Genomic DNA, 41,461 nt, shown 5'->3' on the forward strand with positions numbered 1-41,461 from the left:
GCTGGCGGCATCGGCTCGCTCTCATCGAGGCGGCGGATCTTAGCTGGTTCGCAGGAGATCGGGTGAGTTCTGATCGGCTGGCGCTCTGGGTGTCGATGCGGCTCTCGGGCGCACAGGATGACACAAATGCCCTAGCAAGAGTTGGATGGGCCGCTCGGCGCCTGACTGGCGGTCCCGGACCAAAAGGTGACTTGGCAGCCTTCCTAGATCGCCGCGATCCCGAAAACATTGAAGACAGCACTGAGCGTTTCGAAGATCGCGCGGGCGGATGGCTGGACGTAATAGCAGCCGCAGCCGATCTCCACCCAATCACGCGGGCTTGCATGGGCTTTCATCTCTGGAGCCTGGCGGGCCTCGGACAGCACGGCGACCAGATGGAAGCCGCCGTCACCGCGTCCAGGATCGCGGCCAGTGACGGAAGCGGCGCCATTTTCGCACCGCTCGCTATGGGCGGGGCAGGGGGGCTGCGTGCTTCGGGCTTGCCACCCGAACGCTTGGCCCGCTGGTTGGATGGGATGAACAGCGCAATTCTAACGGCGATGCGTCATCTAGATGATACCCAGACATGGAGTGCTCGGGCGGAAGGAGCCATGTCTCAGCTTTCGGGGCGAACTCCGGCCGCTCTTCGTTCGGCGTTGACAGAGTGGCCTTTGGTGTCGGCCCCGATGGCGGAAGTCTTAACAGGCGCAAGTCGCGCGGCTGTTCAAAGGAACCTCGCTTGGATGGAAGAGAGAGGCCTGATCCGAGAAGTGACGCAACAAGGACGCTTCAGGATGTGGCGGATCAAGGACTAGACCGTTGTGAGTAGATCCAGCGGTAAGGGCCTTCTCAGTTCATTGAGGGTGGGGCGCGTGGCGCCGATGCCTACGTTCATCAGATTCGCCAAAGAATCCTGGGTTGGATATCGAACAAAATTTTCTCTCAGAATTGCTTTGTGTAATCCGGCAACGAGCTATCGCAGCATTTCGAAAAGATCCGGTGTGTCCTCGTCGCGCCGCCTGCTCAGACCTTCGCCAAGATGTAGGCAATGGTGTTTAATTCGTGTCAGGCCTTTGCCGCCCTCGAAATGGACCCAGCCCCCTCTGGGCATGCCCACACTTACGATCAGCGCCCCGCATATTGGACAAGTCCGCCTGAACGGTGCGCCCTTCTTGCTTTCACGGTCGCCCCGAACTGCCCAACCGCCGCGGACGGATACCGTGCGCCCCGTCGACAGGCGGCGGGTGTGCGCCTTACGGAAATACCAACGGTCCGTCATCCCAGCCCCCTCCTTTCCTCGACCCGGCTGCCGCTTGGGGTCGAACGCACATAGAAGCCTTGTGGAATAGCCTCCTGCACCAGCCCGACATGCGAGATCAGTCCCACAGCCCGGCTGCCCTCTGTCAGCGCAGCAAGAACCTGGATCACTTGGTCCAGCGTGCCCGCCCCATTCTCGGTGTCGAGGCTGCCGAAGCCTTCATCGATGAAGATCGTGTCCATTCGGATCTTGCCCGAAAGGCTCTCGACCACATCAGCTAGCCCAAGCGCGAGGGCTAGTGCCGCGATAAAGGTCTCGCCACCGGATAGCGTTGCTGTCGGACGCGCCTTGCCGGTGTTGATGTCGAAGACCTCGATTTCGAGCCCACGCTTGCCGCGGCCGCCAGATGCCTCAAGCCCGCGCGTCAGCCGGTAGCGACCACGTGTCATAGGGTCGAGCCTCATATTCGCCGCATCGAGAACCTGGTCGAACATTGCACCGATCGCGAAGGTCTCGAGTGTCATCTTGAAATCGTTCTTGCCGTTAGCCAGATCGGCCAGCCCCCGGAGCGGACCGGTCTCGGTTTCAAGCCGCTCGGTTTCGGCCAGCGCCGCCGCAAGCGATTCCTTGAATTTGGTCAGTGACGATACATCTGTCCTCGCTGTGGCGAGTGCAGCGTTGGCCGCGTTCAAGGTCTGGGTGGCGTCTGCCAACGCCAGCTGAAGCGGGGCAAGATCCGGGCGTTCACGATCTGCGCAAGCGGCTATGGCGTTCTGCAATGTCGTGTGAGCCGCGATCAGGCCCTCACGATGATCGGATACCGTCTTCTGGTCGGCATCGAGGGTCGGGAAATGCGCCTTGCAAGCATCATATCCCGCTTTGTCCAGCCCGACCTCGGCAAGCCGAGCACCAAAATCATCTTGCGCCTTTTTCACGCGCTGTTGCTGCGCGTCGCGCGCCCGCTTTGCTGCTTCCAGCTGCTCTTGCGCACGGGTGAGCATTTCACCGGCGGCTCGGTCCTGTTGCGTCGCCACTTCCAGCGCCTCGGACAGTTGCCTTTGCTCTCTCTGTAAAGCCTCCCGTCGAGCGACAACCGCCTCGGGCGTGCGCAGACCTTCCGGCAGGGCCTCGATCACTGTGTCCAGCTTGGCGCGCGCGCCGGCAAGATCGGTCTCGGCCTTTCCCGCAGCGGTGCGCGCCGTAGCCTCGGCAGCTTCAGCCTCAGTCAGTTTCAGCTTGAGTTGGGCCAACTGCTCCGCCATCGCGTCTAAATCGACCGCTTCTCCAAGCGCGGCGACGTCGCCTTCAAGCCGTGCGATTTCAACTTCGAGTTCCGCTAACGTGCGCTCAGGACTTTCCTGTTCCTCGAGCGCCCGCTTCTTTTCGTCGAGCCGCATTCGAAAATTGCCGAGTTCGCTTTCGGCCCGAACTCTGGCTTCGGAGGCAGTTCTCGCCTGAACCTGCGCACTCCGAAACGCTTCGGTCAAACCAGATTGTTCGGGCATACCATGGGCAGGCGCAGGATGATCATGGGAGCCACAGACAGGGCAGGGCGCTCCTTCGGTCAACTTTTCGGCCAGAATGATCGCTTGCGTGCGCGAAAGCCGTGCCTCGGCATCTACCAATGCCGCATCAGCGGCTTGCGCCGCGTCGGTTCTTGTCGCCAGTTCGTTCGATGCCGCTTCTACATTTCGTTGAGCATCCGCGACAGCCTCTTGCGCCTTAACATGCGCCGCTGCCTTGACTCTTTCTCGGTTGACCTCGGCCAACTCACCGGTCAGCTGGCCTCGCACCGTTTCGGTCTTTCGCGCTTGATCAAGTGCCAGATCGGTCGCATCGCGCTGAGACTTGAGCTTCTCTCGGGCATCTATGGCCTCGGTCAGAGCCTTCTTCGCCGAACCTTCGTCCTTCGCAGCGTCGTCAAACGCGCTTCTAAGAGCCGCTGCTTGACCGACCTGGTTCTCGATCGCCTCCAACCTTGTCAGGTCAGCCTGAACTTGCTGCCGCCGGTCCTCGCCCGACTGTGCCTCAACAAGTTTTTTTCCCGCCACCTCCTTCGCGCCAGTGGCGATATCTAGTGCCGCCTCGACCTTTGTGACAGCCTCCACCGCATTCCGGCTTTCCTGCTCCGCATCGCGCAAAGCCGTCTCAAGATCACGGGCCTGAATGGCATTCCGGACAGCCTCAATGCGCTTGGCCAGTTCTTCGACCTCGCCCGTTTTCTTTTCTAGATTATCGAATGCCTGCTGTGCCGTGTCGACAGCAGAAAATGCTTTCTCGATTTGCTCGCCTTCGGTCAGAGCTTTACGCGCGGCTTCGGTAGCCATCGCCGCGCCGTTCTGAACTCCCTGCTTTTCTTCGACTTTTGTTTCGGCTGCGGCAATCCCGAGTTCTAGCGCCTCCGCGCTCTCAAAACCACGTTCCTCGAGTCGAGCCACGTAGAGAGCGCGCTGGTCGCGCAACGCTCGTTCTGCCTCTGAGGCTTCTTCTTTCAGCCGTGCGGCGAGATCTCGATAGATCTTCACGTCGAAGAGATCCCGCAATATCTCGACCCGCGCATCCGTTTTTGCGGCCAAGAACGTCTCGAACTTGCCTTGCGGTAAGAGCACGATCTGTCGAAACTGATCTGCCCCGTAGCCAAGCAGCGCCTCGACTTGCTGCCCAACTAGCGAGACTTTCTTTTCCGCAATGACACGGCCAGACTGACTCGGACCAAGAATGTCCACCGGAATCCCGGTGACGTCGAATAACGAGGCTTCCGACGCGTCCTCAGTGGTCCCTTCACCGCGTGCCTTCGGACGTTCCTGCGCCGGACGACGACGGATCAGGTAGGTCTTGGCGCCCAGCTCAAAGACAAATTCAACTTCGGTAGGTAGATCCGACGCGGCGTGATCCGAGCGTAGTGAACGTGGTTCTTGATCAGTCTTGGTCGGCGCCCCGAATAGCGCGAAGGACATCGCCGAAAACAGCGTCGACTTTCCCGCGCCGGTCTGACCATAAATCCCGAACAGACCCGTCTCCAGCGCGGACCGGAAATCGACTACCTCGGTTGTCGCAAATGGCCCGAAGGCTTGAAGCGATAGGCGAATGGGTCTCATGTCTGCTCCTCCCCGGAGGTTACCGCGTGGAGCTTTTCCGCGATGATCGCGACTTCGGTGGCGTTTGGTTCCCGGCCGCGCACAACCTTCACGAAGTCGACAATCATCTCGATTGGCGTGACCGCGGTCCGTCCGCTGCCGAGCGCCTTGGTCTCCGCAGCGCGCTCCTGCCGGGCATAGGTCAGATGGCAAGCATTGGGATAGGTCGCGCGTAACCGTTTCATCGGATCGATCAGAGGGTTTTCATCCGTCAGGATAGCCTGGATGAAATCGTCAGACGGCGTTCCTTCCAGAAGATCCGAGAATGCCCCAGTAAGCGAGCGAACCTGCCGGATCGGTCGGAACGGTACGATGCGGATCTCGACCCCTTCAGCTTTAAGATCGACGACTGTCATGGATTTTTCATTTCCCGCCTCGTCGAAACCGAAAGCAAGCGGTGCGCCGGAGTACCGAATATGGCTCGCGCCCACTTCCTGCGGCTTGTGCAAATGCCCCAGTGCAACATAGTCCGCCCCATCGAAGACATCGGAGGGAACAGTTTCTATGCCTCCGACTCGCGTCAGGGCGCGCTCGGTCTCGCCGACCGCACCACCCGCGACGAAAGCATGGGCCACGACGACCCAACGCGCTCCATCAGGCACCTGCCTCCTTGCCGCAGCGATCTGGGCGGCAACTACCTCCGCCGGCGCATTAATGCTTTCATCCCTGAACACCTCGCGTGCGGCGTATTCATAGGAAAAGGGCAGTGCGGAAAAGGCGACCTCGCCCTGCGCGTCACGCAGCACCAGCGGCGCTTCCACCGCATCGGCAATCCCCCGCACCAGCACACGAGACGCGGTGGAAAAGACAGACATAGCCTCGATCCTGTCGCCAGAATCGTGGTTTCCAGAGATCATCACCACAGCGGCTTCGGTCTCCTCTGCTACACGCTTGAGGAAGCGATTGAACTGCCGGACCGATGAATTGGGCGGAGAGGCACGGTCAAAAACGTCCCCCGCGATGACAAGAACATCAGCTCGTTCGACCACAAGCGCTTCAAGGATCTGACCCAGGATAACCTCATGATCCTCCTCGAGGCTCAACCCCATGAACTGCCGCCCCAGGTGCAGATCTGCCGTATGAAGTAGTCTCATCAGATCAATCCATTTTCTATACGTATAGTAAATGTATGGACTATGCGAGCGGAGTCAAGTATTACTCGGCGTATGAGCCTGAAAGCCCTCAAGCACGCGCAACGTGAGCGAATTTTGTTCCTCGACCAATGTCTGACCTGGAGAGGTCAGGCGAACCGCCGCGACTTGATCGAACGCTTCAATATCTCGATGGCACAGGCTGCCGTTGACTTTCGAACCTATCTTTCTCTGACGAATACGCCGCCAGTCTACGATGCCGCAGAGAAGGCCTATTTCTCGACCGGCGACCACTGCGCATTGACTGAGGCTGGCCCGGAACAAGTTTTCGAATTACTTGATGGCAAGGCGACATCGCTTGGCGCGAGCATCCCGCTGCCCACTCGCGTGATGGATTCCACCGTTGTCGCACAGCTGTACCGCGCCAAGATGGGCGAACGCGACATCCAGATTACCTACACCTCGATGACAAGCGGCCTATCCGACCCGCAGTGGATCAGTCCAGTTCAGTTCCATTTTGACGGAGAGGCAATTTATCTCCGCGCATGGAGCTATAATCACGAGGCGTACCGCGATTATCTCCCAATACGAATAACGAAACAAATCGACATGAAAACGCGGGAGAGACCTGCTCCCCTGCCTTTTGACACGGACTGGAACAGCTTAGTGCGCTTGTGGATACGTCCGCGTTCAGATCTATCTGATGCACAAGCGCGAGCCGTCCAGCTGGAGTACGGATTTGACGACAAGACGCATTTACTGATCGAAACTCGCAAGGCGCTCGTGTTTTATGTCGTTAGAAGATGGCGACTGAACCAGGAGACTGCGCGGCTCGAGTTGGAAATGACGGAACAGTTGGATACCTGAACCAGCTTTTCAGAACCAACTCAGAAACCGCCCGCAAGCTGTTCACGCAGTCCCTACCACATCTCTAGGCCCGACCCCCGAATTTAGCCATCCAGGGGTCCCTCAAGCGCAGGGAGCGCTCATTGATCCAATCGCGCACTGCCGCCAGCGGATCATCTGGATATTTCCCCTGCCAACACCGCTCTTCCGTGCACGGCCAAAGTTGCTGAAAACCTCTGACACCCAAACTTGTGGATCACATCGAGTACACGCGCTTCGTAGGCAGCATGTCCGATCAAGCGACACAAGTCGGACGCGTGGAACTGGCGGTTCGCAGTTGGTGCGGCTTGCATCTGTCTCAGCAATTCGCGCTCTTTGGGGTCCGTTATTGGTCTCGCGGGCGGCTTGACCGCGGGACGAGTTGGAGTTCCCGACGAATTTCGCCATCGGCGCATAAAGCCAAGCAGGAAGCCGGCCGGCACCCTGCCGTGGGAGTGGGCAAAACTTGGTGGTTAAGCGGCCCGCTTTGAGACGCCTAGCCTTCTGTCAAGGACAGCGGCCCGAGTGACGGCAACCCGTTGCGCGCCCCGCGGTGACCATCTCATGCGCCGCCGCTTGCCCATGCGGGTGTTGCCGATGTCATCAACACAGCCTTCTGCCCGGGACGACGAAACTGCGAGGCCATTCCGGTGTCGATGGCCGTAGTCTACGAGCGCGTCGAAGTTGTTCGCAAGGTAGGAATAGAGGTCCTGGCACCGGGCTTTGACCCGCTTGGCCGCTTCTCGTAATTCTCGGGTTTCGGCGTGCAGACGATCGCAATCGATCTGAAGAACCTTGAGGATTGTCGCGGCGGTCATCACTTTGCCGTGCCAAAGGTGCCAACGCAGTGTATCAGCAGGTCGCTCGAAGAGTAGCGGCAACCCTGAAAAGCCCTTCGATTGCAGAAGTCCCCGCACCGCATTTTCAATGTGCTTGACCCGCATCGAGATATGCCACCAGTCCAGTATGTGGGTGACGGGACCTCGAACGGCACGCCTCACCAAATTCGGCAGTGCAGGTTCGCCGTCTGAAATCACGGTCACTTTGCTCTGACCGTCCCAGCCCTGCGCGATCAGGTCATGTCGGAGCTGCTTTGCTGGAGAACCGGCGGCTTGCTGCACGAGACCAAACCGCCGGCTCATATTGGGGCTTTCAACCTTGCCGACTACAACATCGAGGTGCCGTTTCTGGTATTCAGGTCGACATCGTATGTGCGCACCATCCAGGAAAACGGTCAGTGGTGATGGCGGAGCGATTGTATCCGCGTCTCCTTGGCTTACGTTTTCGCGGCCTAGCTCGTCGGCGATGCGACCCAAACGATTTCGAACGGTCGTGTTCAATTGAGCCGAACAGGGCATGAACATTTCGATTAATCGAGCGGCTTCCCGAAACGAGTGCCTGGCCCCCAATTCAGCCTGCAGGCGCCGAAGTTCGGCAGTCGCACGGTCAGAGAATAACCCGGCAAGTGGTGATTGTGGCCCAGATTTCGCGACCCCAGCCGGTTGGCACAAGCAGCGTCGAAGCCTTGGCCACTTCACCCGAATTCGCCCGAAAAGAGTGTCGAGAATACGGCCTCGATCATCATGGATCGCGCGTTGTTTGCCACAGCCATCGCATTTCCGGCGAGCCTCCATTGCTTCACCGACCTGATCTTGCACAATCGTCTCCTGCAAACGCCTCAGTAAGGTCTTTGCGTCATTGAGGAGAAGGCCCAAACTCTCGGAACCAAACTCGTCCGGCGCACGGCGAAGTCGACCGATATTGCGCTTCTTGGTTTCTCCATCGTCAAACGTCGTCTCGACAAAAATGTTTACTTCCATGGTGGGTCCCGCCTTGTTCCGATACCTTACCCTACCACGTCGACCACCAGGTTTTGCCCACTCCCGTCGTGTCTCAGATTTAAGGGCAACGCGACACAAGGAGACCAGATCGAAGCCGCCGTCACGGCGGCCAGGATTGCGAGCAGCAACGGAAACGGTGCTATATTTGCGCCGCTCGCCATGGGTGGAGCAGGGGGGCTGCGTGCATCTGGTTCTCCGGACGAACGATTGGCCCGTTGGTTGGCGGGGATGGAGAGCGCTGTTCTAACGGCGATGCGGCATCTGGATCAGACTGAGGCTTGGACGGTTCAGGCAGAGGCTGAAATGGCGCCACTATCCGGCAAAACCCCTCCCGCCTTACGAGCTCTCTTTGCAGAATGGCCCCTTGTGTCTGCTCCAATGGCTGAGTCCCAGATTGGTTCCAGCCGCGCAGCCGTGCAGCGAAACCTTGCCTTGATGGAGGAAAAGGACTTGGTTCGTGAGGTGACAGGGCTGGGGCGGTTTCGAATGTGGCGGATTGCAACTTAGTATTTGCCTGGAATGTGGGCAGAAACACGCATAAGCGCGCTTATGGCAAATAATGCGCAGGGACCCGCTGTATGTTGTAAAAGCGAATTTTACGTCCCAGCACTTTGTCGATTGTGTTTTAGAGCTAGCTCCATCCATTCGCTTCCAAATTATGGGTGTTTGCATCAACCAGCCATCTATTTGGTCGGTGCGTTGGGTTTCGGGATCACTTTTTGAAATTCAATTCATTGGCGAGCTTTGAGGTTTCTCGTAATTCTGCCAGAGCTTCCTCTCTTTCTTTTATCTCGGCGCGAAGCTTATTTTCGAGGATTTTTGATATCCTTGCCCATTCGCGAAGCTGCGCTCTTGAGCCCCTGTTTTTATATATTTCTAACCAAACTCTTATATCTTCAAGCTTCATTCCGAACCGACGACCTCGCAAGATCAGCTTGAACCGCGCGATCTGTTTGCGATCATAACTTCGTTCACGCCCTTGTAGCGTGGGTTTGAGAAGTTCGAGATATTCGTAATACCGCAGGGTTCGGGGGGTGACGTCGAATTTCCCGACCATCTCTTTGAAGGTGAGCGTTTCGTCATCGGACTTGTTCATGGCGTCACTCCGTTCTGATATATGGTCGTGTTAGCGTCTCGTCGTCTAATCCTAACGTGAACTGGCGAATAACCCTTTGCTGGTTTTTCGATATGCGGACGGCGAATCCCCTGAAACCCGCCGGAAAAATCGCGACAGGCTGGCAGTTTCCGAAAAACCGAGGCGATCTGCAACTTCAGCCAGCGGTAAGTCGGATGTATCAAGAAGCTCCCGTGCGCGGCGCAAGCGCACGCTATCGATAATCTGGCGATAGCTCATCGACTGACTGGCAAGTTTTCGATGTAAAGAGCGTTCTGACAAATGAAGCGTTTCGGCCACTTCCGGCGCATTGGGAAAAACGCCGCGCACCTGCATCAACACCTGATAAACCGAATTTGCTGTTCCGGTATGCTTGGGGCCGGTTTCAAGCATATTCTCGCACAAAACACGATAGTTTACCGCAAGAAGGGCATTCGCCAGCGGCAGTTTCAGCGCGCCTGTTCCAGGATGAAAGTGAATGCAACTGCGCGGTGCGCGATACACGATTTCGGTTTGCCAGCGCGCTTCTAGGTTCATCCAGCCTTTCGGGCGGTCCAACGGGCATTCGATCAGACGGATGGGCAGGTTTTCTTGACGCAGGTCCCGGAAGAAGGTCGGGCCGGACCCAAGCAGCCGTTCATGAACAAAATCCAGAAGATCGGGCGGTACATACTGGTCGTCGGCAACAAACCCTGTTGCAAAACCTTCATCGTCCTCTGTGATGTCATATGCCAGCAGTGCGTATCCCAGCCCCTGCATTTGCGTGAAAACCCTCAGCCCCGCTGTCACATTCTCTGAAACTAGCGTGGCAAGCCCGATAGGGCCATACGAGATCAGGCTGTAACGCAGACCGGTGACAAAAGCGACACCTTCAATATGCGCTGTACTCCGGCAAAAGGCACGCAGGAATGTGAGTTCCTGAATACCGTCCAGCGTGCCCCATGGATCCGAGAGAAGGCTGAGCTGCAAACCTGCTTCTTTGAGCAATGGGTCAGGATCAATGCCGTGTTCGATCAGCACGTCACACATGAACTGGATGCTATGTTTGGGAAGACGCAGGTTTTGGAGCAAGCCCACCTTCATGACGATGACCTCAAAATTCTACTGATGGGTAAATAATATCGATTTGGCAGAAAATGTCAAATTTGTGGCGTTTTCGGACATTCCCTGCCAGTCCTAACCCTGCGATGCTTGATGCAAGAGATGGGGGAGGGTTAGGGACACGGTCGCGATCAGATGCACTTTTGCGCCATTTGCAAATCCATGATTTGTTACCGCCCGATTGCTGATCCGACGTATGATAAAACCCGCCAAACTTGCTGATAGTATTCTGCTTTTCCGGGAACGATTTATCCCGGGCAGCGCATCATTCGCCTTGCAGGAGAAACTTCTTGGGGCGTGAAACCGGGAGGAAAACTATGAAACGTCGGAATTTTCTACGCAGCGCCGGGGCGCTAACTTTGGCCAGTACCTTGCCTGCGCCAATGGTTCTGCGGGCCGCAACGCCCGAAGATTATCACATTGCGGGCATTCTGTCTTTCTCGGGCGCATACGGCTTGATCGGCAATGACATGCGCAAAGGCGCGGAACTTGCCGTGGCCATGCGGGGTGGCGAATTGTTGGGCAAAAAAGTCCGCTTCAGCTGGGAAGACGATGAAACCAAACCCCAGCCCGCCGTACAAAAAGCAAGCCGGCTGTTGGCGGAAGGCACGCAATTGATGTTTGGCGCGGTCAGCTCAGCGTCGACTCTGGCACTGCAAAGCCTGTCCACACAGCGCAAGGTGCCGCATCTGGTCACGATTTCCGCAGACGACAGCATTACCAAGATGGACGGTGCGCGTTACTCATTCCGTACGTCCAACACGTTGGCCATGGAAATGAACATGTGTGTTGAATTCGTAAAGAAACGCGGGATCAAGAGAGTATACGCGGTCACGGCTGATTATCAGGCCACGCGCAGCGCCTTTGACGACTTTGCCGCAAAAGCAAAAGCCGCCGGTGTCGAGATCGTCGGGAATGACTTTGCCCCGCTTGGCAACCGCGACTTTTCGGTCATCATCGACAAGATGGCGCGTTCGGACGCCGATGGTATTCTGGTTGTGGCAACGGGCAATGACGGCGTCACCTTCTGCAAGCAGGCAGGTCAGGTTGGGATGGGTCAGAACAAAGTGCTGTTCGGCCCCGTGCTTCAGGATGAAATCTTTGCAGCCGCGACAGGCGAGGCCGCATTGGGCGTGAACTCCGGCGTGCGTTATCACTTCTCGCTCGACAATCCGGCAAACGCCGAATTCGTGACGGCCTACCGTGACGCAAACGGTGACTACCCTTCGGCCTTCGCGGGCGAGGCATTTGACGGTCTTCGCTGGTGGATGGATGTCATCGAAGCGACTGACAGCTGGGATGTGGAAACCTGGGTCGATGCATTTGAAACATCGGTCTATGAAAATTCGGTCGAAGGGCGCAAGGAAATGCGCGCTTGTGACCATCAGGCCAAACAGGTCGGTCTTTGGGGTGAAGTTGTGAAGGGCGAGGCACCATTGCCGGACCTCACCATGAAAATCACCGAAGAGTTTTCGGCAAATAGCCTGTTTAGCGACTGTTAATCGATCCTCCCTGAACTGGGCGGCGCTGTTCCCTCGCGACATGCGTCGCCCGCTTTTTTGGGGTGAAACTGAGGAACCCTGAATATGTCCATTATCGTGATCGGGCTGAGTCTCAGCTTTCTGCTGTTTCTGCTGGCAGCGGGCTTGACCCTTATTTTTGGCATGTTGGGGGTGATCAACTTTGCCCATGGCGCGCTTTATATGCTTGGCGCGTTTGTCGGGTATCAAATTGTTCATATGACCGGATCGTTCTGGTTGGGACTGCTGTTTGCGCCGCTGATCGTCGCCTGTGTTGGTGCGCTGATCGAAATTTTGGCGCTGAAACAGGTCTATGACCGCGACCACATTTTTCAGCTTTTACTCACTTTCGGATTCATTCTGGTCATCGACGACGCGACAAAGATGATCTGGGGATTTGACTATAAGCAAGTGCCGACACCAGAAATCTTCATGGCACCGATTTCCATGTTTGGCAGTCAAATACCGTCATACCGGCTTTTTGTAATCGGTTTTGGTGCAGCGGTTTCTCTGGCACTGTTCTTGCTGCTGGACCGTAGCAAATGGGGCATGATTATTCGCGCCGCCAGTTCCGATCCGGAAATGGCTCAGACACTCGGTGTAAATGTAAACCGGGTTCGCACCGGCGTCTTTGCGCTTGGTGCGTATCTTGCGGCTCTTGGTGGCGTGGTTAGCGCACCGTTGGTGCCGATCGAACTGGGCATGGGATTCAGCGTTATCATCGACTGTTTTGTCGTGGTGATTATCGGCGGGCTTGGGAACATTCGCGGCGCAATCCTTGCGTCGTTGCTGTTGGGCATGACGCGGGCGGCCGGATATACCTACGCAACTGAATGGGTCGAACTACTTACCTTTGCCCTGTTGATCGGAACGCTGATGTTCCGGCCTGCGGGCTTGTTTAGCACAAAGGGGCGTTCGGCATGACACGCAGGATTATCGGTCAGGCCCTGATGGGCATTATTATCGCAGTTATGATTATCGTTCCGTTTTTTGTGCAGGATGAGCAATGGGTGAACCTTGTCAGCCTGATCCTGATCTGGGCCTTGTTCGCAATCGGCTTTGATCTGGTCTTCGGGGTGACAGGTATGCTGTCATTCGGCCATGCGGCGTTGTTCGGGGCAGGGGGTTATGCGCTCACAATCCTCACCCTCAGCTATGGCGTCGGTTTTATACCGGGCCTTTTTGCAGCGGCGATTGTCGGAGCGGTGCTGGCTTACCTGATGGGGCTTTTTGCGCTTCGGGTTTCGGGGCTTTTTTTTGCACTGCTGACACTGGCCCTGGCGCAGATGATGTACATCCTTGCGTCCAACAAGCTGCGCGCAATCACCGGCGGATTGGACGGTATTCCAGGCGTGCCGCGGCCTGACTTGTTCGGGATCAATTTCTACGACAACCACAACTATTATGGGTTTATCGTGGCGGTTTTCCTGATCGGACTGGCGCTGATGGCATTGCTGCGTGGGTCGCCATTCGGGCGGGCATTGCGCGCGGTACAGGCGAACGACGTGCGCGCCGCGCAACTCGGATACAACGTCCATAGCTTGCGCCAATCGGCGTTTATCGTTTCGGGTGCGTATGCAGGTGTTGCAGGAGCCCTGCTGGCATCGTTGATCTTCTACATCTCTCCGCAAATGCTGCATTGGTCCACATCGGGCGACGTTTTGATCATGACCGTGCTGGGCGGCAAAGGCACATTGCTAGGTCCGATTCTTGGCGTGGCCTTGTTTGAATTACTGAAAGAAGAACTGAGCCAAATCACCCAATATTGGTACGGCATCCTTGGTCTGGTGTTCATTTTTGCCACCATCTTCCTACGCAACGGTATTGCCGGAATGTTCCAAGGTGATCAGGACGAAGGAGACATGCAATGACTGCCGGATCATTGAGTTGCAACGATATTCAGGTCTCCTTCAGCGGGTTGAAAGCTGTCAACGGTGTGACGTTCGACTTCCAGCCGGGTCAGCTTTACGGGATTATCGGACCTAACGGTGCGGGCAAGACCACGTTGATGAATGCGCTTTCGGGTCATGCCAAGCTAAGCGGTGGTCAAGTGATGCTGGACGGGCGCGATGTAACGGGCCTGTCGGTGCATAAACGGACCCGCATCGGTCTGGGCCGCAGTTTCCAGATCACCAAGATCTTCGCCGGCATGTCGGTGCTTGAGAACCTTCAACTTGCTGCTTTTGCGCATCTGTACAGGTTGCAGCCCTTCTGGCTTCCGGCGGGCCGCTTTCCTGCAGTCAGGGAACGGGCCGAAAGCGTTCTCGAAGAGATCGGCCTGACGGTGATGGCGCACCGCCCCGCCGAAACCTTGTCTCACGGCGATCAACGCGCATTGGAAGTCGGGCTGGCATTGCTGAGCAACCCATCGGTCCTGTTGCTCGATGAACCATTGGCCGGTGTTGGACATGACCAGATCGGGCCTGCGATGGAGCTGATAAAACGGATCGTCAAGGGCCGCACCGTGCTGCTGATCGAACACAACATGGACGTTGTAATGCGGGTCTCCAGTGCTTTGGTCGTGATGGTTCAAGGGCAAATTCTGGCGTCTGGCAGCCCTGAAGAAATCCGCGCAAACGCCGAGGTGCGAGCGGCTTATCTGGGAGAAGAGGAATGAAGCTGCTTGCGTTGGAAAGCTGCAATGTCACTTATGGCAAGGCGCAGGCGTTGCATAGCGTGTCGATCGAAGTCGCACAGGGCGAAGTTGTTTCGCTGATCGGGCGCAATGGCGCAGGCAAAAGCACCATTCTCAAGACGATCATCGGTTTAAAGCAACCGGTTTCAGGGCGCAGAGTCTGGAAAGGGGACGACGTTACCGCGCGACTCCCGAACCAACTGGGCCGTCTGGGCATTGGGTATGTCCCCGAAGACAGGCGCATTTTTGACAATCTGACAGTGCATGAAAACCTGCGCATCGCAACCGTCATGGGACGCACTGGCGCATGGACCGAAACCCGGATTTTTGAAATGTTTCCGGTGCTGCTTGATCGCGCGTCACAGGCGGGAAACACGCTTTCGGGCGGCGAACAGCAAATGCTGGCGATTTCGCGCGCGCTTTTGACTAATCCGGAACTGTTGCTGCTGGACGAACCGACTGAAGGCCTTGCCCCGCTGATCGTTGATGAATTGGTCGATTCGATGCGGCGGATCAACGAAGAAGGTATGACGCTTTTGCTGGTTGAACAGAACCTGCGCGTGCCGATGAAATTGGCCCATCGACAGTACGTTGTCGACAACGGGACCGTCCAGTGGAGCGGCACGACAGCAGATTTGCTGGCCAACCGCGAAGAGATCGAAAAGCTCATCAGTGTATGAGTTCAGACTGGCAAGGCGGGAAAATCCCGGAAACCAAGATAGGAAACCGTTATGCGTGTGATCGATTTCTTCGACAGGGGTGTCGCAATCAACCCTAACGTGATCGCTTTGGAAGATGCTAAAATCGGCCGGAGTTACGGCGAAGTTCAGGAACGCACATATCGTTTCGCCAATGCCATCACTGCCGAAGGGTACGGACGCGACAAGATGGCCGGCGTTTACAGCCCCAACTGCGTGAGCGGCCTTGAAGTTATGCTGGGCTTGTTTCGTGCCGGCACGATCTGGGTTCCCGTCAATGCCAAGAACGGCGTAGAAGAAAACGCGTATATCCTGGATCATAATGATGTGGAGATTCTGTTTTATCACAGCGATCTTGCACCGGCGCTGGAACAATTGCGTGAACTTTGCCCAAAGATACAAAAATTCATCTGTCTGGATAAACAAGACGGCGCGGCACCATGGCTGGAAGACTGGATGGCCGCGGCCCCTTCAACCGATCCCGATGTGCCGCTTGGCCCTGATGATCTTGTCGGAATTTTATCCTCTGGTGGGACAACGGGGCGGCCCAAGGGGATCATGCTGACGCAGTTGAACTGGACCACGCTAATCGCGAACTATTATGCCAGTTTTGATGCCGGACCTGACCCTGTGCATTTGCTGATCACGCCTATGACCCACGCGTCAGGGGTGCTTGCCATTGCGTTGATGGCCGCTGGTGCGCGCAGCGTCATCCTGCCGGGATTTGATGCCGCCAACGTTCTAGACACAATTGAAAGCGAGGGAGTGACCCATCTGTTCCTGCCGCCGACCGCCGTTTACATGCTGTTGTCGCAACCGGAAGTTGCGCAACGTAGCTTTCCGTCATTGCGGTTCTTTCTTTATGCCGCCGCACCTATGGCCATTGACAAGCTGCGCCAATGCCTGAAGATTTTTGGGCCGGTCATGGCGCAGTGTTTCGGACAAGCAGAATCGCCGATGTTCTGCGCGCTGCTGACGGCAGAGGATCACAATGTTATCGGAGATCCGGCCCGCGAACACCGGCTTGCAAGTTGCGGCAGGCCCGCACTTTTGACACCGATGGCGATCATGGATGATGACGGTAACATTATGCCGCGTGGTGAGCATGGTGAAATTGTTGTGCGCGGAAATCTGGTGATGAAGGGGTATTACAAAAACCCCGAAGCAACCGCAGAGGTTTCCCAGTTCGGTTGGCACCATACCGGCGACATCGGGTATCTGGATGACGAGGGTTACCTTTATATCGTGGACCGCAAGAAAGACATGATCATTTCGGGCGGCTTCAACGTTTATCCCTCGGAAGTCGAGCAGGTGATCTGGTCGCATCCTGCCGTGCAGGATTGCGCGGTGATCGGTGTGCCTGACGAAAAATGGGGTGAAGCGATCAAGGCGGTGATCGAACTCAAACCCGATGCAACGGTGGAACCCGAAGCAATCATTGCATTGTGCAAGGAAAACCTTGGCAGCGTAAAGGCCCCCAAAACGGTTGACTTCTGGGATGAACTGCCGCGCAGCCCCGTTGGGAAAGTGCGCAAAAAGGACATCAGGGATACGTTCTGGCAGGGGCAAGCGCGCAGAATTTAGGGAGCAGAATTATGAACATCGCGTACATTTTGACACAGTCCGCGCGCGCCTATTGCGATCGACCTGCCGTCTGCTTGGGGTTGTCGACGTTCAGCACCTACACCCAATTACAGGACCGCAGCGCGGCCTTGGCCGCTGCGCTGAAACAGCGCAATCTGGTAAAAGGTGACCGTGTTCTGATCTTCATGGGCAACCGGCCCGAATATATCGAGATCCTGTTTGCCATCTGGACTGCCGGATGTGTTGCCGTTCCGTTGAATGCCAAACTGCACCCTAACGAAGTGACCTATATCCATGCTAACTGTGATGCCGCACTTGCCTTTACCGACCGGCCGGAAGACGTCGAAGGGTTTTCAGCAGTCATTGCGGTCGGTGGACCGGAATATAATGCGGCGTTACAAGCGTCAGCGGATTTGCAGCCTGCACACGCTGCGCAAACCGATCCGGCATGGATTTTTTATACCAGCGGCACGACGGGCCGCCCGAAAGGGGCGATACTGACCCACCGCAACCTCTGGACCATGACCACGAGTTTTCTGGCCGATATGTGTCCGGTTACGGAAATGTCGGCGGCGCTGCATCCGGCACCGCTGTCTCATGCGGCAGGGCTGTTTATGCTACCGTTTGCGCAGCGGGGCGCGGCGAATGTTGTGCCGCAAAGCGGTGGATTCGATCCGCATGAAATCGTGACGTTGCTGCATGAATATCCCCATTCATCTTTTTTTGTCGCACCCACGATGCTGACGCGTCTGACGGCCTGTCCTGCGCTTGACACGGCGGCCATCGAAAACCTTGATCTGTTGTTCTGCGGCGGTGCGCCGATTTATGTCGCAGACCTGCGCCGGGCGATGGCGCTGTTGGGCAACCGCATCTGGATCGGATACGGACAAGGCGAGGCACCATGTACGATCACTTATCTACCACCGCATATATTGAGCTGGGAAATTCCGGATAGTTGGCTGGGATCCGTCGGCATTCCACGCACCGGCGTCACGGTCTGTGTGGTGGATGAAACAGGCACACAATGCCCCCCAGATGTCGCGGGCGAAGTGATCGTCAGTGGCGATGTGGTGATGGCGGGATACTGGGGCAATGAAACGGCAACGGCGTCAGCCTTGCGGGACGGCTGGCTCCATACCGGCGACATTGGCAGCGTGGACGCCCACGGTTTCCTGACGCTCAAGGACCGGTCCAAGGACGTGATCATTTCTGGCGGGTCAAATATTTATCCGCGCGAGGTCGAAGAGGTGCTGCTGCGTCATTCCGGCGTGGTCGAAACTAATGTTGTTGGCCGCGAGGAGGCCGAATGGGGCGAGGAAGTCATCGCGTTTGTCGTGGCAGAGCCGGGCGTGACCGCACAGGCGCTGGACCGTTTTTGTCTGGATAACATAGCGCGGTTCAAGCGACCCAAGGCCTATTGCTTTGTTCTCGAACTGCCCAAAAGCAGCTACGGCAAAATACTTAAGACAGAGTTGCGCCAGATGCTGACCGACCCCGATACACAATTCGAAAAACCATAAAAAAGGAGACCCAAAATGACTGCCATTATTGCCGGTGTCGGCATGATCCCTTTTGCAAAACCGGGCGCATCGGCACCTTACGACGAGATGGGCGAGGTGGCGATCCGTCTTGCACTGGATGACGCCGGTATCGCGTTCGAAGACGTGCAACAGGCCTATGCCAGCTATGTTTACGGCGACAGCACAAGCGGGCAGCGTGTGATTTACCGCGTGGGCATGACGGGCATCCCGATTATCAACGTGAACAACAATTGTTCGAGCGGTTCAACAGCGCTTTTCCTCGCACGGCAGGCTGTCGAAAGCGGTGTGGCAGAATGTGTGCTGGCGGTGGGTTTTGAACAGATGGCCCCCGGTGCGTTGGGTGTTGTCTTTCCCGATCGCCCGTCACCGCTGGCGGAATTTGATGCCGCCACGGACCGGCTGATAGGGGACGTCGATCTGCCGATGACGCTTCGGTATTTCGGCGGTGCGGGCAAGGCGCATATGGAACGATTTGGTACGAAGATGGAGACATTCGCCAAAATTCGGGCCAAGGCTAGCCGCCATGCCGCGAACAACCCACTCTCGGTTTTCCGCAAGGAGATGACCACGCAGGATGTAATGGGTGCGCAGGTGATCTGGCCCGGTGTAATGACACGGCCAATGGCTTGTCCGCCCACCTGCGGCGCTGCGGCGGCGCTTGTGGTGTCCAAAGGGTTCGCTGAAAAAATGGGCCTTGATACAACTGTACAAATCCGCGCGCAGGCAATGACAACGGATAAACTGCTGGACCCTGAAACCGGCGACATGATCGAAGTGGTTGGCGCCAGGCTGAGCCGTGATGCCGCGCGCATGGTCTATGAAAAGGCGGGCGTGGGTCCTGACGATATCGACGTGATCGAATTGCATGACTGTTTCGCGCAGAACGAATTGATTTCCTACGAGGCCCTGGGGCTATGTGCCGAAGGTGATGGCGAAAAGTTGGTCGATGATGGCGACAACACCTTTGGCGGGAAATACGTCACGAACCCGTCTGGTGGTCTGCTGTCAAAGGGGCATCCACTGGGTGCTACGGGGCTGGCACAGTGTTTTGAGTTGACCAACCAACTGCGTGGAAAGGCAGAGAACCGGCAGGTCGATAATGCGCGGCTTGCCCTCCAGCATAACGTTGGGCTGGGCGGTGCGGCGGTTGTTACACTTTATGAAAGGATTACAGCATGACAAAACCACCAATGAGAGATCGTGACGATTTCGGCGTGGCACTTGTCACCGGTGCAGGTTCTGGCATCGGACAGGGGATTGCTTTGCGGCTGGCGGAGTTGGGCGCGAGGGTTGTTGTCACTGATATTGCCGAAACAGGCATAGCCGATACGGTCAAGCAGATCGAAGCGGCAGGTGGTACAGCGCTTGGGCAAAAGCTTGATGTGTCGGATCCGGCATCGGTGAATGCGGCATTTGACGAGACGGAACGCTGGGACAAATGCGTGGATGTGCTGGTGAACAATGCGGGTATCGTCGGGATTAATCCGTTCCTCGATTTTCCTTTGGAAGACTGGAACCGCGTTATGGCTATCAACCTGACAGGCAGCATGTTGTGCGCGCAACTTGCTGCGCGTGAAATGGTTCGTCAGCGATATGGCAGGATCATCAATATCACGTCGGTCAGCGGCATCCGCGCAGGGGTCGGGCGCACGGCTTACGGCACGTCCAAGGCGGCCTTGGTGGGGCTGACACGCCAGATTGCGCTTGAAGTTGCGGCGCATGGCGTCACGGCAAACGCGATTGCACCGGGCGCCATTACAACTCCGCTCACCGAAAGCACCTATACCGAAGAAACGGTTGCGCGCCTGTTGCCGATGATTCCGGCGGGTTACATGGCCGACCCTGCGGATATCGCGGCGGCAGTTGCCTATCTGGGCTCGCCTGATGCGCGATATGTGAACGGTGAAACACTGGTCGTTGATGGTGGATATGTCTGTGGCGGCATGATGCAGACTGGCTCGCTGGATCTGGGCACAAAAAGTTCGTCCTGAACACAAGGTGTCGCGCGGCGAGGCATTTTTTCATGTCGCGCGCATCATCGGGGAACGCACTATCTTGATGTCGCCGGATTGCTGATTCTCCGATCAAATCGGACGGGAGAAACCGACAACCTACAAGCCTATGTAACCTAACGTAAATTAGTTCTTGATTTGATTATATATTTTTGATTACTTACTGGTAAGTAAATAGAAAGACGCACGCATGACTCAAGCGAATGTACTGGTCGAATACCGTGGTCCGGTTGCGTGGCTGACGTTGAACAGGGCCAACAGTCTTAATGCACTTTCTGTCGACCTCATTGGGGAACTGCGCGCCGCGATAAGAGAGATCGCTGTGGCAAAACAGGTGCGCGCAATTGTGCTGACGGCTGCGGGGCGTGCGTTTTGCGCCGGTGCCAATCTGAAGGAAGTCCTCGCTGGTCTGGATGATGCCGATACGCAAAAGGGTGATTTTCTTGACGCTATCGGCGCGACGTTTCAAGCGCTGCGTGATTTGCCGAAACCGGTGATCGGCGGGCTGAATGGCATTACCGTTGCGGGCGGGCTGGAACTCGCGATGTGTTGCGATGTGCTGATTGCGGGCGAGAGCGCCAGAATTGGCGATGCTCATTCGAATTTTGGTGTGTTCCCTGGCGCAGGCGGCGCTGCTGTCTTGCCGTGCCGGATCGGACTCGCAAACGCGAAATACCTCTTGTTTTCGGGCCAAAGTCTACCAGCGCGCGAATTGATGCGCATGGGGCTGGTGCAGGAAGTGGTTGGTGATGACGCGCTTGAAGCGCGGCTGCACGAGTTCAGCCAGTTGCTGGCGACCAAAAGCCCGCTGGTCCTGTCGCAGATGAAGCGGGTAGCCAATGCATCCATCGAAATGACGCAGGTGGAGGCGCTGAAACAGGAACTTGCCGTGCTGCGCGAACATCTGAAATCCAACGATGCGGCCGAAGGACTTGCCGCATTCGGTGAAAAACGAAAGCCGGTTTTCACCGGCACATGAGCGGAGATTGAAATGACAAAAATTTACATTGCCGGGGTCGCGATGACCAAAATGGGACGCCTCGACGGGGCAACGGTAAAGTCGCTGACCTGCGAGGCTGTCGATGGCGCGATGGCGGACGCCGGCATTGGCAAGGATGACATTCAGGCTGCCTACTACGCGAACACAACACAGCGACATCTTGAGGCGCAGTTGATGATCCCGGGCCAGATCACCCTGCGCGAGATGGGATTTGAGGGCATCCCGATGGTAAACGTCGAAAATGCATGTGCCAGCGGGTCAACCGCGTTGAACCTTGCGGCTCAATTTCTCAAAGCAGGCGAGGGTGACGTGGCTTTGGCCGTTGGGGCCGAAAAAATGTGGACAGGTGACAAAGCTAAGATGTTCAGCTTTTTCGATGGCGCGTGGGATGTGTCCACCGTTGAGGAAAATACCGAAAAACTGATGGCGCTGGGCAAAGGCATCGACGTGCCGAATGACACCACTTCGGACAAGCCGTTTTCAGTCTTTATGGCGATTTACGGAGCGTTCGGGCTGGCGCATATGCGCACGTTCGGCACGACCCAAAAACAGATTGCTGCGATTGCAGCAAAGAACCACATGCATTCGGTTGAAAATGAAAAGGCGCAATTCCGCGCGCCTTATACCGTTGACGAAATATTAAGCGCACCACCGATCACTTATCCTTTGACCCTGCCAATGTGCGCCCCGATGAGCGATGGCGGTGCCGCTGCGGTTCTGATGACCGAGGCCGGATTGAAAAAGTTCGGGATCAGCCGGGATCGTGCCATCGAAGTGCGCGCCAGCGTGATCCAGACCGGATCAAACCGCGCGCCGGAGGATTATGAGAACCACCTGACCGCGATTGCGGCACGGCGGGCATATGAAATCGCCGGTATCGGTCCCCAAGACGTATCAGTTGCCGAAGTGCATGACGCAACAGCGGTGGGTGAGTTGATCCAGATCGAAAACCTTGGGCTGTTCCCATTTGGCGAAGGGGGTGCTGCATCCGAGCGCGGTGACACCTCCATCGGCGGGCGGGTGCCGGTGAACCCGTCGGGCGGGCTGGAATGCAAAGGCCACCCGATTGGCGCGACTGGGTTGGGCCAGGTTTACGAACTGGTATCGCAACTGCGCGGTGAATGTGGACCTAGACAGGTCGAAGGTGCGCGGATCGCCATCGCGGAAAATGGCGGCGGTTTGATCGGTATCGAAGAGGCCGTGGCCTCCATCCTTATTCTCGGGCGCTAGGAGCGAAAGATGTTCAAAACCGAAGAGCAGATAATGGCTTGCGATTCCTTGCGCCGGTTTCTGGATGACCAGATCGAACCGGAATACCTGAAGGTTAAGGATGCGCCGTTCGAAAAAGAAGTCATTCAGGGTTTCATGACGCGACTTGCCGAGTTCGGTCTGACATCGGCCCCGCATCCCGAAGAAGCGGGCGGTATGGGGCTGGATTGGACCACCCACCTGATGCTGTTCGAAGAGGTTGGTGTTACGGCAATAGATATCGCGCTGCCCATTCTGATCAACGTGGTGGCAGGTGAGATTCTGCTGAAGCTCGGGTCTGATGAGATTCGCAAAAAATATATCGGTCCGTTGCTTGCCGGTGAAATTACCGCGTCGATGGGCATATCGGAACCAAATGTCGGGTCCGATGTGGCCGCTGTCAAAACCCGAGCGCGGCGGGACGGCGATGACTGGGTGATCAATGGCGAAAAGACCTGGATCACCAATGGTCGCTTTTCGGATTTCCTGATATGCACCTGCGCCACCGATGAGGGCCTGACCCATATTCTAGTGGATCGCAAAGAGCATGGCTATGAAACCCGCGACATCAAAAAAATGGGTCTGAACGCACAATCCACGGCACAGATCTTTCTTGATGACGTGCGTGTGCCGATTGCAAACACGATAGGCGAGGTCGGCCGCGGCTTGCAGCAAACGCTTGTGGTGTTTGAACGGGCGCGCGTTCACATGGCCATGTGGGGAATCTCCCTGGCACGGCGCGCGTTGGAAGAGTCGATCAGATATGCGCAGGAACGCAACCAGCACGGCAAGCAGATAGCGGGTCACCAGCTCATCGCAGACAAGATCGCCGTAATGGCCACAGAGATTGATGCTGCGCGGCTTTTGACCCTCCGTGCCGCTGGCATGATCGACCGCGGCGAACGCTGCGACAAGGAATGTGCCATGGCCAAATGGTACGGCACGGAAATCGCAGTGAACGCAACGCGCCAAGCAGTGCAGATCCACGGTGGCAATGGTGTCACCACCGATTTTATCGTCGAACGGCTGGCGCGCGAGGCCATTATCGGGCCGATCCCGGACGGGACTACAGAAATACAAAAATTGCTGATCGCACGGACGCTTACCGGCGTGCAGGCATTCAAATAGGAGCGGTCATGGAAATCGAAGGCAAGACAATCATCGTCACCGGCGGGGCATCGGGTCTTGGCGCGGCGACGGCGAAATATCTGCGAGCACGCGGTGCCAAGATTGGTATTTTCGATATGTCGCAGGGCGCTGGCGATGCGCTGGTCAAGGAACTGGGTGCTTCAAACGCAATGTTCTGCAACGTCGATGTGACCGACGATGAAGGCGTGGACGCGGCAGTTGACGCCGTGGTTTCAAAATTCGGTGCGCTGCATGGGTGCATCAACTGCGCCGGGGTCGTCAGCCCGATGAAAGTGATCGACCGTGACGGCAAGGCCGCGTCGCTCGACACATTCCGCCGCACGGTTGATATCAATCTTGTCGGCACATTCAACGTAATGAGCAAAGCTGTTCAGCGGATGTTGTTGAATGAACCCGAAAACGGCGAAGAGCGCGGTGTTGTTGTCAACGTCTCCTCTGGTGCTGCGATGGAAGGGCAAATCGGCCAGCCGGCTTATTCGTCGTCAAAGGCGGGGGTGATGGGCCTTAACCTGCCTGCCGCGCGCGAACTGGGTGCCAAGGGCATTCGCGTCAACGCGATTGCACCCGGCCTGTTCGGCACGCCGATGGTCATGTCGCTGCCCGACAACGTGATCGCAAACCTCGAAGCCTCTGTCGAAGCGCCCAAGCGTGTCGGCCGGATGGAAGAATTCGCTCATTGCTGCGCCTTTCTGATCGAGAATTCATATATGAACGGCGAAACCGTGCGGCTTGATGCTGCCACGCGCCTGCAGGCGAGATAGGGCGATGCTGCAACGCTCAGGTCCCCTCAAAGGTGTACGCATTGTTGAAATGGCAGGTCTTGGCCCTGCGCCGTTTGCTGCGATGCATCTGGCTGATCTGGGCGCTGAAGTGGTGCGCATCGCGCGGCCCGGTCAGAAATTTCCGTTGCCGATTGATGCGAAATACAATCTGTTCAACCGCTCGCGCCGCAGCCTGACACTTGACCTGACAAAGGCCAGAGATGTCGACCGGCTCTGGCAGTTGATCGAACGTGCCGAGGTGCTGATCGAAGGGTTCAGGCCGGGCAAAATGGAAAAGCTGGGATTTGGTCCGGAACAGGTGCAGGCGCGCAATCCGGCCTTGGTCTATGGCCGATTGACCGGATGGGGACAGGAAGGGCCGCTGGCACATGCAGCGGGCCACGACATGAATTATGCCGCCATAACCGGTGCGGTTTGGGGTTTGGGCGATGCGGACCGCCCGCCACCTGCACCGATGAACCTGATCGCGGATCAGGGCGGCGGCGCGATGATGCTGAACGTTGGTATCCTTGCAGCCCTGACTCATGCGCGCGCCACGGGGCAGGGGCAGGTGGTCGATACGGCCATGACGGACGGGGTTAACCTGCTGATGACCATGCAGCACGGGTTGGTCGCATGTGGCGCTTGGTCTGATAAACGGTCTGGCGATTTTATCAACGGCGGCGTTGCGTGGTATCGTTGTTACGAAACGGGCGATGGCAAATATGTGTCCGTTGGATGTCTCGAACCGCAATTTTTTGCCGAACTTCTGGCACTTCTGGGCCTCACAGACGATCCGCGCTTTGCCGATCAATACGCACCCACCGCGCAGGCCAGTATGATGGACGCGCTTACGGAGATTTTCCTGACTGCGACCCAACAGGAATGGTGCGATATTCTGGAAGGCAGCGACGCGTGTTTCGCACCTGTGGTTTCTCTGGCTGACGCATCGGATCATGCGCATAATCGCGCCCGGGGCAGCTTTGTCACAGTAGGTGGCATCGAGATGCCGACGCCCGCACCGCGATTCTCGCGAACACAACCCGACACACCGACGACCGGAGATGCGGGAGAAATCAGCCTTGATGAAATCCTTGAACACTGGGGGAACAACGCATGACTGCCTTGTCTTTTGCCGATGCGATGCAGCTTTTTGTGGTCGGCCTGTCACAAGGGTGCCTTTATAGCCTGATCGCGATTGGTCTGGTGCTTGTGTATAAGGCGACTGAGCAGGTGAATTTTGCCCAAGGCGAATTCATGATGCTGGGGGCATTTGTCGGGTATCAGTTCATCGTGCTGATGGGGATGCCCTACTGGCTGGGTGCGATGTTGACATTGGTCTTCATGGGCGCATTCGGCTACGGCGTCGAAGCGCTTGTGGTGCGGCGCCTGACGGGCCAGCCGGTGTTCACTGTCTTTATCCTGACGCTGGCATTGGGTATCGCGCTCAGGGCGGTTGCAGGGATAATTTGGGGGTTTGGCAACTATTCGTTGCCTGCTCCGGTTGATGGCAATCTTACACTGGGCCCAGTGATCATTTCTTGGGCCAGCGTGTTGTCGATTGTTGTCACCGCGGTTGTCGCCAGCGCGCTGTACCTGTTTTTCCGTTACGCTCGGCAGGGTGTCGCCATGCAGGCGTTGTCCCTGAACCAGTTAGCAGCGTTCTACATGGGTATTCCTGTGAAACGGCTGACATCCTCGATCTGGGCAATGTCCGCGATCTTTGGCGGGATTGCCGGACTGCTCCTGGGGCCAATGACGTTGGTTTCGACGCAGATGGGTTTTATCGGGTTCAAGGCATTTGCAGGGGCAATTGTCGGTGGTTTCGGCTCCATCCCCGGTGCGGTGATCGGTTGCTTGCTGATCGGTGTGACGGAACCGTTTTTCGATATCATGTTCCCGACCCTCAAAGGAATTGGTGCCTACTTGATCATGTTCCTTGTGCTGTTGATCCGTCCGCAAGGCCTGCTGGCCCAAATTTATGCAAAGAAGGTCTAAGCCATGCGCGTAATTTTTCGCAAATCCTATGTTCAGGACATCCAGCTTTTCCGCGACCGTGGACAGGCATTCTGGTATCTGCTGTTTGCCGCGATCGCACTGGCCGCGCCGCTGTTTCTGGACGGCTATTTTCTGGATGAACTCTCATTCGTATTCATCTATGCTATCGCGGGTCTCGGGCTAATGGTGCTGACCGGATTTTCCGGGCAGGTGAGTTTCGGACAGGCGGCGTTTGTCGCAATCGGTGCCTACACTCACACGATCCTGCTGACCCGTTACAGCGTGCCGTGGCTTTTGTCGCTGCCGATAGCGGCGTTGGTGGCTGGGCTGGTCGGGTTGGCCGTCGGACGGATCTGCGGAAAGATGCACGGGCTGTATCTGGCGATTGCCACGCTTTCGATTGCGATTGTGACCGAACGGCTCATCGGTGGTGCGGGCGATTTCACAGGCGGTCATCGTGGCCTTTCGGTGCCGGAAATCAATATTCTCGGGCTGGCCATCGACGAAAGCTGGAAAGTTTATCTGCTGAATTTTGTCATCTTCGTGGGTTGTATCCTGATCGTTCGCAACCTGACACGCACAAGGTCGGGTCGCGCCATGATTGCGATCCGCGACTCCGAAGTGTCGGCGCGGGCGTTGGGAACCAATGTGGCCTTCTTCAAGGCATATGCGTTCTTCATCTCGGCAGTTTTTGCGGGCCTCGCGGGCGGGCTGCTGGCGCACGCCTTCTTCTACATCACGCCGGAAACCTTCGGAATGGGGGAATCCATCCGTCTGCTGTTGATGATCGTCGTCGGCGGGATCGGAACCATCCACGGCGCGGTTTTTGGGGCGTTCTTTATCGTGCTGCTGCCAACCGTGTTGAGCTGGGTCAAGATCGTGCTGCCCAGTGCAGTCGCCACGTCCGGCGGTTTCGATAGTCTTGCATTCGGTCTGATCCTGCTGGGGTTCATCCTGTTCGAACCTGACGGACTTTATGGACGCTGGACCAAGATCCATCACTATTTCAACGTGTTCCCGATGTACAAGAAGCGCAGTTTCCAGCGTCAGAAGACATTCCTCAAAACGGAGCGTTTAAGATGAACGGGTTGGAGATAGATAACGTATCGCTTTCCTTTGGTGGTTTGAAAGCGGTGGATGGCTTGAGCTTTTCAGTTGAACCGGGGTCGGTGTTCACCATCATTGGCCCCAATGGCGCGGGCAAAAGCACGGTGTTCAACCTCATCTGCCGGATTTACGATCCGTCGCAAGGCGACATCCGGTTCAACGGCAAAAGCCTGCGAAAAGCGAAATCCCATGAGGTAATCAACCACGGCATTGCGCGGACGTTCCAGAATATCGAACTGTTCGAACATGCGTCATTGCTTGATAACTTGCTGATCGGGCGCATCCGTCACGGCAAATTCGGGCCTCTGAGTGAGCTGTTTTTTACCCGTTCGCAGATGCGTCAGGAACTGGCCCACCGCCGCAAAGCCGAAGAAATAATCGAGTTTCTTGATCTCGAAGGCTACCGTCATGCACGGGTTGCGGATTTGCCGTATGGCGTGCGCAAAAAGACCGAAATGGCCCGCGCGTTGGTGTCGGAGCCAAAGATCCTGTTGCTGGACGAACCGTCAAGCGGACTGACCAGCGAGGAAACCGACGATACTGCTTTTGTGATTGAAGATATCCGCGAGGTCCTGGGTGTCACCGTTGTTATGATCGAACACGACATGAAACTGGTGAACAAAGTTTCGGACATGGTGCTGGCCATCAACGAAGGCCGGTTTCTTGCAAGCGGCAGCGCATCCGAAGTTCAAAGCGATCCCGATGTTCAGGCGGCATATCTGGGAGGGCAGGCAGCATGACCGAGGTACTGCGCGCCAGCAACGTCGAAACGATGTATGGCAGGGTGATGGCCATTCGCGGCATCAGCCTGACGGTCAAGGAAGGGTCGGTCGTTACGGTCATGGGCTCCAATGGGGCGGGCAAAACGACGATTTTGAAAACCATCTCCGGCGCGCTTGATCCGTTCAAGGGGCAGGTGGAATTTGAAGGGCGCGATATCACCGCGCTTGACCCAGATGTCATCGCGCGCGTCGGCATCGCCCATTCACCCGAAGGGCGCGAAGTGTTTTCCCTCTTGTCGGTCAAGGACAACCTGATGATGGGTGCCTATTGCCGCAAGGATCGCGATGAAGTGGCGCGTGACTTGGAAAAGGTGCTGGGCTGGTTTCCCGTGCTGCGCACCTTTCTGGAAAAGCAGGCGATCTATCTATCTGGCGGGCAACAACAGATGTTGGCTTTGGGTCGCGCGTTTATGCAGCGTCCGCGCGTGATGTTGCTGGACGAGCCGTCGCTGGGCCTGTCACCGCTCCTGATTTCCGAGATTTTCCAGATCATCAAACGGATCAACGTCGAAGAAGGCGTGACCATGTTGCTGGTTGAACAGAACGCCAGTGTTGCGCTGCCGGCCGCCGATTTCGGGTACGTCCTTGAAACCGGCCGGATCGTTATGGAAGGTGAACGCGACGTTCTCATGAAAAGTGCTGACATTCGCGAATTCTACCTTGGCATCAAAGCAGAAAGTGCGCGCGGCGACCGCCGCTGGAAAGCAAGAAAGACGTGGCGATGAACACAATGCAAGACCAATCCACCGCAGGATGGACGCCGCCGCCGGTCCAGATTGACGGCTGTGACACGTTCTCCAAACTGTTCCGGCAGAACTGCAAGAAGTTCGGCAACAAAATCGCAATCCGCGAAAAGGATTTCGGCATCTGGAAAGAATTCAGCTGGCTGGACTATTACGCATCCGCGCGCAGGGTCGGGTGTTCACTTATGGCGTTGGGCTACCGTGAAGGTGACGTGGCCGCGATCATTAGTGAAGACAACAAGGAGTGGGTGTTTGCCGACCTTGGCATCCAGTGCATCGGGGCCACGACTCACGGGCTATATCCTACTTTGCAGGAAAAGCAAGTTGCCTATCAGTTGAACGATAGCGGAGCGAAGGTGCTATTCGTTGAGGATGAAGAGCAGCTAGATAAGTATCTGGGTGTGGAGGACCAGCTTGATCATCTCGAAAAAGTTATCGTATTTGATATGGAAGGGTTGCGCAGTTTCCAGCATGACAAAGTCATAGGCTGGGAAGAATTTCTCGCACTGTCGGACGCTAAAATCGAAGAACTGAGCGTTGAATTTGAGCGCCGCGTTGATGCGGGCGATCCCGAAGATATCGCAACGCTGATCTATACGTCCGGCACAACCGGTGCTCCCAAAGGTGCCGCGATGTCGCACCGCTTCTTTCTAGCGCAATCGGATAATTACCCCGAATTGCCGCTCGGACCGGGCGATGAAGTTTTGACGTTCCTGCCGCTGTGTCACGCGGCCGAACGGATCCTGTCTGTCTGCGTGCCGATCCGTCACGGCATAACCATCAACATCGCGGAAAGCGGCGATACATTTGCCGCTGACATTCAGGAAGTCGCGCCAACATTCATCTTTGCGGTGCCGCGCGTGTGGGAAAAATTCTATTCCCGTATCAATTTTGTGATGAATGATGCCACCGCATTTGGCCGGTTTGCCTATGACCAAGCCCTGAAAACGGCTGGACGCAGGGAGGCATTGATTGCTGCGGGAAAATCTGTGCCGACGATGCTTAGGCTTAGGCATAAGGTGCTGGACTTTCTGGTGCTTCGAAATATCAGGGTCGAACTGGGACTGGCGCGCGCGCATACGATCGTATCGGGTGCGGCACCGATTTCAGCCCGACTGCTCAGCTGGTTCAATGCCCTTGGGGTGACAGTACAAGAGGCATATGGCCAGACCGAAACCGGCATTGTGACTGCAACCATACCGGGCAGATCACCGATCGGTTCCATCGGCCGGGCAATGCGCAATGTCGAAGCGAAACTGGCCGATGACGGTGAAATCCTCATTCGCTCATCCAGCAATTTTTCGGGTTATCTGAACCAGCCTGAAAAGACGGCGGAAACCGTGGTCGATGGCTGGGTCTATACGGGTGATGTTGGGACGATGGATGCCAATGGTGACCTAACTATTCTGGACCGCAAGAAGGACATCATCATCACCGCAGGCGGCAAGAACATTACGCCTTCGCAGTTGGAAAACGAGCTCAAATTCTCGCCCTATATTTCTGATGCGGTGATCATCGGGGACAAGCGCAAATACCTGAGCGTGCTGATCATGATCGACCACGAAAACGTTGAAAAATACGCGCAGGAAAAGCGTATCCCGTTTTCCAACTACAAATCCCTGTGCGCAAACACCCAAATCCAGGACTTGATCGAAGGCGAGGTGGAACAGGCGAACAGCGGTTTCGCGCCGGTCGAGCAGGTAAAGAAATTCCGGCTGATCGACGTACTTTTGACAGCCGAAGACGACGAGCTGACTCCGACGATGAAGCTTAAGCGCAACGAGATCGAGCGCAAATACAAAGACCTGATCGAAACGATGTATTGAAACACCAAAGGGAGAGACCAATGAAGAAACTAGCAACAGCACTTGCGTTTACCGCAATGACAGCCACCGGCGCGATGGCCGAGGGGCTGCAGGGCGTGACCGACGACATGATCACGCTTGGCACCTATACGGACCTAAGCGGGCCGTTGGCAGTCTGGGGTGTGCCCGAGGCGAATGGCCTGCGCATGCGCGTGGACGAGATCAATGCGGCGGGCGGCATTCACGGTCGCCAGCTTGAGATTATAATCGAGGACACGCAATATCAGGTGCCCCGCGCGATTCAGGTTGCAAACAAACTGATGCGCCGCGACCAGATTTTTGCGATGGTTGGCGCGCTTGGCACACCGATGAACCTAGCGATCATGCCGCAACAAATTGAAGCGGGAATTCCCAACATGTTCCCGATGTCGGCCGAGGTCGAGATGTATGAACCATTGGATCCGATGAAATACGCATTTTTTCGCAGCTATACAGACCAGTTTCGCGCGGGCGTTGCATACTTCAAGGAAAATGGTGATTTCTCAACACCCTGCATTGCGCAACTCGCAAATGAAGCTGGTGAATCAATGGCGCTTGGCGTCACGCAGCAATTGGCAGAGTATGACATGAAAGTCGCGGCCAAAACGGAGCATTCGGCAACCGAATCCGATATGCTCTCGTCTGTAACCACATTGAAAAACGCCGGTTGCGATATCGTGTTTCTGGCGGGTGGGGTGCGCGATACAATTCTAGTTGTTGCAACATCTAAAAAGCTTGGTTTTGAACCGACTTTCGTGACTGGAATGGTGTCCTATATGGATGCAGTTGCGACTGCCGCTGATGGCGCGATGGATGGTCTATATCTGGTATCGCCTTTTGTTTTTGCGAACGCAGGAGACTCCGAAGGGGAAGCAAAACGTATCCTGGAGAGTTACAGCGAAATTTACGGTGAAAAGATGGCCCCACAAGCGCAGCTTGGTTACGTTTTCATCGACCTGATTGCCGTGGCGCTCGAAGCTGCTGGTCGCGATCTGACGACCGAAGGATTTCTGGCCGCAACCGAAGCGATCACTAGCTATGTTGATCCGATCGGCGGCCAGTCGGTCAGCTTTGGCCCGGAAGACCATCAGGGCATCGAAAGTCTGATTATGGCAAAAGTCGAAGACGGTAAATGGACTATTGCGGCCCGCGGGCTCGACTACTAATCTGTCAGTGATAAATGCGGGCGGTGCTTCGGTTCCGCCCGTTGGTTTTGAAAGAGTAGCTTTGACTAGAATCCATTGGCACAAAAAAACCAAAGATGCCAAAGGCCAGCAAAAGCTGAAACGGCGGGCCATGCTCAATCTGGCCGCGCATTCGTTTTCAACAGTCGGATACAAACAGACATCGATGGATGACATCGCAGCGGCACTCGCAGTCACCAAGCCCGCGCTTTATTATTACGCCAAAAACAAAGAAGATATCCTGATGCAATGCGCCCGCATCTCGCTGGAGCGGGTCGAGCTATGCTTCACATCGGCAAAGGAAGTTCAGGGTAACGGGCTTGATCGTATCCGCGTATTCTTTAGAGTCTATGCGAACATGGTTGTGAGCGAATTCGGCTCTGCCTTGATGCGCGAAGCGCGGCGCAATCTGACCGGAGAAAATCAGAAGAATTTGCGTCAGACAATGATAGACGGTCAGAATTTTCTTGAAAGTATTATCGCAGAAGGGATCAAAGACGGTTCTATCCGCGATTGCGACTCAAAGCGCCTCGCACATGTGCTTTTTTCGGCCTTCAACCAGATGCCGATCTGGTATAATCCGAAAGGGCCGCTTAACCCAGAGAGTATTGCAGATGAAATGCTGGAACTAATCATCCATGGCGTGGGTGCGAAGAATACTTGATTCTAAATTTGTTGCCTATTCAAACAGCGCCGATTTTATTAAAGATTTAACATAAGATGGACTCTCGGATTTTTGAAGGAGCACTTTCATAATTAACATAAACTTCATTATGCGTTTTATATTTTGCGTTGCGATAGTATATTATCGTATGTATGCTGAACTCCTCTCACGGAGGTCCCCCAGTATGCGCCATTTACTCAAGAAGCTCCTCCCCTCGGTCGCAGTCGCTTTGGCCGTGACAAGCTTTTCGCTGCCGGCACCCGCCCGCGCGCAGACCTACCCGATCGATTGCGCGATCCTCTTGTGTCTGTCTGGCGGCTGGCCCGCTTCCGTCCCTTGCGCCCGAGCCCGCGCCGAGTTCATCCGGCGGATTACGCCTTGGCCAGTGGAACCGCCGCTGCAAATCTGGCGCTGTCCCATGGGCGCGTCCTATGAGAGCGATCGGCAATCAAACAACGCTGACCGCATAATTGAAGCCTTGTACCGGACCGACAGCCGTCGACCGCTCCAATCCTTGCCAGTAGATAATCTCGTTCCCACAGACTTCACCCTGCGGCTTGTTCAGGACCGCGCGGACATCGATATCAGCGGGCCAGAGTTCAATTTCGTGCGGTCCATCCGCGTCTTCGATGTACGGTATGCACGACAGCACGAGTCCGGGCGCGATGGGGATTGTAACCGAAGCGCGACCGTGGTCCTCGGCACCTACGGGACCCAAGGCGATTTCTCATGGCAGCGATCTTCCATAACTGCCCTGCCCGAGGCCCATGTGGGACTTGAACGTTGGGGCCAGAATTGCCCGGGTATCTATCACCGATCTGTCTTCGTCGATTGGCGTGACTATGAGGGCAACTATGGCTTCGAACAGGTGAACTACTAGCGCTGACAAAGACAGCTTTGCCATCATGCTGCGAGAAATTGAGCGCGCTGAGTTGCTCAAGCACCGGCCCTTCGCTGCTTTCGGTGCGTATGTCCGGAGAGCGGGACAAAGGGTGCATTCGCTGCGGATGCGCAGATGGCTGCTTCAGGTTTGGCGCACCGATAGGACATTGCAGCAGGTCGCGCCGGTTAGTCCGTATAGCTTTGGCAGGCATCAACTCCGTTGGCTGTCGAGGCAAGTAGCTGATCTGCATCACGGATGAGATCGGCGACCCGCCTGTCCGCCAGACGATACCGAACGAAGCGGCCTTTGCTGCGGCGACTGACCAGCCCGCATTCCAGCAGACAGCGCAGATGGTTCGAGACGTTGGGCTGACCCAAACCCGTATGCCCGACGATTTCCTGCACGTTGCGTTCGTCCGACACCAGCGCATCGAGGATCGTCAGACGGCTGGGATCGCTTAGGCCCCGGAAGAGCTTTGCCCGCAGTTCCAGTGTATCGGGTGCCGAAAGATCGTCTTGAATGTTTTGCGCTGTCATATCATTATCCACTGATACGTTAGCAGCGTACCTTTTCGCCCGCCACCACAAAAAGGATCGCACATGAGCCAGCCCGATAACAGCAAGTTGGCGACAGCCTCCTCCCCGATCCGAATGCGGGTGCAAGGCATGGACTGCGCGAAAGATGCCGCCGAGATCGAGCGCGCGGCCCGGTCTGCGGGCGTGGCCGAAGGCGACGTGAAAGTGTCCGCCGCCACCCACATCATGACATTGCGGATCGCGGACGGCGATCTGCCGAAAGTGCGGCCCGCGCTCGACGCGACCGGCTACGGTTTCGAGAAGATCGAGGACGGCGATACATCGTCCGATCCGGCCTACAAGGACCCGAGCTATCGCCGCGCGCTCTGGATCGTGGTCGCGCTCAATCTCGGATACGGCGTGGTCGAAATGTTCGGCGGGTTCTTGTCCGGTTCGCAGGCGCTGAAGGCAGACGCGCTCGATTTTCTGGGCGATGGTGCGATCACGTTTCTGGGCCTGCTCGCCATCGGCTGGAGCCTGACATGGCGGGCGCGGTCGGCGATGATCCAAGGCGTGTTTCTGGGCCTTCTGGGCCTTGGCGTTGTCGGCAGCACGCTCTGGCGTGTCCTCAACCAGACCACGCCAGAAGCCGGGTTGATGGGAGCCTTCGCGGTAGGTGCGCTGATCGTAAACATCCTCGCGGTGCTGCCGCTGCTAAAGCACCGCAAGGGTGATGCCAATATGCGAGCCGTCTGGCTGTTCTCTCGCAACGACGCCATCGGCAACCTCGCCGTGGTCATCGCCGCCGGGCTGGTCGCGTGGCTTGGCAGTGCATGGCCCGACCTGATCGTCGCGTTCGCGATCGCGGGGCTTTTCCTGCATTCGTCGTGGATGATCATCCGCGATGCCCGGAGTGACTTGGTGGAAGCTGACTAACTCCATCATGGTGCGACGCGCCGAACGAAAGCCGACATTCGCGCGCCCCGCAGCATCGGTGAGTCTGGGCTCCTTCGAGACCTTCGCCGCCATCTACTCCAATGGCCGGTACGCTCGCAGACCCTTTCCATCAATATGAACTGACGGCTGCCTAAGAAGCTTATCCACTATCACTTTTTCCGATCCGCATGAGTGCGTCTAAGTCGATTTCCTGCTTCTGTTCGTCATTTATATCCGGCCGGGTTTCCGATACCGGCTGGGGCCCTTGGACGTCCCACATCACCGCCAACGCGCCCGTATTCCAGCGATACACCCAACCGACAACACTACGCTCGTCCGTCCCGATCAGATTCGCAATCGCGACGCCTTCGACCTCATCTTCGTTCACTGTTTACTGACTTCCTGCACTGTGGCGCTGCGAATTGCGGCGTGGGGTTGCAGAGCGTTCGCTACGACCGCGCGCCGGACTTCGTTGATTTTGGCTACCTGGTCCTCGATGAGGGAATATTCATCAGACCGGGAAAATGGGTTCCCGCGTTCTCAACAATTCATTTGGTTCAAATCCTGTGGTCGGGCTCCGTGGCGGCTTCGACAATCGACAGAACCTCGAACGGGTCAAAGCCGATGGCGCGCGCCAAGACGACCAGCTCGACAACGTCGACCCGGCGCTGGCCGCTCTCAAGGCGGGCAATAAGGGACTGGTGGCATCTGAGCCTGTCTGCCAGGTCTTTCTGACCAAGGCCCGCTTTGACACGGGCGTCGACCAACGCCTGACAGAGTGCCACTTGTCCCTTGCTTCTGATTGTCTTTGCCACGCGTCACATACCTTTTGTGACGTCGCTAGCGGATGAAATCTGTTATCTAAAAAGTAGATATATGAGGGTGTTATCGGCGTCTGGTTTCCATGGGCTGCAAGTCTGATGCTCCCGAGGTTGCCCATCAATCCCCTACCAATTGCAGGAACCGGCCATATTCCTCGCTGACTTCGCGCGCTTCCTCGAAGGCGCGGGCCCGTTCACCGTCGAGGCAACGGAAGTAGCTCTGGATATCCTGAATGTAATCTTCGAAGTCGCCGCGGATGATATCCGCATAGTCCCGCGCGGCCTGCGAATCGCTTGGCAGGAAAGGACGGGACGGCGCAAAGCAGGATTCCGCCAAAACCGGCCCAGGAACGCAGATCAGAAGGGCCATAGCTTGCAATGGGAGCAGGCATGTCAACCTTGGGTTTCTCAAACCTGTTATCTCCTTGATCGCGGACACTGGCCGTGACTAGTGTTTGCGTAACCAAACTACAGCTAAAGCACGATATTACATCTTGCGGTTGATAATATACTATCGTAACTCTGGGCTTCAAGTAGGAATGCCTGGGGTCGCGCCATTGGAGAAAGCGTGAGCCGGGCCATGAACTGGGACATCGAAGCACCAAATGTGGTTACGGAAGCCAGGTTCCGCGAGCTCGTGGAAAGCGGCTATAGCGCAGAAATCCTGTGCCAAGAGTCGGCACACAAGAAGGGCCCGAGCTATTACGGGGTCTGGATCATGCGCGTTGTCTCTGATGATGGGGTGGAAAAGCTCCTCGTCACCGCCCGCACGCGGACGACCTACAACGATATCAAGATCCGCGAGTTCAAGACGATCTCTGGCGTGGTGTCTTTCTTCATTGGCCTTGGTTTTGCGCATGTCGACCTTCCGCTTGAGTCGGGGACAAGCCGTACGCACAAACTTGCGCCGCCAGACAAAGCCCCATCAGACAAGGACGCTGGCAGCTAACCTCGTCTGTCTCTGGCTGGTTGCCGCGCCAGCCTCAGCTCAAATGGTCCTGGTCATGGAGAGCGACGACTCTCTGACCCCATCCCGGTCTCAGAACAGTTTTGCCCGGAACTACAATGACGGCATTGGTCAGGGTTCGGCCTCCGATGGGATCGCGATCTTCGGCGAGGTAGAGGCCGAGCAAGAGGGCGTCCAAGTCGCGGCCCTTGCCCGCCCGACTCCCCTGCCCCGCGCCGATGTCCTCTCCGGGATTCAGACCACGGCCTTGCGCTATGCCGGCCATCCCGGCCTGCGTCGCGCGGGGCTTTCCGTGACGGATTGGCTGGCTCTCTATCGGGCCAATATCGAGGTTGAGAGCGCCTACTGGCAGGATGCGATTTCAAGTGTAGGTGCTATTGGCCTTGGTCAATTGATGCCTGCGACGGCGCGTGATCTGGGCGTCGACCCGCGTGATCCGCTGCAGAACCTTGACGGCTCCGCCCGCTACCTCGCGATGATGCTGGAGACGTTCGGCGATCCGCACCTGGCGCTGGCTGCCTACAACGCCGGACCCGATGCGGTCCGCCAGTATGGCGGCGTCCCCCCCTACCGAGAAACCCAGAACCACGTGGCCCGCGTCATGGCCGTCGTGGCCCGATTGGAAGGATCAAATTCATGAAACAGATTTCAAACCTCTTTGTCGCCTCGCTGGCGCTATTCCTGCTGATTGCCGAACCCGCCCTCGCCCAGAGCATTGATCTCTCCCCGATCCAGAGCCTGTTACAGGGCATCGTCGATGCGCTGACCGGCCCACTTGGCGTTGTCATCGCGACGCTTGCCGTTCTCGGGGTCTTTCTCAGCTGGTTCTTCAACATCATCGATCTGCGCCAGGCGCTCTGGGTCCTCGTGGGCATCGCTGGTGTTGCCGCCGCCCCCACCATCGTTGCCGCGGTCTTTGCCGGTGGCTGAGCGCGCGCCTCTCTTTCTCGGCCTCGTGCGCCCGCCGAAGCTTCTGGGCCTGCCCATCATGTACGCGATGGTCTGGCTCTTTGGCTCGGTGCTCCTGTTCGTCTGGGTCCAGAATATCGCGGTGCTGGGTGTCGCGGCCCTGCTCTACCCGGTGCTTTGGAAGGCCGCCGATTGGGACCCGCGTTTCATCGACGTGATGATGACGGCCCTGCAGGAGACACCGCCCACGCGCAACAGGTCCATCCATTGCGGGGACAGCTATGCCCCGTGATGACGCCCGTGATGCTGCGCTCGATGCCCGCACAATGACGCCAGACTGGTATGCGCGCGAGACCCGCCTCGCGCATATGCTGCCCTATGTGAGCCTCGTCGACGACCAGACCGTGCGGACCCGGGTGAACGAACTCTTCCGCTGCATCCGGCTCGAGGGGATCAACAGCTACACGACCGACGATGCCTATCTCGACAAGTTGACGGCGCTCTTTGCCCGCATCGTCGCGCAGCTCGGGCCGGAATTCAGCTATTACGTCCACAAGGTCTCCAAGGCCATCAAACCTGATCTCGACCCGATCCGTGAGGATAGCTTCGCAGGCGAGGTTGACCGGCGCTGGCGCGCGAAACTCGAGACCAGCGGGCTCCGCGACAAGACGCTGACGCTCACCGTCATTCACCGCCCGCCTCCGAAAAGCCTCCTGCCGTTCCTGAGCCGCAGCGCGCCGGACCGACTGAAGGAGGAGACCCGCAAACGCCTGCAGCGCCTGGGCGAGGCCGTGAACGTCTTCCTGTCCGGCCTCGCAGAGCTCAAACCGCGCCTGCTGTCGGCTGCATCGGGGGAATTGGTGGGGTTTCTGGGCGCACTGAACACGGGGCAAGAGCTGCCGCTCTACCCGGCCAACACCTACGGCTTTTTGTCCGTCAACGTCGCCAATACCCGCGTGACGTTTCACGGCGACCATTTCGAGCTCTCGGAAGGCGTCGTGGGCCACCGCTACGGCAAGAGCTTCACCATCGGAGAATACTCGGAAGGCACCTCCTGCACCATGTTCGACATGCTGAACCTGCCGGTCGACATGATCGTGACGCACTCCTTCACGCCGATCAATTCGAACCTCATGGCGGGCCGCATCAAGCGGCAAAAGCGCCAGATGCAGGCCAGCCAGGATGCGGCCCTCTCCCTCCTGGAAGCCCTCGACATCGCCGCCGATGATCTCGAGGCCAAGCGCCAAAGCTTCGGCGAGCATCACATGGTCGTGACGCTCTTTTGCGACACGCTCGAAGAGCTGCAGACCCTCAGCGCGGAGATCGTGAACGCCGCCGCAACCGAAGGCGTGAAGATGATCGGCGAGCGGGTCGCCGCAAAGGCCCATTACCTCAGCCAGCATCCCGGCAACCAGCCCAAGCGCGTCCGCGCCAGCGCCGTCACCAACCGCAACTTCGCGGATTTTGCGGCCTTCCACCGGACACAGCTCGGCAAACCTGCAGCACTTACCCCCTGGGGCCGGGTCGTCACTTATTTGCCCACGCCGGAGCAGAGCGCCTACCGGTTTTCCTATCACGAGCAAGGCAGCCCGGACAAAGAACCGACCAGCGGGCATACCCTGATCATGGGTCGGCCCGGGTCGGGCAAATCGGTGCTGTCCGCCTTTCTGATGACGCAAGCCCGTCGCGCAGCCGCGCGGATCTTCGTCTTCGATTACCGTCTTGGTATGGAGATGGCGGTCCGCGCCAATGGCGGGCGCTACGCGTCCCTGAACGCCGGTCAGCCCACGGGCCTCAACCCGCTCTGGACCGAGACCGATGCGCGCGGCACCGCCTGGCTCTCGGACTGGCTTGCCACCCTGCTCTACCGCGCCGACAAGCCGCTCACTCCTGCCCAGACCAATCGCATCCAGGAAGTCGTGCGCCAGAACGCGCAGGCCACAAACCCGGCCCTGCGGAACTGGCGGGATTTCGCATCGCTTTTTGTGTCCACCGATGATGGCGGCGATCTGCACCAGCGCCTGCTCGAGTGGTCTGAGGACGGCCGCTATGGCTGGATCTTCGGGCAGAGCCTCGAGGACACGTTCTCGCTCAAAGGCGATGTGGTGGGCTTCGATCTGACCGGCATTCTCGACAGCGAGGCCGACAAGGAGCGGATGGCGGTCCTGTCCTATCTCTTCCGCCGAGTCGAGCGCGAGATCGAGGATCGCCGCCCCACCATCATCGTGATCGACGAGGCCTGGAAGGCGCTCGACAACGCCTATTTCGCCGAGCGGCTGTCGAACTGGCTGGTGACCGCGCGCAAGCAGAACACCGTCGCGGTGATGATGACGCAATATGCCAGCCAACTTGAGCGCACCCGGACCGGCAAAACCATCATCGAGGCGGTGCCGACGCAGATCCTGCTGCCCAATATCCGCGCGCAGCCCGCGGATTACGCCATGCTGAACCTCACGGAGAAGGAGCTCGACGTCCTTCTCAACACGGGCAGCAACAGCCGTTTGGCGCTGATCCGCGACGATCAGGGCTCGATCGTCGTCGATGCCGATCTGAGCGCGCTTGGACCCAATCTCACCATCCTTGGCGGCATGGAAAAGGGCGAAGCGCTTGTCGGCGCCGATTACCGCGACCGCCCGGACTTCTGGAGGCTTTCATGATCCGTACCCTGTTTCTTATCACCGCGCTCGGCGCTTTGGCCTCCTGCACCCAGTACCGGGAGCCGCAGGCGAACTGCTTCACATTCCTCGCGTCAACGGCACCCGTCGCGCCTGATTGCCACTTCACGCCCCTTGGCACCCCGGAGGGCGACATTGAAGTCTAGCCTGCCTCATATCCTGGCACTTTGCCTGCTGCCCGGTCTCGGCGTCGCGCAAGGCGTGCCGACCAATGACAGTGGGCTGACCGCGCGTGACATCGTCGAGACCGGCGATCGCGAGGCTGACTTGGCCGTTCAGTCGGACAAGCTTGCCGTGCGCGAACTCATTGCCGAGATCGAACGGGAGCAGCTGGAAACCCTGCAACGCATCCTTGATGCCCAGACCAGCTTCGGCGGTCAGGGCTTGCCAGCTATGGTCTCGGGGCTGGAAAGCGGCAGCGGGGATCCGGCCCGGTCAGTCGAGGCGGTCTATGGCACGGGCGAGATCGATCCCAATCCCGGCGGTGAACAGATGTTTGGGGATGCGTCTGAGACCATCGAGCAGCTCATCATCCGCGTGGCTCAGGAGACCAGTGGCTTTGCGGGTGTTGGCCGCGCGGGTCTTTCCCCCGTCCAATGGCGCGCGCTTCTACAGGCCCTCATCTGGCAGGAAAGCCGGTTTACGATTGGGGCACGGTCTCCCGTCGGCGCCTATGGTCTCACCCAGATCATGCCGGGCACCGCCAGCGATCTGGGCATTAACCCGGAATACTATGACAGCCCTTACCTGCAGGTGCATGGCGGCGCGCGCTATCTCGCGACCCAGCTCAACACATTCGATGGCAACATCATCAACGGCCTCGCGGCCTATAACGCCGGACCCGGCCGGGTCTTCGAGTATGGCGGCGTTCCGCCCTTT

Annotated in this window: 39 protein-coding genes and 4 pseudogenes; 33 read left to right on the forward strand and 10 right to left on the reverse strand. The window is 57.2% G+C overall.

Going from position 1 to position 41,461, the window contains the following annotated elements:
• Positions 1 to 2 precede the first annotated feature (2 nt).
• Positions 3 to 794 (forward strand): annotated as a pseudogene (locus ACWNZ3_RS22790) (hypothetical protein); the annotation flags it as partial.
• Between the two features lie 460 nt (positions 795 to 1,254).
• Here ACWNZ3_RS22790 and ACWNZ3_RS22795 read toward each other — a convergent pair.
• Together ACWNZ3_RS22795 and ACWNZ3_RS22800 are read right to left on the reverse strand one after the other, a co-directional pair.
• Positions 1,255 to 4,335, reverse strand: coding sequence for an AAA family ATPase (locus ACWNZ3_RS22795; protein ID WP_089423655.1), 3,081 nt, complete (start codon positions 4,333 to 4,335; stop codon positions 1,255 to 1,257).
• Entirely contained in the window at positions 4,332 to 5,468 is a 1,137-nt protein-coding gene (locus ACWNZ3_RS22800; protein WP_089423654.1) for an exonuclease SbcCD subunit D, read from the reverse strand. The genes ACWNZ3_RS22795 and ACWNZ3_RS22800 overlap by 4 nt, the downstream gene beginning before the upstream one ends.
• A 72-nt stretch (positions 5,469 to 5,540) precedes the next feature.
• Between ACWNZ3_RS22800 and ACWNZ3_RS22805 the strand changes: the two genes are divergently transcribed.
• Positions 5,541 to 6,332, forward strand: a complete 792-nt coding sequence (locus tag ACWNZ3_RS22805; protein WP_089423653.1) for a BrxR family transcriptional regulator — start codon at positions 5,541 to 5,543, stop codon at positions 6,330 to 6,332.
• A gap of 152 nt (positions 6,333 to 6,484) precedes the next feature.
• Here the strand turns inward: ACWNZ3_RS22805 and ACWNZ3_RS22810 are convergent.
• Positions 6,485 to 6,811, reverse strand: a pseudogene (locus ACWNZ3_RS22810) (hypothetical protein); the annotation flags it as partial.
• 12 nt (positions 6,812 to 6,823) lie between these two features.
• Positions 6,824 to 8,170 (reverse strand): ISKra4 family transposase, encoded by a 1,347-nt coding sequence (locus tag ACWNZ3_RS22815; protein ID WP_078543006.1) that lies wholly within the window; start codon positions 8,168 to 8,170, stop codon positions 6,824 to 6,826.
• Positions 8,171 to 8,260: 90 nt separating this feature from the next.
• On the opposite strand from ACWNZ3_RS22815, the pseudogene ACWNZ3_RS22820 reads away from it, so the two are divergent.
• Positions 8,261 to 8,698, forward strand: a pseudogene (locus ACWNZ3_RS22820) (helix-turn-helix domain-containing protein); the annotation flags it as partial.
• 205 nt (positions 8,699 to 8,903) lie between these two features.
• Here the strand turns inward: ACWNZ3_RS22820 and ACWNZ3_RS22825 are convergent.
• Positions 8,904 to 9,287: a MerR family transcriptional regulator gene (locus ACWNZ3_RS22825; RefSeq protein ID WP_064223622.1), complete on the reverse strand. Its 384-nt coding sequence runs from the start codon at positions 9,285 to 9,287 to the stop codon at positions 8,904 to 8,906.
• 51 nt (positions 9,288 to 9,338) lie between these two features.
• Complete coding sequence (locus ACWNZ3_RS22830; RefSeq protein WP_089423652.1) at positions 9,339 to 10,388, reverse strand: AraC family transcriptional regulator; 1,050 nt, start codon at positions 10,386 to 10,388, stop codon at positions 9,339 to 9,341.
• Positions 10,389 to 10,696: 308 nt separating this feature from the next.
• Between ACWNZ3_RS22830 and ACWNZ3_RS22835 the strand changes: the two genes are divergently transcribed.
• From ACWNZ3_RS22835 to ACWNZ3_RS22940, 22 genes are all read left to right on the forward strand, one after another.
• The gene (locus ACWNZ3_RS22835) at positions 10,697 to 11,908 is read left to right on the forward strand and encodes an ABC transporter substrate-binding protein (protein ID WP_496902622.1); all 1,212 of its coding nucleotides are present in this window, start codon (positions 10,697 to 10,699) and stop codon (positions 11,906 to 11,908) included.
• 84 nt (positions 11,909 to 11,992) lie between these two features.
• Positions 11,993 to 12,850, forward strand: a complete 858-nt coding sequence (locus ACWNZ3_RS22840; RefSeq protein WP_064223625.1) for a branched-chain amino acid ABC transporter permease — start codon at positions 11,993 to 11,995, stop codon at positions 12,848 to 12,850.
• A complete protein-coding gene (locus ACWNZ3_RS22845) occupies positions 12,847 to 13,797 on the forward strand; it encodes a branched-chain amino acid ABC transporter permease (protein ID WP_082894733.1) in 951 nt (316 codons plus the stop codon). The genes ACWNZ3_RS22840 and ACWNZ3_RS22845 overlap by 4 nt, the downstream gene beginning before the upstream one ends.
• A complete protein-coding gene (locus ACWNZ3_RS22850) occupies positions 13,794 to 14,543 on the forward strand; it encodes an ABC transporter ATP-binding protein (protein WP_064223626.1) in 750 nt (249 codons plus the stop codon). The genes ACWNZ3_RS22845 and ACWNZ3_RS22850 overlap by 4 nt, the downstream gene beginning before the upstream one ends.
• A complete protein-coding gene (locus tag ACWNZ3_RS22855) occupies positions 14,540 to 15,241 on the forward strand; it encodes an ABC transporter ATP-binding protein (RefSeq protein ID WP_176832926.1) in 702 nt (233 codons plus the stop codon). Before ACWNZ3_RS22850 ends, ACWNZ3_RS22855 begins: the two co-directional genes overlap by 4 nt.
• Before the next feature lie 51 nt (positions 15,242 to 15,292).
• Positions 15,293 to 16,843, forward strand: coding sequence for an AMP-binding protein (locus ACWNZ3_RS22860; RefSeq protein ID WP_067296559.1), 1,551 nt, complete (start codon positions 15,293 to 15,295; stop codon positions 16,841 to 16,843).
• A gap of 11 nt (positions 16,844 to 16,854) precedes the next feature.
• On the forward strand, positions 16,855 to 18,363 hold the full coding sequence (locus ACWNZ3_RS22865; RefSeq protein ID WP_074647007.1) for a class I adenylate-forming enzyme family protein: 1,509 nt from the start codon (positions 16,855 to 16,857) through the stop codon (positions 18,361 to 18,363).
• Between the two features lie 15 nt (positions 18,364 to 18,378).
• Entirely contained in the window at positions 18,379 to 19,563 is a 1,185-nt protein-coding gene (locus ACWNZ3_RS22870) for a lipid-transfer protein (protein ID WP_009808028.1), read from the forward strand.
• A gap of 83 nt (positions 19,564 to 19,646) precedes the next feature.
• Positions 19,647 to 20,375: an SDR family NAD(P)-dependent oxidoreductase gene (locus ACWNZ3_RS22875; protein ID WP_496902623.1), complete on the forward strand. Its 729-nt coding sequence runs from the start codon at positions 19,647 to 19,649 to the stop codon at positions 20,373 to 20,375.
• Positions 20,376 to 20,586: 211 nt separating this feature from the next.
• Entirely contained in the window at positions 20,587 to 21,375 is a 789-nt protein-coding gene (locus ACWNZ3_RS22880; RefSeq protein WP_009808030.1) for an enoyl-CoA hydratase/isomerase family protein, read from the forward strand.
• A gap of 12 nt (positions 21,376 to 21,387) precedes the next feature.
• A complete protein-coding gene (locus tag ACWNZ3_RS22885; RefSeq protein WP_009808031.1) occupies positions 21,388 to 22,626 on the forward strand; it encodes a thiolase family protein in 1,239 nt (412 codons plus the stop codon).
• 9 nt (positions 22,627 to 22,635) lie between these two features.
• Positions 22,636 to 23,772, forward strand: a complete 1,137-nt coding sequence (locus ACWNZ3_RS22890) for an acyl-CoA dehydrogenase family protein (protein ID WP_009808032.1) — start codon at positions 22,636 to 22,638, stop codon at positions 23,770 to 23,772.
• Between the two features lie 8 nt (positions 23,773 to 23,780).
• Positions 23,781 to 24,554 carry an SDR family NAD(P)-dependent oxidoreductase gene (locus tag ACWNZ3_RS22895; RefSeq protein ID WP_009808033.1) on the forward strand — a complete coding sequence of 258 codons (774 nt, stop codon included), beginning with the start codon at positions 23,781 to 23,783 and terminating at the stop codon, positions 24,552 to 24,554.
• Entirely contained in the window at positions 24,526 to 25,674 is a 1,149-nt protein-coding gene (locus ACWNZ3_RS22900) for a CaiB/BaiF CoA transferase family protein (protein ID WP_274576058.1), read from the forward strand. The genes ACWNZ3_RS22895 and ACWNZ3_RS22900 overlap by 29 nt, the downstream gene beginning before the upstream one ends.
• Positions 25,671 to 26,552: a branched-chain amino acid ABC transporter permease gene (locus ACWNZ3_RS22905; RefSeq protein WP_009808035.1), complete on the forward strand. Its 882-nt coding sequence runs from the start codon at positions 25,671 to 25,673 to the stop codon at positions 26,550 to 26,552. Before ACWNZ3_RS22900 ends, ACWNZ3_RS22905 begins: the two co-directional genes overlap by 4 nt.
• Before the next feature lie 3 nt (positions 26,553 to 26,555).
• A complete protein-coding gene (locus ACWNZ3_RS22910) occupies positions 26,556 to 27,635 on the forward strand; it encodes a branched-chain amino acid ABC transporter permease (RefSeq protein ID WP_009808036.1) in 1,080 nt (359 codons plus the stop codon).
• Positions 27,632 to 28,399 carry an ABC transporter ATP-binding protein gene (locus ACWNZ3_RS22915; protein ID WP_009808037.1) on the forward strand — a complete coding sequence of 256 codons (768 nt, stop codon included), beginning with the start codon at positions 27,632 to 27,634 and terminating at the stop codon, positions 28,397 to 28,399. Before ACWNZ3_RS22910 ends, ACWNZ3_RS22915 begins: the two co-directional genes overlap by 4 nt.
• The gene (locus ACWNZ3_RS22920; protein ID WP_009808038.1) at positions 28,396 to 29,166 is read left to right on the forward strand and encodes an ABC transporter ATP-binding protein; all 771 of its coding nucleotides are present in this window, start codon (positions 28,396 to 28,398) and stop codon (positions 29,164 to 29,166) included. Before ACWNZ3_RS22915 ends, ACWNZ3_RS22920 begins: the two co-directional genes overlap by 4 nt.
• Positions 29,163 to 31,010 carry an AMP-dependent synthetase/ligase gene (locus ACWNZ3_RS22925; protein ID WP_009808039.1) on the forward strand — a complete coding sequence of 616 codons (1,848 nt, stop codon included), beginning with the start codon at positions 29,163 to 29,165 and terminating at the stop codon, positions 31,008 to 31,010. Before ACWNZ3_RS22920 ends, ACWNZ3_RS22925 begins: the two co-directional genes overlap by 4 nt.
• A 20-nt stretch (positions 31,011 to 31,030) precedes the next feature.
• Positions 31,031 to 32,194, forward strand: coding sequence for an ABC transporter substrate-binding protein (locus ACWNZ3_RS22930; RefSeq protein WP_039965744.1), 1,164 nt, complete (start codon positions 31,031 to 31,033; stop codon positions 32,192 to 32,194).
• A 61-nt stretch (positions 32,195 to 32,255) separates the two neighbouring features.
• Positions 32,256 to 32,876, forward strand: coding sequence for a TetR/AcrR family transcriptional regulator (locus ACWNZ3_RS22935; protein ID WP_074647008.1), 621 nt, complete (start codon positions 32,256 to 32,258; stop codon positions 32,874 to 32,876).
• A gap of 184 nt (positions 32,877 to 33,060) precedes the next feature.
• Positions 33,061 to 33,756 (forward strand): hypothetical protein, encoded by a 696-nt coding sequence (locus tag ACWNZ3_RS22940; protein ID WP_496902615.1) that lies wholly within the window; start codon positions 33,061 to 33,063, stop codon positions 33,754 to 33,756.
• Between the two features lie 188 nt (positions 33,757 to 33,944).
• On the opposite strand, the gene ACWNZ3_RS22945 is transcribed toward ACWNZ3_RS22940, so the two are convergent.
• A complete protein-coding gene (locus ACWNZ3_RS22945) occupies positions 33,945 to 34,295 on the reverse strand; it encodes an ArsR/SmtB family transcription factor (protein ID WP_007803330.1) in 351 nt (116 codons plus the stop codon).
• A gap of 63 nt (positions 34,296 to 34,358) precedes the next feature.
• Here ACWNZ3_RS22945 and ACWNZ3_RS22950 point away from each other — a divergent pair, with 63 nt between their 5' ends.
• The gene (locus ACWNZ3_RS22950; RefSeq protein ID WP_007803328.1) at positions 34,359 to 35,210 is read left to right on the forward strand and encodes a cation diffusion facilitator family transporter; all 852 of its coding nucleotides are present in this window, start codon (positions 34,359 to 34,361) and stop codon (positions 35,208 to 35,210) included.
• A 160-nt stretch (positions 35,211 to 35,370) separates the two neighbouring features.
• On the opposite strand, the gene ACWNZ3_RS22955 is transcribed toward ACWNZ3_RS22950, so the two are convergent.
• The 3 genes from ACWNZ3_RS22955 to ACWNZ3_RS22965 all read right to left on the reverse strand — a co-directional run bounded on the left by ACWNZ3_RS22955 (position 35,371) and on the right by ACWNZ3_RS22965 (position 36,401).
• Entirely contained in the window at positions 35,371 to 35,598 is a 228-nt protein-coding gene (locus tag ACWNZ3_RS22955) for a hypothetical protein (RefSeq protein WP_496902616.1), read from the reverse strand.
• 169 nt (positions 35,599 to 35,767) lie between these two features.
• On the reverse strand, positions 35,768 to 36,025 hold the full coding sequence (locus ACWNZ3_RS22960) for a helix-turn-helix domain-containing protein (RefSeq protein WP_496902617.1): 258 nt from the start codon (positions 36,023 to 36,025) through the stop codon (positions 35,768 to 35,770).
• 124 nt (positions 36,026 to 36,149) lie between these two features.
• Positions 36,150 to 36,401 (reverse strand): hypothetical protein, encoded by a 252-nt coding sequence (locus ACWNZ3_RS22965; protein ID WP_008327366.1) that lies wholly within the window; start codon positions 36,399 to 36,401, stop codon positions 36,150 to 36,152.
• Positions 36,402 to 36,611: 210 nt separating this feature from the next.
• On the opposite strand from ACWNZ3_RS22965, the gene ACWNZ3_RS22970 reads away from it, so the two are divergent.
• The 7 genes and pseudogenes from ACWNZ3_RS22970 to ACWNZ3_RS23000 form a co-directional block, all read left to right on the forward strand.
• Positions 36,612 to 36,980, forward strand: coding sequence for a hypothetical protein (locus tag ACWNZ3_RS22970; RefSeq protein ID WP_496902618.1), 369 nt, complete (start codon positions 36,612 to 36,614; stop codon positions 36,978 to 36,980).
• 43 nt (positions 36,981 to 37,023) lie between these two features.
• Entirely contained in the window at positions 37,024 to 37,638 is a 615-nt protein-coding gene (locus ACWNZ3_RS22975) for a lytic transglycosylase domain-containing protein (protein ID WP_496902619.1), read from the forward strand.
• Positions 37,635 to 37,928, forward strand: coding sequence for a TrbC/VirB2 family protein (locus ACWNZ3_RS22980; RefSeq protein WP_009503803.1), 294 nt, complete (start codon positions 37,635 to 37,637; stop codon positions 37,926 to 37,928). The genes ACWNZ3_RS22975 and ACWNZ3_RS22980 overlap by 4 nt, the downstream gene beginning before the upstream one ends.
• Positions 37,921 to 38,199 carry a VirB3 family type IV secretion system protein gene (locus tag ACWNZ3_RS22985; protein ID WP_496902620.1) on the forward strand — a complete coding sequence of 93 codons (279 nt, stop codon included), beginning with the start codon at positions 37,921 to 37,923 and terminating at the stop codon, positions 38,197 to 38,199. The genes ACWNZ3_RS22980 and ACWNZ3_RS22985 overlap by 8 nt, the downstream gene beginning before the upstream one ends.
• Positions 38,189 to 40,564 carry a VirB4 family type IV secretion/conjugal transfer ATPase gene (locus ACWNZ3_RS22990; protein ID WP_496902621.1) on the forward strand — a complete coding sequence of 792 codons (2,376 nt, stop codon included), beginning with the start codon at positions 38,189 to 38,191 and terminating at the stop codon, positions 40,562 to 40,564. The genes ACWNZ3_RS22985 and ACWNZ3_RS22990 overlap by 11 nt, the downstream gene beginning before the upstream one ends.
• On the forward strand, positions 40,561 to 40,728 hold the full coding sequence (locus tag ACWNZ3_RS22995) for a hypothetical protein (RefSeq protein WP_276155393.1): 168 nt from the start codon (positions 40,561 to 40,563) through the stop codon (positions 40,726 to 40,728). The genes ACWNZ3_RS22990 and ACWNZ3_RS22995 overlap by 4 nt, the downstream gene beginning before the upstream one ends.
• 55 nt (positions 40,729 to 40,783) lie before the next feature.
• Positions 40,784 to 41,461, forward strand: a pseudogene (locus tag ACWNZ3_RS23000) (lytic transglycosylase domain-containing protein); the annotation flags it as partial.

It is taken from the genome of Sulfitobacter sp. IGS-18, from assembly GCF_059628195.1.

Excerpts from the sequence above, each read along its gene's own strand:
- ACWNZ3_RS22920 (WP_009808038.1), top strand. The coding sequence starts at position 28,396 with ATGACCGAGGTACTGCGCGCCAGCAACGTCGAAACGATGTATGGCAGG.
- ACWNZ3_RS22945 (WP_007803330.1), bottom strand. The coding sequence starts at position 34,295 with ATGACAGCGCAAAACATTCAAGACGATCTTTCGGCACCCGATACACTG.
- ACWNZ3_RS22800 (WP_089423654.1), bottom strand. The coding sequence starts at position 5,468 with ATGAGACTACTTCATACGGCAGATCTGCACCTGGGGCGGCAGTTCATG.
- ACWNZ3_RS22825 (WP_064223622.1), bottom strand. The coding sequence starts at position 9,287 with ATGAACAAGTCCGATGACGAAACGCTCACCTTCAAAGAGATGGTCGGG.
- ACWNZ3_RS22795 (WP_089423655.1), bottom strand. The coding sequence starts at position 4,335 with ATGAGACCCATTCGCCTATCGCTTCAAGCCTTCGGGCCATTTGCGACA.
- ACWNZ3_RS22915 (WP_009808037.1), top strand. The coding sequence starts at position 27,632 with ATGAACGGGTTGGAGATAGATAACGTATCGCTTTCCTTTGGTGGTTTG.
- ACWNZ3_RS22840 (WP_064223625.1), top strand. The coding sequence starts at position 11,993 with ATGTCCATTATCGTGATCGGGCTGAGTCTCAGCTTTCTGCTGTTTCTG.
- ACWNZ3_RS22990 (WP_496902621.1), top strand. The coding sequence starts at position 38,189 with ATGCCCCGTGATGACGCCCGTGATGCTGCGCTCGATGCCCGCACAATG.
- ACWNZ3_RS22895 (WP_009808033.1), top strand. The coding sequence starts at position 23,781 with ATGGAAATCGAAGGCAAGACAATCATCGTCACCGGCGGGGCATCGGGT.
- ACWNZ3_RS22970 (WP_496902618.1), top strand. The coding sequence starts at position 36,612 with ATGAACTGGGACATCGAAGCACCAAATGTGGTTACGGAAGCCAGGTTC.
- ACWNZ3_RS22950 (WP_007803328.1), top strand. The coding sequence starts at position 34,359 with ATGAGCCAGCCCGATAACAGCAAGTTGGCGACAGCCTCCTCCCCGATC.
- ACWNZ3_RS22980 (WP_009503803.1), top strand. The coding sequence starts at position 37,635 with ATGAAACAGATTTCAAACCTCTTTGTCGCCTCGCTGGCGCTATTCCTG.
- ACWNZ3_RS22850 (WP_064223626.1), top strand. The coding sequence starts at position 13,794 with ATGACTGCCGGATCATTGAGTTGCAACGATATTCAGGTCTCCTTCAGC.
- ACWNZ3_RS22995 (WP_276155393.1), top strand. The coding sequence starts at position 40,561 with ATGATCCGTACCCTGTTTCTTATCACCGCGCTCGGCGCTTTGGCCTCC.
- ACWNZ3_RS22870 (WP_009808028.1), top strand. The coding sequence starts at position 18,379 with ATGACTGCCATTATTGCCGGTGTCGGCATGATCCCTTTTGCAAAACCG.
- ACWNZ3_RS22885 (WP_009808031.1), top strand. The coding sequence starts at position 21,388 with ATGACAAAAATTTACATTGCCGGGGTCGCGATGACCAAAATGGGACGC.
- ACWNZ3_RS22965 (WP_008327366.1), bottom strand. The coding sequence starts at position 36,401 with ATGGCCCTTCTGATCTGCGTTCCTGGGCCGGTTTTGGCGGAATCCTGC.
- ACWNZ3_RS22815 (WP_078543006.1), bottom strand. The coding sequence starts at position 8,170 with ATGGAAGTAAACATTTTTGTCGAGACGACGTTTGACGATGGAGAAACC.
- ACWNZ3_RS22925 (WP_009808039.1), top strand. The coding sequence starts at position 29,163 with ATGAACACAATGCAAGACCAATCCACCGCAGGATGGACGCCGCCGCCG.
- ACWNZ3_RS22880 (WP_009808030.1), top strand. The coding sequence starts at position 20,587 with ATGACTCAAGCGAATGTACTGGTCGAATACCGTGGTCCGGTTGCGTGG.
- ACWNZ3_RS22830 (WP_089423652.1), bottom strand. The coding sequence starts at position 10,388 with ATGAAGGTGGGCTTGCTCCAAAACCTGCGTCTTCCCAAACATAGCATC.
- ACWNZ3_RS22845 (WP_082894733.1), top strand. The coding sequence starts at position 12,847 with ATGACACGCAGGATTATCGGTCAGGCCCTGATGGGCATTATTATCGCA.
- ACWNZ3_RS22905 (WP_009808035.1), top strand. The coding sequence starts at position 25,671 with ATGACTGCCTTGTCTTTTGCCGATGCGATGCAGCTTTTTGTGGTCGGC.
- ACWNZ3_RS22805 (WP_089423653.1), top strand. The coding sequence starts at position 5,541 with ATGAGCCTGAAAGCCCTCAAGCACGCGCAACGTGAGCGAATTTTGTTC.
- ACWNZ3_RS22890 (WP_009808032.1), top strand. The coding sequence starts at position 22,636 with ATGTTCAAAACCGAAGAGCAGATAATGGCTTGCGATTCCTTGCGCCGG.
- ACWNZ3_RS22855 (WP_176832926.1), top strand. The coding sequence starts at position 14,540 with ATGAAGCTGCTTGCGTTGGAAAGCTGCAATGTCACTTATGGCAAGGCG.
- ACWNZ3_RS22900 (WP_274576058.1), top strand. The coding sequence starts at position 24,526 with ATGCTGCCACGCGCCTGCAGGCGAGATAGGGCGATGCTGCAACGCTCA.
- ACWNZ3_RS22910 (WP_009808036.1), top strand. The coding sequence starts at position 26,556 with ATGCGCGTAATTTTTCGCAAATCCTATGTTCAGGACATCCAGCTTTTC.
- ACWNZ3_RS22940 (WP_496902615.1), top strand. The coding sequence starts at position 33,061 with ATGCGCCATTTACTCAAGAAGCTCCTCCCCTCGGTCGCAGTCGCTTTG.
- ACWNZ3_RS22860 (WP_067296559.1), top strand. The coding sequence starts at position 15,293 with ATGCGTGTGATCGATTTCTTCGACAGGGGTGTCGCAATCAACCCTAAC.
- ACWNZ3_RS22865 (WP_074647007.1), top strand. The coding sequence starts at position 16,855 with ATGAACATCGCGTACATTTTGACACAGTCCGCGCGCGCCTATTGCGAT.
- ACWNZ3_RS22975 (WP_496902619.1), top strand. The coding sequence starts at position 37,024 with ATGGTCCTGGTCATGGAGAGCGACGACTCTCTGACCCCATCCCGGTCT.
- ACWNZ3_RS22930 (WP_039965744.1), top strand. The coding sequence starts at position 31,031 with ATGAAGAAACTAGCAACAGCACTTGCGTTTACCGCAATGACAGCCACC.